This window comes from Nonomuraea sp. NPDC003709 (assembly GCF_040610775.1).
Classification (GTDB): Bacteria; Actinomycetota; Actinomycetes; order Streptosporangiales; family Streptosporangiaceae; genus Nonomuraea; species Nonomuraea angiospora_A.
This window is the reverse complement of the sequence record NZ_JBEXMW010000031.1, coordinates 54,664-110,402: the sequence shown is the minus strand read 5'-3', so window position 1 is coordinate 110,402 and position 55,739 is coordinate 54,664. Positions and strand designations below refer to the sequence as shown.

Below are 55,739 nucleotides of genomic sequence, written 5' to 3'. Positions count from 1 at the left end.
GGCGCGGTCGCCGATGAGCGCGGTGAACGGCTTCGCCCCCGGCACGGTCTGGAAGGAGAAGACCCGGTCGACCTTCACCGCGGCGGGGTCGTAGCGGCGATGGGTGATCATGAAGCGCGCCGTCCCCGAGGCCGCGAGCACCGCTACCCCGCCCGCCCAGGCCACGGAGTGGACCGCCAGGGGCAACGACGTGCCGAGCGGGACGTCGACGATCACCTCGTCGCCGAAACGCAGGCCCTGGCGCTGCAGACCCGCCGCGGCGCGGGTGACGCGCCTGGTGAAAGCGGAGTACGACAGCACCTCGCCGGTCCTGACTTCGCTGACCGCCGGTTGGTCCCCCTGGGTCGGCGCGGCGGCCATAACCAGCTCTGTCCAGGTCATGCCGATAATCTAAGGACGGCGACCCGGCTTGCCATGCGCACAATTGTGCAACCGGCTATGTACGTAGGGCTTAACGTCAGCTTGACATCGAGGATCGCGCTTGACATCGGGGATCCCTCGCGTCACGCCTGTCACCTGGGGGACTCCCGTATCCGCACCCGTCCCCCTCGCGTCGCGCCTGCTCCCAGGGGACCCCATATCCACAACCGCCCCTCTCCTCAGTCGCGCCTGTCATCAGAGGGGATCAACTAGACTTATAAGGCCGCGACTTCGCGCGGCCGCCCCCACGACACAGAGCGAGACGTCATCATGCCTTTGAACAGCCGCGACGACCTGCGGAACATCGCGATCATCGCGCACGTCGACCATGGCAAGACCACGCTTGTGGATGCCATGCTCTGGCAGTCCGGGGCCTTCCGCGCCAACCAGGACGTCGACGACCGCGTCATGGACTCCAACGACCTCGAGCGCGAGAAGGGCATCACCATTCTCGCGAAGAACACCGCGGTCAAGCACGGCGGCATGACCATCAACATCATCGACACTCCCGGCCACGCCGACTTCGGCGGCGAGGTCGAGCGCGGCCTGTCGATGGTCGACGGCGTGGTGCTGCTGGTCGACGCCTCCGAGGGGCCGCTGCCGCAGACCCGCTTCGTGCTGCGCAAGGCGCTGGCCGCGAAGATGCCGGTCATCCTGTGCATCAACAAGGTCGACCGCCCCGACGCCCGCATCAAGGACGTCGTGGACGAGGTCTACGAGCTGTTCATGGACCTCGACGCCACGGAGGAGCAGATCGACTTCCCGATCGTCTACGCCTCCGCCAAGGCCGGCCGCGCCTCCATGGAGCGCCCCGAAGACGGCGGCATGCCCGACTCGACGGACCTCGAGCCGCTGTTCGACATCATCAAGTCGACCATCCCCGCGCCGACGTACGACCCGAGCGCGCCGCTCCAGGCCCACGTCACCAACCTCGACGCCTCCTCCTACCTCGGCCGCATCGCGCTGTGCCGCATCCACCAGGGCGTCATGCGCAAGGGCCAGCAGGTGGCCTGGTGCCGCACCGACGGCACGATCCAGCGCGTCAAGATCACCGAGCTGCTCATGACCGAGGCCCTGGAGCGCAAGCCGGCCGAGGAGGCGGGCCCCGGCGACATCATCGCCATCGCCGGCATCCCCGACATCATGATCGGCGAGACCCTGGCCGACCCCGAGGACCCGCGCCCGCTGCCGCTGATCACGGTGGACGAGCCGGCCATCTCGATGACCATCGGCACCAACACCTCGCCCCTGGTCGGCAAGGTCAAGGGGTCCAAGGTCACCGCCCGCATGGTGAAGGACCGCCTCGAAAAGGAGCTGGTCGGCAACGTGTCGCTGCGCGTGCTGCCCACCGACCGGCCCGACGCCTGGGAGGTGCAGGGCCGCGGCGAGCTGGCGCTGGCCATCCTGGTCGAGCAGATGCGCCGCGAGGGCTACGAGCTGACCGTCGGCAAGCCGCAGGTCGTCACCAAGACCATCGACGGCAAGGTGCACGAGCCGGTCGAGCGCCTGACGGTCGACTGCCCCGAGGAATACCTCGGCGCGGTCACCCAGCTCCTGGCCGTGCGCAAGGGCCGCATGGAGCACATGACCAACCACGGCACCGGCTGGATCCGGATGGAGTTCGTGGTCCCGGCGCGCGGCCTGATCGGCTTCCGCACCGAGTTCCTCACCGAGACGCGCGGCACCGGCCTGGTGCACCACGTGTTCGACTCGTACGAGCCCTGGTTCGGCGAGCTGCGCACCCGCAACAACGGTTCCCTGGTGGCCGACAGGTCCGGCCCGGTGACCGCGTTCGCGATGCTCAACCTGCAGGAGCGCGGCACGCTGTTCGTCTCGCCGACGACCGAGGTCTACGAAGGCATGATCGTCGGCGAGAACTCCCGGTCTGACGACATGGACGTGAACATCACCAAGGAGAAGAAGCTCACCAACATGCGCTCCTCCACCAGCGAGGAGACGGAGAAGGTGATCCCGCCGCGCGTCCTCTCGCTGGAGCAGGCGCTGGAGTTCATCCGCGAGGACGAGTGCGTGGAGATCACTCCGGAGCACGTGCGCATTCGCAAGGTCGTGCTCGACGCCGCCATCCGCGGTCGCGCTGCGGCCCGCGCCAAGCGCGCCTGAGCTTTTTCTTCGCTTTTTTCGGTGTAAGCCCGGCCGGTAAGGCTCGCGGCTTCGCCATGGACGATGAATGAGCCCGCCGGTCAAGAAAAGGGGTCATGGTGAAAAGCTGTAATCACACCGTGACCCCGTGACATAGAACATTCCGCCATTCCGGAGAATCATCCAATTTGTGGGAACGCTCCGGATGGCAACTGCGTTCGGGCTGGCTCTGGTGTCGTTGGGGGCGATCGTTTGGTGCACCGTCGTAGCCAGACCGGTGGCGGGTCCCGTGCTGCCCAAGAGCACGGCGGTGCCCAACCCGTGGGTGGCGGCCGCCGCCCGCGCCGACCCTCTCGTGGGCTGGGCCCGCAAGGCCTCCACCGAGGTGACGCTCACCAGGGCGACTGAGCGCGACCTGGACCCGGTGCCCAAGGGGCGGATCGATCCCCGCCAGCGGCAGGTCAAGGTGACCGTCGTACACCGGCTCCAGATGGCGCCCAAGGACCCGCTCACCGAGGCGCTGCGCCAGGGCAGCGGGTTCCCGGGCACGCTTCAGCAGGTCACCGACGCAGCGTTCGGCGCGATCAAGGTAGGCGGGCCCGGGCTGGCGCCCACGACGCGCCTGGCGCCGATCCTGATCTCCGATGCCACCGGGACCACGGCCAGGTTCGCCGTGACGCTGCTGCGGCAGGTCAAGGCGGACGAACTGCTGAAGCTCGACTTCACCGCGCCCGGCGCGGTCCCGCTGATCGTCACCTCGCGCTCGATCGCCGTGCTGCCCGGTGAGTGGACGGTGCTGCGGCTGGCGGGGATCACGCCGGAGCGGGAGCAGGAGGAGCGGCTGGAGTTCACCATCGGGGCGTACCCGGTGAGCATGACGCTGGCGCCGGACTCGTTCGGGTTCGCCGACACGGTCGTGGAGGACGACTTCTCGTGGGCCACCGCGCTCGGCGTGCTCACCGCGATCGCTCTCGTCGCCTTCCTCCTGCGCTCGCTCGGGCGCGGGTGGTGGGCGCGGCTGGCCAACAGGGAGCTGTTCGCCGGGCTCGTCCTGGCGGCGCCCACGCTGCTGATCCCGCTGTTCGCCGAGGACTGGTCGGCGGTCGCGTACGTGATCCTCTTCGTCGCGGTGCCCGCGTTCGCGCTGCGGCACGCGGGACGGGTGCTGCCCACCAGCCCGCCGTGGAACACGCGCGACCTGCTGGTCGTGACCGGGCTGGGCGTGGTGGTCGGGCTCGGCATGCTGGCCTGGTCGTGGCTGCACGGGCAGCTGCCGGGGCAGACGCTGCTGGCCGGAGGGGCGGTGGCGGCCGTGGCCGCGGCGGGGTCCGCGGTGGCGTTCAGCGTGGACCTGGGGGTCAGGCCGGTGATCGTACGGCTGGCCGTGCTGTCGGCCGAGGCCGCGATCGGGCTGCTCGCGCTGGCGCTGTGGCTGCGGGCTCTGCTGACCGGGGTGTACCCGCCGGACAGCGTCCGGCTGGTGCTGGCGCTGAGCTGGGCGATGATCCCGGTCGCCGCCATCGCCGTGGCCACCAGGCAGTGGACGCGTGGCGCGGTGGCCGGCGCGATGATCGTGAGCCTGCTGGTCCAGGGCTGGCCGACCGAATGGCTGGACTCGGGGTCGTGGAGCCTGGCGGTGTCGCAACCCGAACCCAGGATCGGCAGCCTGGTCCTCACCCCGCTCGTCCGCGGGGTGCTCGGGCTGCTGCTGCTGGGGTTCCTGATGCTGGTGCTGCGGCTGCGGCGGCTCGGCGACGAACTCGCGGCGATCGACAACCCGGTCGCCGAGTCGACCATGATCGCCGTGCTGATGGTGCTGTACATCACACCCGGCGGCAGCACGACCCTGGCGGACATCGACGTGCCGCTGCCGCTGCTGGCGATCACCTCGATCGTCGCCTGGGCGAGCGCGCGCTGGCTGCTCTCCGGGCCGCGCCCCGTACTCGCCGAGCCCGCCTCGCAGGAGGAGCACCGCCGGCTCGTCAGGGCCGCCCTGCACAAGCGGCTGCTGCTGGTGGCCGAGCAGGAGTTGTACCGCGTCGGACGCGGCAGCATCGGCTCGGGTGAGATGTCGATGACGGACTTCGACGAGCGGCGGGACGCCCTGGAGGAAGCGCTGCGGCAGCACGGCCGGCACCCGGAGACCGCCTTCGCCACGGCCGCCGGCTGCACGCCCTGGCACAACGGCGTGCACGCCTTCGCCGTGAGCCTGCTGCTGAGCCTGCCTTTCGCGATCGTGTACGGGTGGCCGGACGGGGCCGACCTGACCAGCTTCATCTTCGACGCGCGCTACCTGATCACGCTGCCGGCCTTCGGCTTCCTGTTCGGCTACTTCTACCCGCGCCTGCGCGGCACCCAGCCGATGACCAAGGCCCTCCACCTGATCGCCGCGGCCCTGCTCACGGAGCTGTCCGGCTACCTGTCCACACTGGTGGAGCCGGACATCGCGGCCTTCGACAAGGTGCAGGTGGTGGGGATCGTGGTGGGTCAGGTGACCATGGTCTGCGTCGGGCTGGGGCTGTACTGGGAGTGGCGCCTCATGCACCTGGCCGGGGAACCGTGGGCCCGGGTCCGCAACCTCCGCAGCGTCCGCAGCCTGGCGGCCCCCGCCCTGGCCATCGTCGTAGCGGCCGGCACCACCGCCGCCACCTCCGCGGCCGGCCAAACCGTCGACCGCATCCTCAAGGGCGACCAAATCACCACCACCGCCCCCCGCTGACCACGTGGCTCCGGTTCCACACCCCGCCACCCCGGTGCCCGGCGAGCCGGGGTGTGCCACAGCGGCGCCCACCAACCGCCGACCGGCGCCCGGCGTGGTCGGCGGGCCGTGGGTGGAAGGGTCAGCGGCGGGGGAGTTCGCTGCCGCGGACGTGGGTGCAGAGCCAGTCGACCAGGGGCCCGTACGCGCGCCACGTACGTGACACGCGCTCGCGCACCTCCGTCGTGTGCACCCACGGCTCCGGCTCCCAGCGCACCCCCGCGTAGAGCGACTTGTGCCGCAGCAGCTCGATCCGCGGATGGTCCTCCGAGAAGCCCCGCGGCTTGGTCTTGAGGCGCTCCCCGCCCAGCTCGTAACCGGCGGACACCAGCTCCCCCGTCATCGACTCCAGGGGCTTGCCGGTCAGGTCCTCGTCCACCGCGGCCCGGTAGCGGGCCACCTGGTCGGGGGCCTGGGTGTAGAAGCCCCCGGCCGTGTAGATCCCGGCCGCGCTCAGCTCCACGTAGAGCCCGATCCCCGGCTGGAGGTCCACGAACGCGCCCTGATGGGTCTTGTACGGCGATTTGTCCTTGGAGAAGCGCACATCACGATAGGGCCGGAAGAGCTGCGCCGCCCCGAACTCGGCGGCCAGCTCGTCCGTGAGCGCGAGCATCGGCTCCCGCACCGCCTCCTCATAGAGGTGCTTGTGCCGCGTGAAGTAGGTCTTCGAGTTGTCCGCCTCGAGCCCCTCGTAGAACAGGAAAGCCTCATCAGGGAAGCCGCTGAAACCCATGCTCCCAAGGGTGCCACGCCGCACCGACACCTCGGGTCACCGCTCGGTGTACGTCCGGCCCGGCGACGGCGTCTTGCCGTAGAGCTCCGAAACCGTGACGAACGTGAAGCCCTTCCGGTCAAGGATGTCGAGAATGGCGGGCACGGCCTCCACCGTCGTCCGGTGGATGTCGTGCATGAGGACGATCGATCCGGACTTGGCCTCGCCGGCCCGCCGGGCCACGGCCGCGGGGACCCGGTGCAGCCAGTCGAGGGTGTCGACGCTCCAAAGGATCTCCGCCAGCCCCTCGTGGCGTGCCTCCGCGGCGACGGCGGCGTTGGTCGACCCGTACGGCGGCCGCATGAGGTGCATCCGCACCCCGGTCAGCCTGAACACGAGGTCGTTGGTGTGCTGGAGCTGCCGCCGCACGTCGTCGTGCGACAGCCCGGCGAGGGCGGGATGGCTCCAGGAATGGTTGCCGAGCTCGTGGCCGTCCTCGACGATGCGCCGGACGAGCCGGCCGCCCTTGTCGGCCGCCACCATCTGCCCGATGACGAAGAACGTGGCCTTGACGTCACGCTTGCGCAGCATGTCGAGCAGCCGCCCGGTGTACTCGCCGGGCCCGTCGTCGAAGGTCAGGGCCACACACTTGAGCCTCGCGCAGTCGAACTTGCGGCTGCGCGGCCAGCCGGACCCGTACTGCATCGACACCAGCCGCTTGGCGAGCACCGCCGGATCGACGACGGCCGCCTTGTACGGCACGATCGGCGCCTCGGTCTGATGGCGGCTCGCCACCGAGCAGGTGACGCAGACTGCCAGAGCGAGCAGGGCCAGCGGCAAAGCCCATACGCGCATGGTTCCCCCCGAAGCGCCGCGCGCGGGGGCCTATGGATAGTCCTGGACCGGTTTCCCCCGCAATTCCCTGGCCAGGTCGTCCCACCAGAGTGGGATATCGGCCTGCAGTTCCTTGTAGCGGCGCGCCACGCGCATGGCACATCCGACCGGATCCGTACCCAGATGCCGACGTTTCACCGGTCCTTCCTGCCAACGGTAAAAACCATCTCTATACCGAACGACCAGGCCTATCCATACCGAGATAGTCGCTCCGTCCCCTACCTCGTACGCGCTGGTGACGCCCAGAGCGCGAAGCTCCGACTGGAGCTTCTCCGTCGCCGCGAGGGCCTCACTCACACGCCACCCCCTGCCCACTTTCCGCCACACCAGGGATGTACCCAACAACGGGCATCAGCCGTCCAAAGCATGAGTAATCGTCAACGACCGCTGGGTGAAGCCGGTGGTCTGCTCCGAGGGTCCCGTCCGGCTGTGGGGAGGCCGGTCATCGGCCGTCGGAGGGCCAGAGCGACACGGTCACCGGGCGCGCGTCACAGGGCACCGCCATCGCACGCCTCCTGTCACGTCAGCCTCACCGACCGCAAATATTACTGGCTGTGACCAAGGTTTTCCATGCCGTCCCGGAAGGAGAAGCAGCGGTTATTGGTCCTGGGTGTCGCGCGGCTCCGCGACGACCATCACGAACCTGAGGTCCTCGGTGCCCCGGTTGGCGTAGCGATGGGGCCGGTCGGCCGTGAAGAGCACGGCGTCGTCCTTGCCGACCACGTGGCTCTTGCCGTACACGGTGAGTGTCAGCTCCCCGTCCAGGACGGTCAACATCTCGCGGGTGCCCGGCGGGTGGGCGTCGCCGTCGTGATGCTCGCCGGGCGGCATCCGCCAGTCCCACAGCTCCAGGATCATCGGCACGTCGGCGCCGACCAGCAGCCGCGCCCGCACGTCCCCCTGGTCGAACGTGACCACGTCGGCCTTGCTCACGATCCGCACCGTCGGCACGTCGGCGACCTCGACGAGCCGGGCCACGGTGACGCCCAGGGCGGAGGCGATCCGGGTGAGGGTGGAGACGCTCGGGTTCGTCCTGCCCTGCTCCACCTGGACCAGCATGCCCCTGCTCACCCCCGACCGGGCGGCGAGGGCGTCGAGCGTCAGCCCCCGGTGTGCCCGCTGGGCCCGGACGTTGCTGGCGATGGCCTGGTTGATCAGGTCTGGATCTTCCACGCAGTGCAGTCTAGTGAATCCGATTTGCAGTGGAATGTACTCTGTGTGTTGTACTGACAGTGCAACCTGTTGAACCAAAGGGGGGATACCGGTGACGGTGATCCTGGCGACCGCCTGCGCGGTGGTGTACGGCACGGCCGACTTCTTCGGCGGCCTGGCCACCCGCCGATCCCAAGTGCTGTCGGTCGTCGTGCTGTCGCAGATCGCGGGCCTGGTGCTGATCCTCGCCCTGCTGCCGGTGCTGCCCGGCACGGCCGGCGCCGCCGCCCTGTCGTGGGGCCTGGCGGCGGGCCTGGCGGGCGCGGCCGGGCTGGTGCTGTTCTACCGAGCGCTGGCCACGGGCGTCATGTCGGTGGTCGCCCCGACGACCGCGGTCACCTCGGCGGCGCTGCCCGTGGTGTTCGGGCTGGCGACGGGCGAGCGGCCGGCGTTCTGGGCGCTGGTGGGCATCGCGCTGGCGCTCTGCTCGGTGCTGCTGGTCAGCCAGGACAGGTCCACGGACCGGCAGGGCTCCCTGGCATCGGTGCTGACCGCGCTGGCGGCCGGGGCCGGGTTCGGCGGGTTCTTCATCCTGCTGGCCATGGCGCCGGACGATGCCGGGCTGTGGCCGCTGGTCGGCGCCAGAGTGTCGTCGATCACGACGGTGGCGCTGCTGGCCCTGGTCACGCGGCGCGCGCTCAGGCCCGGCCCGGGCTCCCTGCACATCATCGTGGCGGCGGGCGTGCTCGACATGGCGGCCAATGTCCTGTACCTGCTGGCCCAGCAGGACGGCCTGCTCAGCCTGGTCGCCGTGCTGGTGTCGCTGTATCCCGCGAGCACCCTGCTGCTGGCCAGACAGGTGCTGGGAGAGCGGCTGCGGGCCATCCAGGTGGCCGGTGTGGCCTGCGCGCTCGGGGCGGTGGCGCTGATAGCCGTTGCGCAGCACCTCTAGCGCTTGCTACGTTTCGCCCGTGCGCCCTGACCGGGCACCTTCGGACGGCGAGTCGCTACGGCACATCGCGGTGCCGCACGACTCGGACGAGACCTTCGTGAGGCTCGCCACCCCGCGCGTGCGTTCCGCCCTCGACGAGGGCAGGCACGTGCTGGTGATCACGTGCGCGGACAAGCTCGCCCTGCTGCACGACGCCCTCGGCCGCGACGCCGGGCGCATCGACAGCAGGGTCTCGACCGGCTGGTACGGCCACCCGTACCGCACCCTGGCCGCCTATCACGAGTACACCCGCGACCGCCGCACCCTCGTCATCGGCGAGCCCGACTGGGAGGGCAGGAGCGAGCGCGACATCAGGGAGCTGATCCGCTACGAGTCGGTGGTCAACGCCGCGCTCCGCCCGGCGGCGGCGATCATGATGTGCCTGTACGACGTGCGCCGCGCCCCCAGGACCGCGCTCGACTTCGGCCCGGTCAGCCACCCGTTTCTCCTGGGCGCGGACGGCGAGGCGGCCAGCACCCGCTTCGTCGAGCCCCACGAGCTGGTCCTGAACGGCGACCGCGCGCCCCTGCCCGCGCCGGCCGACGGCGCCGAGACCATCCCCTTCACGGCCCGGGAGCTGAAGCGGCTGCGCCAGAGCGTGGGCGACTACGCCAGAGCGGCCGGCATGGACCGCAACCTGATCACCTCGCTCGTGATCAGCGTGTCCGAGATCGCCGCGAACAGCATCGAGCACGGCGCCGGGCACGGCATGATCACGATGTGGGTGAGCGACGGGGAGCTGGTCTGCGAGGTCGCCGACCCGGGCGGCGCCCTGGACGATCCGTTACCCGGCTACATACCACCTGAGCCCGAATCCCCTCGGGGATACGGGCTCTGGATCAGCCGGCAGCTCTGCGATCTCGTACAGCTGCGCAATGAAGGCGGCGTGTTACGCGTCCGCCTTCATTTCATGATGGGGTCGTAGGGGTCTTCACGCGGCGCGCTGGGCGGGGAGCCGTACGGCGCCTTCCTCGCGGGCGTACTCCTCGAGCATGCCGCGCAGCTGGCGGCGGCCCCGGTGGAGGCGGGACATGACCGTGCCGATGGGCGTGCCCATGCGGTCGGCGATCTCCTTGTACGCGAACCCCTCCACGTCGGCCAGGTAGACGGCCACGCGGAAGTCCTCGGGCAGCGAACGCAGGGCGTTCATCACGACGTTGTCGGGCAGCCGGTCGAGCGCCTCGGTCTCGGCCGAGCGCAGGCCCGTCGAGCTGTGCGACTCGGCGGCGTGCAGCTGCCAGTCCTCGATGTCCTCGGCGGCCGACAACTTGGGCGAACGCTGCTTCTTGCGGTAGTCGTTGATGAAGTTGTTGGTGAGGATCCGGTGCAGCCACGCCTTGAGGTTGGTGCCCTCCCGGAACTGGTGGTACGAGGTGTACGCCTTGGCCACCGTCTCCTGCACCAGGTCCTCCGCGTCAGCGGCGTTGCGGGTGAGGCGCATGGCGGAGGCGAACAGCTGCGACGTCACGGGCACGACATCGCGCTCGAACCAGTCCTGACGCTGCTCATCGGTCATAGTGATCAATTCATTCCCCCTTGCGCTATCCCCCGTTTCGGCACAAGCCGCCTGCGGGCGGTTTCCATCATGGCAAGTCCCAGGTAAGGGACGCGTTAGAGGTTCCGCCTTGGTCAGAGGGGGTTTCCGTCCATCTGCTCGCGGCGTGTGTCGTCACGTCCACGGCCGGACAAGTCTCAGTATCATAACACTACCCACCCAATTTCGCAGTAATAGTGGCAAGAGTCACATGGGATAGCGTATGGGCATGAGTTTTGTGGACCGTCACGACCTTGCTTCGCGCCACTGGGTGACAGACGCCATACGCAAGGTCGAGGCCGATGCCAACCGTAGCTGCGACACACATCTGCACGTCTTTCCGCTTCCCTCGCACTGGGGTGTAAACCTCTACTTGAAAGACGAGTCGGTGCACCCAACAGGTTCACTCAAACATCGACTTGCTCGATCCTTGTTCCTGTACGGCCTGGCGAACGGCTGGATCGGGCCCGCCACGACGATCGTGGAGGCGTCGAGCGGATCCACGGCCGTCAGCGAGGCGTACTTCGCCCGCTTGCTGGGCCTGCCGTTCATCGCGGTCATGCCCGCGTCCACGTCGCCGGAGAAGTGTCACCTCATCGAGTTCTACGGCGGGAAGTGTCACCTCGTGACCGATCCGCACGCGATCTATGACGAATCTCACCGTCTGGCCGCCGAGACCGGCGGCCATTTCATGGACCAGTTCACCTACGCGGAGCGGGCGACCGACTGGCGCGGGAACAACAACATCGCCGAGTCCATCTATTCCCAGATGTCCATGGAGCCCCACCCGGAGCCCTCCTGGATCGTGGTGGGCGCCGGCACCGGCGGCACGTCGTCGACCATCGGCCGCTACATCCGCTACCGCCGCCACCCCACCCGCCTGGCCGTCGTCGACCCGGAGGGCTCGGCCTTCTATCCGAGCTGGGTCTCCGGCGACACCTCGGTCACCGCGCGGGGCTCCCGCGTCGAGGGCATCGGCCGCCCGCGCGTGGAGCCCTCGTTCCAGCCGTCCGTCATCGACCGCATGATCGCCGTCCCCGACGCCCGCTCGATCGCCGCCATGCACTGGACGCGCGAGGTCACGGGCCTGGACGTCGGCGGCTCCACGGGCACGAACATGGCGGCCTGCGTGGACCTCATCCAGGAGATGCGCTCGGCGGGCGAGCAGGGCAGCATCGTCACCCTGGTCTGCGACAGCGGCGACCGCTACCGGGGCACGTACGGCAACCCGGGGTGGCTCGCCGACCAGGGCCTGGACGTCGAACCCCACCTGGACGAGCTCCGCGCGTTCCTGCCGGACTGAGCGGGCTCAGGCCCTCGCCGGGTCCACCTCGAAGAGCTTGGCCACGTCGTCCAGGATCGCGTGCGCCCCCTGGATGCCCACCGCGGTCATCCAGGTCAGGTCGGCGACATCGTGCTTCTCGCCCTTGAGCTTGCCCCAGAGCGGGTTGTTCACGAACTTCTCTTTAGGCCCCTCTGCCGACGGATCCTGATATGTCGAGACAAAGATGTGGTCGGCGTCCAGGTCCGCGATCCGCTCCTGGCTGATGTCCACCGCGATGGCGTCCTGCTCGGTCGGCTGCCCCTCGGGCCGCGGGAACCCGACGTCCTTCAACACCAGCCCGGAATAGGACTTCTCAACGTAAAGCCTGACTGTCGGCTCGCCGGCGAACCGCACGACCGAGATCGTCGGCAGCTCGCCGTCCTTCGCCTTGACGGCCGCGCCGATCTTGGCCGCTCGTCCCTCATACTCCTTGATCCTGGTGTCGGCGAGCTGCTCCTTGCCCAGGGCCTGTCCCATGAGCCGGATGTTCTCCTTCCAGATGGCCCCGGTGGTCTCGCTGAAGACGGTCGGCGCGATCTTGGACAGCTTGTCGTACAGGGCCTCGTGCCGGACCTTCGCCGAGACGATCAGGTCGGGCTTCAGCGCCATGATCTTCTCCAGGCTCGGCTGTTCCAGCGAGCCGACCGGGGTGGCCTCCTTGCCGTACCGCTCGGCGACGGCCCCCAGGTAGGCGGGCAGCTTGTCGTCGAGCGACCGGTACGTCGTGTACCCCACCACCGGCGTCTCCAGCGTGAGCACCGCGTCGACGAAGCTCTGGTCGAGCGCCACCACCCGCTTCGGCTGGGCCGGGATCACGGTCTCGCCCATCGCGTGTTTGACGGTCCTGAACGGGGCACCGGAGACGGGAGCCGCCGCGCTCCCCCCGGAAGCGCCGGAGGAACCACAGGCCGCGAGCCCCGTCACAAGGAGAGCCCCGACCAGCATGCGCAACGGTCTCATTAGATCCCTTTCCCGAATCCCAAAGTAAGGTAACCCTAAATTAGGTTAGCCCTGCCTAAGCTGGCATACTTCACCGTGATCGGGCAAATGTTGAGGAGGACGTGGGTGAGTGCGACCGCTGTGGCCCCGCGCCTCCATGGCATCCGGCACAGGCGGCTCACCGTTCTCCTCGCGCTGCTGGCCGCCGTGCTGGTCGCGATCGTGCTGAGCATCACGGTCGGCTCCAAGTCCGTGCCGCTCGCCGACGCCTGGCACGCCCTCACGGCCCCCACCGGGACCGAGAACGACATCGTCATCCGCTCGCTGCGCCTCCCCAGGACCGCCTTGGGCGTTCTCGCCGGGATCGCGCTCGGCGTGGCGGGCGCGCTCATGCAGGGCCACACCCGCAACCCGCTCGCCGACCCGGGGCTGCTCGGCGTCACGCAGGGGGCGGCGTTCGCGATGGTGTCCTCGATCATCCTGCTCGGCGCCTCCAGCCTGCTCACCTACATCTGGTTCGGCCTCGCGGGCGCCCTGGTCGCCAGCGTCGGGGTGTTCGCGCTGGGCATGGTGGGCGGCAGGGGCGGCCCGACCCCGGTCACGCTGGCGCTGGCGGGCACCGCCGTGAGCGCCCTGCTGTACGCGCTGACCTCGGCCATCGTGCTGCTGGACGAGCAGGCGATGGACGTCTTCCGCTTCTGGCAGGCCGGCTCGATCGCGACCAGGGGCTCGGACGTGGTCTGGCAGGTGCTGCCGTTCATCCTCGTGGGCCTGGTGCTCGCGATGGTCAACGCGCCGGGCCTGAACGCGCTCTCCCTCGGCGAGGACGTGGCCAGGAGCCTCGGCCAGAACATCTCCACGACCCGCACCGTCGGCGTCGCCGCGGTCACCCTGCTGTCGGGCGCGGCCGTCGCGGCCTGCGGCTCGCTGGCGTTCGTGGGCCTGATCGTGCCCCACCTCGCCCGCCCGCTGTCGGGCACCGACCACCGGTGGCTGCTGCCGTTCTCGGGGCTGATCGGCGCGGCGCTGCTGCTGCTCGCCGATGTGATCGGCCGCGTGGTGGCCCCGCCGGGAGAGCTGGAGGTGGGCGTGGTGCTCGCGCTGCTCGGCGCGCCGTTCTTCGTCGCGCTCGTCAGGCGCAGGAAGCCAGTGCGACTGTGATGACCGCTCTTTCCCTCCGCGTCGGCGCCGTGTCCTGGCGGGTACGGCTGCGCGGCGTCGCCGTCTCCGTGCTCGGCCTGGTCCTGATCGTCCTGCTCATGGCCATGAACATGCGCATCGGCGAGATCCGGATGACGCTGCCGGAGGTGATCTCCGGCACGTTCGACGTCAACAGCGCCGCCCACTTCGTCATCATGGAGCTGCGCCTGCCGCGCGCCCTCACCGGCGCCCTCGTCGGCGCGGCGCTCGCGCTGTCCGGCGCGATCATCCAGTCCATCGCGCGCAACCCGCTCGCCAGCCCCGAGATCCTCGGCGTCACCACCGGCGCCTCGGTCACGGTCGTGGCCGGCGTCGTGGCCAGCGGCAGCGCGTACGGCGGCGCCAGCGGCCTGCTGGCCACCGCCGGCATCCCCGCGCTGGCCCTGCTCGGCGGCCTGATCGGCGCGGCCGTCGTGTACGGGCTGGCGTGGCGGCGCGGCCTGGACGGCTACCGGCTGGTCCTGGTCGGCATCGGCGTGGCCGCCGTGTTCACGAACATCAAGTTCTGGCTCCTGACCGTCGGCGACGTCAACGACACCGGCCGCGCCATGGTCTGGATCAGCGGCTCCCTCAACGGCCGCGGCTGGGAGCACGTGCTGCCCACCGCGCTGGCCCTGGCCGTGCTGGTGCCGCTGACCCTGCTCGGCACCCGCTCCCTCGACGCCCTGCGCTTCGGCGACGACACGGTGACCGCGCTCGGCGTCCGCACCAACCTGTCCCGCGCCCTGATGATCCTGGCGGCCGTGCTCTTGGCCGCCGTGGCCACCGCCTCCGCCGGCCCGATCGCGTTCGTGGCCCTGGCCTCGCCGCAGATCGCGCTCAGGCTCACCCGCTCCGCCCAGCCGCCGCTGCTGTGCTCGGCGGTCGTGGGCGCCGTGCTCACCACCGCCGCCGACCTGATCGCCAGGACCGCGTTCTCCCCGCTGGAGCTGCCGGTCGGCATCGTCACGGCCGTACTGGGCGCCCCTTACCTGATCCACCTGATCTGGAGGTCACGCAAATGAGGCTGCAGGCCGCCGGCGTCAAGCTCGGATACGGCGAACGCCTGGTCGTCGACGGGCTCGACCTCGGCATCGAGGCGGGCACGGTGACCACGATCATCGGTCCGAACGGCTGCGGCAAGTCGACGCTGCTGCGCGCGCTCGGCCGCCTGCTCAAGCCGCAGGGCGGCGAGGTGCTGCTGGACGGCAAGCGCATCGACAAGATCCCCACCCGCGAGGTGGCCAAGATCCTCGGCGTGCTCCCCCAGGCGCCCAGCGCCCCCGAAGGACTGACCGTGGCCGACCTGGTGGCCAGGGGCAGGCATCCGCACCAGACGTGGTACCGGCAGTGGTCCTCGGACGACGAGGGCGCCGTCGCGGCCGCCCTGGACATGACGGGCCTGGCCGACCTGGCGGAACGGCCGCTGGACGAGCTGTCGGGCGGGCAGCGGCAGCGGGCGTGGATCTCCATGGCCCTGGCCCAGGGCACGGACCTGCTGCTGCTCGACGAGCCGACCACGTTCCTTGACCTGGCGCACCAGGTGGAGGTGCTGGAGCTCGTACGGCACCTGCACCAGGAGGCGGGCCGCACGGTCGTCATGGTCCTGCACGACCTCAACCTGGCCGCCCGTTACGCCGACCGGCTGGTGGCCATGCGCGCCGGGCGGGTGGTCGCCGCGGGCACCCCGCATGAGGTGCTGACCGAGGACCTGCTGGGTGAGGTGTTCGAGCTGGACGCCAAGGTCATCGAGGATCCGGTGGCGGGGACGCCGCTCGTGGTTCCGATCCGGCCGCGCTCGCACCCCGCGGAGCCGCGAGCCTGACCCGCCACGGCGGCGATCACGCCTCGGCCAGCGCCCGCCTGACCTCCTCGTCGTCAGGGGCCAGCTCCGCGGCCCTGAGCAGGTCGTCCCTGGCCTTGTCCGCCAGCCCCGCGGCCCGGTAGAGCACGGACCTGTTGAACAGCAGCTCGGCCGTCTCCGCCAGCTTCAGCGCGTGGGTCAGGTCGGCCAGCGCCGCGTCGTGCTCGCCGCTCTCGAAGGCCAGCTCGGCCCGGCCCGCCCAGGCCGCCACCAGCTCGGGGTCGGCCTCCAGCGCCCCGTCGAACGCGGTCCGCGCCTCCGGGCGCCTGCCCTCGGCCAGCTCCACCTGCCCGAGCACGCACAGCAGGTGGGGGTCGCGGGGCGTCAGCCCCAGCCCGCGCACCACGTCCTCCCTGGCTCTGGCGTAGTCCCCCATCACCACATCGATACCGCTGCGGTTCACGTACGCGGGCGCGAACTCGGGGTCCAGCTCCAGCGTGTGGTCCAGGTCGGCGCGGGCCCCGTCGAGGTCTCCCGCAGCGAACCGGACCTCGGCCCGGTTGTAGTACGCCTCGGGGAAGGGCGGGCTGAGCCGCATGACCGCCTCGTAGTCGGCCAGCGCCTCCTCCGTCCGGCCGAGCCGGTGCAGCAGGTTGCCGCGTTCGAGGTAGTAGTCGGGGTAGCCGGGATCGGCCTCGACGGCCCGCGTGTAGCCGGCCAGCGCCTCCTCCGTCCGGCCCGCCATGGCCAGAAGCTGCGCCCTGTTGGCGTGCAGCACGAGCCGGTGGATCGGGTGCTCGCCGGCCAGGTCCGTCTCGGCCAGGTCGATGGCCCGCTGCACCAGCTCCATCGCCGCCTCGTGACGGCCCCTGCGCACCTCGACCAGGGCCTTGCCATTGAGGTCGAACCCGAGATGGAAGGCCCGCTCGCGGCGGTCCGACAGCAGCGACGTGATCGTGATCGCCTCGTTGATCCAGGCCAGGGCCTGCTCGGGATCGCGCCGGGCGGGGTCGTGGTGGCGTACGAGGATCATGGCGGTCGCGTACGCGACGGTGGCGCGGTGCTTGGGGTCGGTGCTCACGCGCCTGGCCCGGTCGTAGAGCTCGCGGGCCTCGTCCTCGCGCTCGATGGCCTCCAGGGCGCCGGCGACGCGCTGCAGGAGGTGCTGCCAGCCCTCCGGGTCGTCCTCGTACGCCATCCCGCGCAGCACGGCCAGGCCCGACTCGGCCATGGCGTGATGGAAGCCCTCGTCGCGGTAGCGGTCGAAGTCCGCGCGCAGCGGTCCGGTACTCGGGGCCGGCGGGCCCTCGTCGATGCGCAGCAGCCCCGGGTCGAGCCTGCGCCGCAGCACGGTTACCAGCTCGGTGTCGGTGTGGTCGGCCGCGCCCAGGTTCGTCACGGTGAGCGCGAGCGGGCCCGCGTCGCGCAGGTGGTCGCGGACGAACTCGGCCAGCCCGTTCGCGATCCTGAGGCTGCGCCGGGCGCCGGGCACGAGGATGCGCTGCCCCGTGGGCAGGCGGCCGGCCAGCGAGCTCCTGCGCTCGGGGACGGACTCGCGCAGCTGCGGCGCGGCGGTGCGGATCTCGATGTCGTACGCGGCGACCAGCTCCGGTCGGCGCTCCAGCGCCCGGGGGACGAGATGGCCGAGGAGCCCGGCCGCGAAAGTGTAGGGGCCGCCGATCCGGCGGTCGGCGTCAAGGGAGATCGTGTCCACGAACGGCCTTTCCGTGCTGGCCGGCGCCCCACGAGACGCCGGCCGGGCGGCTCAGGCGCTGTGCCTCGGCGCGGCCGCGGCGGTCGGCTTCACGGTTCCTGGCCGATGAACGACGATCTTCTTCATGGCGCCCCTTTGCGCGGAACGAGCGATCATTGATGACCGCTACATGTCAGCACAGGGAAAAGCCCTCGAACAATTGTTTATCTGGTAATGGCTATTCCCTCGTCAATTACCGCGCGCCCGAATCGTGTTCGCCTCACTCCCCCAGGATCGCGTCCACGAACACCTCGGGGTCGAACGGCGCCAGGTCGTCGGGCCCCTCGCCGAGCCCCGCGAGCTTGACCGGCACCCCCAGCTCCCGCTGCACGGAGATCACGATGCCGCCCTTGGCGGTGCCGTCGAGCTTGGTCAGCGCGATGCCGGTGATGTTGACCACCTCGGCGAACACCTGGGCCTGGCGCATGCCGTTCTGGCCCGTGGTGGCGTCGAGGACGAGCAGCACCTCGTCGACCGTGGCCTTCTTCTCGATGACCCGCTTGACCTTGCCCAGCTCGTCCATGAGGCCGGTCTTGGTGTGCAGGCGGCCCGCGGTGTCGACGATGACCACGTCGACCTTCTCCTCGATCCCCTTGGCGACGGCGTCGAACGCCACGGAGGCCGGGTCGCCGCCCTCGGGGCCGCGTACGACGTCGGCCCCCACCCGCTCGCCCCACGTCTGGAGCTGGTCGGCGGCGGCCGCGCGGAACGTGTCGGCCGCGCCGAGCACGACCTTCTTGCCGTCGCCGACGAGCGAGCGGGCGAGCTTGCCGGTGGTGGTGGTCTTGCCGGTGCCGTTGACGCCCACGATGAGGGCCACCGCGGGCCGCTCGCCGTGCTTCTGGACGTGCAGCGTGCGGTCGAGGTCGGGGTTGACCTGGGCCAGCAGCTCCTCGCGCAGCAGGCCGCGCAGCTCCTCGGGGGTGCGGCTGCCCAGCACCTTGACCTTGGTACGCAGGTCGTCGACGATCACCCGGGTCGGCGCGACGCCGACGTCGGCGGTGATCAGCTTCTCCTCGACCTCGTCCCACACGTCGTCGTCGAGGCGGTCGCGGGAGAGCAGCTCCAGCAGGCCGCGCCCGAGGGCGCTCTGCGAGCGTGCCAGCCGCGAGCGCAGCCGCACCATCCGGCCCGCGGACGGCGGCGGCACCTCGATCTCGGGCGTGACGACGGCCGGCTCGGCGGGCTTGACCGGTGGCGGCAGCGTGGTGGTCGCGCCTTCGCCCTCCTCGCCCGCCACTCCCGCGGGCTTCTCCTCCTGCTCGGGGAGCACGGGAGTCTCTGGCGGTTTGACCGGCGGGGCCGCCTTGCGACCCGGCTTGAAGTACAGCAGAAGACCGCCGGCCGCCAGCAGGGCGACGACGGCCACGATCACTATGACGCCGAGGTAACCATCCACAAGATGTCAGTTTTCCAGATCGACCGGCATGGTCATGCCCAAGGCACCACCGATCAGGCCCAACTCACGCCCTCAGACCGGCTGTCCGGCGCGCCGCCGGGCATGGGGGCCAGGGTCGTCAGGCCGGCTCGCGTTCGCGGAGCCGCTGGCTGACGACCTGCGTCACGCCGTCCCCGCGCATCGAGACGCCGTAGAGCGCGTCGGCGATCTCCATCGTGCGCTTGTTGTGGGTGATGACGATCAGCTGCGAGCTCTGCCGCAGCTCCTCGAACAGCGTCAGCAGCCGCTGCGTGTTCGTGTCGTCGAGCGCCGCCTCGACCTCGTCCATCACGTAGAACGGCGAGGGCCGCGCCTTGAAGATGGAGATCAGGAACGCCACGGCGGTCAGCGAGCGCTCCCCGCCCGACAGCAGCGACAGCCGCTTGACCTTCTTGCCCGGCGGCCTCGCCTCGACCTCGATGCCGGTGGTCAGCATGTCGGCCGGCTCGGTCAGCACCAGCCGTCCATCGCCGCCCGGGAACACCCTGGTGAAGATCTGCTCGAACTCCCGGGCCACGTCCTCGTACGCCGAGGCGAACATCTGCTCCACCCGGTCGTCGACCTCCTTGACCACGAGCAGCAGGTCGCGCCTGGTCTTCTTGAGGTCCTCCAGCTGCGAGGTGAGGAACGCGTGCCGCTCCTCCAGGGCCGCGAACTCCTCCAGGGCGAGGGGGTTGACCTTGCCGAGCTGGTTCATCTGCCGCTCGGCGGCCCTGGCCCGCTTCTCCTGCTCCTCGCGCACGTACGGCACGGGCGGGTCTCCGGGGACCGGGACCTCGGGCCCGTACTCGGAGATCAGGGCCTCGATCTCGACCCCGAACTCCTCCAGCGCCCGCTGCTCCATCTGCTCCAGCCGCAACCGCTGCTCGGTGCGGGCGACCTCGCTGCCGTGGACGCGGTTGACCAGCTTGTCCAGCTCCTGGCCGAGCTCGCGGACGCGCAGGCGCACCTGCTTGAGCTCGGCGTCGACGGCCACCCTGGCGAGGTCGGCCTCGTCGCGCTCCCTCGACGCCAGCCGGACGGAGGACTCGAGCTCCCTGAGCACCTGCTTGGCGCCCTTGCTGACGGCCTCGGCCACGGCGGCCTGCTGGCGGCGCCTGGCGCGCTGGGCCGCGGCCTGGGCGCGGTCCTGGCGCTCGCGCTGGGCGGCCCGGACGAGCCCGTCGGCGCGGCCCTCGATGCCCTTGACCCGCTCCTCGGCGGTGCGGACCTGGAGCCGGGTGTCCATCTCGCGCTGCCGGGCGACCTCGCAGGCGCCGGCCAGGTCGTCGCGGAGGTCGGTGGTGGGCTCGGACTCCAGCTCCTGGGCGTATTCGGCCTCGGCCAAGCGGACCTCCAGCTCGGCCACCTCCTCCAGCCCCTCGGCGCGGGCCTCCTCCGCCTTGGTGACGCTCACGGCCAGGCGCTCGGCCTCGTCGTGGGCGGCGTTGGCGGCGGCCTCGAGCTGGGCCAGGCGCTTGGCGGCGGCGGCGTTGCGCTGGTCGGCCTCCCGCTGGCGGCCCCTGACCTGGTCGAGGGTCCCCTGGACGGCGCTCACGCCGGCCTGGGCGGTGGTGACGGCGGTCTGGGCCTCGTTGGCCTTCGCCTGGGCGGCCTCCAGCGCCGCCTGGGCCGCCTGCTCCTGCTCGGCCGCCTGGTCGAGGGCGACGGCCGTCTCCTCGGCCCGGCCCTCGGCCTCCTCCAGGTCCCTGACGGCCTCGTCGAACGCGGCCCGTACCTGCAGCACGGAGGTGCCGCCCTCGGAGCCACCGCTGGCCAGGTGCGCGCTCACCAGGTCGCCCGCCTTGGTGACCGCCCTGAGCTCGGGGTGGCTCTCGACGACCGCGCGGGCGGCTTCGAGGTCGGCCACGAGCACGACGTCCGCGAGGACGTGGTCGAGGGCGGGCCGCAGGTGGTCGGGGACCGTGACGAGGTCGGCGGCCCACTGGCCGCCCTCGGGAGCCGCCGTACGGGTGCGCCGGGCCCTGTCGTCGTCCGCCCCCACCAGGAGGGTCGCCTGACCCGAGCCCTGGGTGCGCAGCAGGTCAAGGGCCTCGACGGCCGTGTCGAGGGACTTGACCGCGATGGCCTCGGCGACCGGGCCCAACACGGCCGCCACCGCCGGCTCCGCGCCGGGCGTGACCTGCATCGAGGCGGCCAGCGGCCCCAGCACCCCGGCCAGGTCGGCGTCCAGCAGCGCCGCGCCGCCGTCGCCCTTGGCGAGGCCCAGCTCCAGGGCGTCGCGGCGGGCGATCAACGCGGCCACGGACCGCTGGGCCTCCTGATCGGCGGCGCGCGCGGTGGTCATCCCGGACCTGGCGGCCTGCAGGGCGGCGCGCGGCGCGTCGAGGCCCGCCTTGGCCTCCTCGGCCGCCGCGCGCGCCTCGTCGGCGACCGCCCTGGCCTCCTCCACCAGCGCCTGCGCCGTGGCCAGCTCCTCGGCGAGCGCGGGATCGACCGCGGGCTCCTCCAGCCGCTGCGCCTCCAGGTCCTCCCTGGCCCGCCGCTCGCGCCCGGCCGCGTCGGCCACGGACTGCTGGAGCCGCCCGATCTCCTCCTCGGCGGCCCGCGTCCGGCTCCGTACGGAATCGACCTGGCCGCGCAGCTTGGCCAGCCCTTCGCGGCGGTCGGCGGCGGCCCGGGCGGCCAGGGCGAGGCGGTGCTCCTCCGCGCTCAGCTCGGCCTCGGCCTCGGCCCGCCGCTGGACGGCCTCCTCCAGCAGCTCCTGAGCCTGCTCCAGCTCGGCACCGAGGATCAGCTCCCGCTCGCGCACCTCGGCGGCCTCGCGCTCAAGGTCTTCGGGATCGCGGCCGCGGCGCTCGATGGCGGCGGCGTCGAGCGCGTGCCGGTGGCGCTCGGCGGCGAGCTGCGCCAGGCCGGTGATGCGCTCGCGCAGCGACGAGAGCCGGAAGTACGTCTCCTGCGCGGCGCTCAGCCGCGGCTGGGTCTCGGCCTCGGCCGTCTCCAGGGCCGCCTCGCGCTGCTGGCCCTCGGCCAGCTCGGCCTCGACCTGGTTGCGCCTGGCCATGATCGCGGCCTCGTCGGCGGCCTCGCGCTGCAGCGTCGTACGCAGGATGCACACGTCGTCGGCCAGCAGCCGCAGCCGGGCGTCCCGCAGGTCGGCCTGGATGACGGCGGCCTTGCGGGCGATCTCCGCCTGCCGGCCCAGCGGCTTGAGCTGGCGGCGCAGCTCGGTCGTGAGGTCTTGCACGCGGGTCAGGTTGGCCTGCATGGAGTCGAGCTTGCGCAGCGCCTTTTCCTTGCGCTTGCGGTGCTTCAGCACGCCCGCGGCCTCTTCGATGAACGCCCGCCGGTCCTCGGGCCCCGCGTGCAGGACGGCGTCGAGCTGGCCCTGGCCGACGATCACGTGCATCTCGCGGCCGATGCCGGAGTCGGACAGCAGCTCCTGGATGTCGAGCAGACGGCAGGTGTCGCCGTTGATCGCGTATTCGCTCTGCCCCGACCTGAACATCAGCCGGCTGATCGTGACCTCGGTGTAGTCGATCGGCAGCGCGCCGTCGGTGTTGTCGATGGTCAGCGTCACCTCGGCGCGCCCGAGCGGCGGCCTGGAGGAGGTGCCGGCGAAGATGACGTCCTCCATCTTGCCGCCGCGCAGCGACTTGGCGCTGTGCTCGCCCATGACCCAGGCGAGGGCGTCGACGACGTTGGACTTTCCCGAGCCGTTGGGGCCGACGACGCAGGTGATGCCCGGCTCGAGACGCAGGGCGGTCGCTGAGGCGAAAGACTTGAAGCCGCGCAGGGTGAGGGTCTTCAAATACAAGCGCGACCCCCTTCTCCCTGATGCGGACTTCGGAAAGCCTACTGGTCCGCACTGCCCCACGCGGGCCGGTACAGTCCACGACTGCCCGGCCCGCGTAAAGGAAGCTTTCCGAATATGCGCAAATAACAAGGGACGCCTCTCCGAGACGTCCCTGGGGTCTTGCGCTCCGATCACTCTCAGGTGAGTGCCGGCTCGCGCTCTTGCATGCGGCTTAGTGCCTCATCGCGGGTTTGCGCCGCAAGAGCGTCATTGGTGGCCTGAAGTCGGATGAGTTCTGCCTCCAGATCCCGGATACGCTGCTGCAGGCGGCGCATCTCCGAGACCATCCGAGGGTCAGGACCGCCGACGTGGCCGAGTAGAGCCTTCGCCATGGTAAAGGGTCCTCCACGCTGAGTGACCAGACTGGTTCGCGCACTTCTTATTCCGCGGGAGGGGTGCGCGTGGTACCTAACAAGAGTCGCACCGGCAGTGTGGGCGGTCAAGTCGAACGAACCGCTGAGCCCTACTGATGGGCACTCCCGACATACAACTATACCCTATTTGGGCGGTTTAACGGAAGTCGCTACCGCTCCACAAATCCACCCAAACTACCTCGGGGTTCACTCCAACGTTCCACTACTCCATCGACCCTGCCCGGCGTGTCGCAACCTCTGAGCAGCGCCAGCAGCTTGACGCACGCCTCGCGCGGGCCCTCCACGACCACCTCCACCCGTCCGTCCTCGGTGTTGCGCGCCCATCCCACGAGCCCCAGCTCCAGTGCGCGCGCCCGGGTCCACCAGCGGAACCCCACCCCTTGGACCCTGCCCCGTACCCAGGCGGTCAGCCGTGAATTGTCATTGTTTTCCTGCATTTCATCTCCCGTCAGGCCACAAGGGACTCCATCCGGTGTGCGTGCCCGACCGCCGCCTCGTCGAACGCCAGCACGGCCGCGGTCTCGGCCGCCTTGACCCAGGCCAGGCCCATGATCGACGGGCTCAGCCCGGTGACGGGGACGAAGCTCACGTCGGGCCGCCGGTGGTGGGCCGCCGTCGGCGTGCAGAACAGCATGCCACCCCGGTCGAGCGCCACCTGGGTCAGGCCCTCCTGGCTGGTCGCCACGGTGCCGGCCCGGGGAATCGGACGTCCGGAAGGGGTTACGGACGGTGCGATCCGCTCGCGATAGGCGCGGGGGGCGGGGCCGTCCAGGCCGATCAGGGGGACGTTCACCAGCTCTTCCGCGGCGATGGCGGGGCGGGCGGCCAGCGCGTGGCGGGTGGAGACGCCCAGTTGGTAGGAGACCTCGTTCAGCCCTTCGCCGGTCGCCAGGTCCGGCTCGTTCACCGGGAGTAGCGTGAACGTGAGATCCACCTGCCCGGCCCGCAGCTTGCCGAAGGGGTCCGAGAGCGGGATCTCGACCAGCTCCACCTCGCACTCCGGATACCGGCGCTCGAAGGCCCGCACGCTGCCGGTGACGACCTCCGTGGGCGTGGCCAGGAAACCGACCCTGAGCCGGCCGGTCACCTCGCGGGCGGCCGCCTTGGCCCGGTGCACCGCGTTCGCCAGGCCGTCGTAGGAGGGGCGCAGGTCGGCCAGGAAGCGCTCGCCCAGCGGCGTGAGGCGCACCCTGCGGCTGGTGCGCTCGAAGAGCCTGCCGCCGATCCTGGTCTCCAGCGAGCGCATGAGCTGGCTCACCCTGCCGGGCGACAGGTAGAGGCGCTCGGCCGTACGCGCGAAGTGCAACTCCTCGCTGAGCACCACGAAGCACTCCAGCTCCCTGAACTCCATCCCCATCACCCCGGATCGCTTAGCCTGCCTAAACCAAGCCTTCGGACTTCGTCATTGTTCCCGTCCGCCGCCGGACCCGAGGCTGAGGGGCATGACCACTACTGATGTCTCCCCCGCCGTCCGGGCGCGCTGGCTCGCCGTGTCGTCGGTGGCGGTGGGCACCTTCACCGTCGTGACCAGCGAGATGCTGCCCGTCGGCCTGCTGACCTCGATCGCCGCCACCCTTGAGGTGTCCGACGGGACGGCCGGGCTGATGATGTCGGCCCCGGGGCTGGTCGCCGCCGTGTCCGCGCCGGTGCTGGCGCTCACCGCCCGCCGGCTGGACCGGCGGGTGATCTTGATCGGGCTGATGGCGCTGCTGGCGGTGGCCAACCTGGTGGGCGCGTTCGCGCCGAGCTATCCCGTCATCCTGGCCGCCCGGGTGCTGACGGGGGTGAGCATCGGCGGGTTCTGGGCGTTCGCGGCCGGCCTCGGGACGCGGCTGGTGCCGGAACGGTCCGTCGGGCGGGCCACGTCGATCATCCTGGCCGGGGTGTCCGTGGCGTCGGTGCTGGGGGTGCCCGCGGCGACGTTCGTGTCCTCGTTCGCGGGGTGGCGCAGCGCGTTCGTCGCGATGGGGGTGGTGGCGCTGGCCCTGACCGCCGTCCTGTACGCGACCCTGCCGCCCCTTCCTGGCGAGGCCCCTGCCCGAAGTGCCGGATCCCGGCGCGGATGGCTCTCGGGGCCGCTCAAGGCCGTCCTCGTCCTGACCGTGCTCGTCGTGTCCGGCCACTTCGCGGCCTACACCTACGTCCGGCCGTTCCTGGAGCAGGTCTCGCACGCCGGCCCCGCCCTCGTCAGCACGCTCCTGCTCCTGTACGGCGCCGCGGGCGTGGCGGGCAACTTCGCCGCGGGGGCATGGGCGGCCAGGAACCCCAAGCCGGTCCTGATCGCTCTGGCCGCCCTCATCGCGCTCGCCACGGCGGCCCTGGCCTCGATCGGCCTGCCGCTGGTCGTGCTGCTGGTGTGGGGCTTCGGCTACGGAGGCGTCGGGGTGACCTTGCAGCTGTGGATCATGCGCGCGGGCGGCGGGGAGCTCGGCACGGCGCTCTTCGTCGGCGCCTTCAACATCTCCATCGCGCTCGGCGCGTTCGCCGGCGGCCGGGTCGTGGACGGGGTCTCGATCTCCGCGGTGATGTGGCTGGGCTCCGGGCTCGCCGTTCTCACCGCGGCCGTCGCTGGCATCTGGGGCAGGAGTAGGACGAGCGGTTCATGAACGGCTCGCGCCTGATCGCGGTGCCGCAGCGGGAGCAGGGCAGGTCGCGCCGGCCGTAGACCTCCAGCGAGCGCTCGAAGTAGCCGCTCTCGCCGTTGACGTTGACGTACAGGCTGTCGAACGAGGTGCCGCCCTGCTGCAGCGCGGAGGACATGACGGCGCGGACCCCGGCCAGCAGCTCGGCGATCTTGGGACGCGTGAGCGTCTGCGTCTGCCGGGCCCCATGCAGGCGGGCGATCCACAGGGCCTCGTCTGCGTAGATGTTGCCGACGCCGCTGATCAGCGACTGGTCGAGCAGCGCGCGCTTGATTTCCGTGTGCCTGGCCCTGAGCCTGCCGGCGAACTCCGCGTCGTCGAACACCGGCTCGAACGGGTCGGGGGCGATGTGGGCGATCGGCTCGGGGACGCCATCGGCCAGGCCGGTCAGCATGATGTGACCGAACGTCCGCTGGTCGACGAAGCGCAGGTCGGGACCACCGTCCTCGAAGCGGAGGCGTACCCGCAGGTGCTTCTCCGGCGGCGAGTCGGGCTCGACGACCAGCAGTTGGCCGCTCATCCCCAGGTGGGCCAGGAGGGCCTCCTCGGCGCCCGACAGCGGGAGCCACAGGTATTTGCCGCGCCGCTCGGCGGACAGCACCGCGCGGCCCTTGAGGCGCGCGGCGAACTCGTCGGCTCCTGGCGCGTGCCGCCTGATGGCGCGGGGGTGCAGCACCTCCGCCGAGGCGATCTCGCGCCCGGTGACCCACTGCGCGAGGCCGCGCCTGACGACCTCGACCTCCGGTAGCTCAGGCACCTCAGACCCTTTCGTGTGGCTCGCCCGGGCGGGCGTTCAGCCCGCGGGCTGGCTCTCGCGCTGCTCGCGCCGGGCCCTGATCCGGGTCCAGGCCGCCTCGGCCGCCTGCTGCTCGGCCTCCTTCTTGCTGCGCCCGGTGCCCGAACCGTACGACTCGCCGCCGACCCGCACCATCGCCGTGAACGACTTGGCGTGGTCGGGACCGCTCTCCTCGACGTGGTACTCAGGCACGCCGAGCGCCTCGGAGGCCGTCAGCTCCTGCAGGGAGGTCTTCCAGTCGAGCCCGGCGCCGAGCGAGGCCGAACGGACGATCAGCGGGTCGAACAGCAGGTGCACCACCCGGAACGCCTCGTCGAGCCCCTTGTCGACGTAGACCGCGCCGATCAGCGCCTCGAGGGTGTCGGCCAGGATGGACGACTTGTCGCGCCCGCCGGTGCCCTCCTCGCCCCTGCCGAGCCGCAGGAACCGGCCCAGGCCCAGGTTGCGGGCCACGTCGGCCAGCGCGCGCATGTTGACCACCGCGGCGCGCAGCTTCGCCAGCTGGCCCTCGGGGAGGTCGGGGTGGTTGCGGTAGAGGGTGTCGGTGACCACCAGGCCCAGCACCGAGTCGCCCAGGAACTCCAGGCGCTCGTTGGTGGGCAGGCCGCCGTTCTCGTACGCGTAGGAGCGGTGGGTCAGCGCCCGCTCCAGGATGTCGGAGTCGAGGCCGACCGCCAGGACCCGCTCCAGCTCGTCTCGGGCGACCTCTACGGCCACCGGCTTAGGACCTGTGCCCACGTGCTTTCCTCCTCGGACATCTTCGCATGGTGTGGCGACTGCGGAAGATGCCCGAAAACGTGGTGGGCGTCGGGGTAACGCGTAGCCCCGGCGTCCACCACGGCCGCGGGCGAACCGCCGCCGCACGCATCTGAGACGGTAACGCCGACCGAGGCACCATCGCACCCGGTCGGCATCACGTCAACTGCTGACGGATCAGGCGGAAGGCTCGATGACCTGACGCCGGTTGTAGGTGCCGCAGGTGGGGCACGCGATGTGCGGCTGCTTGGGCGAACGGCACTGCGGGCAGCTCACCAGGGCGACAGCAGTCGTCTTCCACTGGGAGCGACGGTGGCGGGTGTTACTCCGCGACATCTTTCGCTTCGGGACGGCCACGTCACTTCTCCTGATCGTTATCTTTGTCGGTAATCAGACCTTGCAACGACGCCCAGCGGGCATCGATCTTCTCGTGCCGGTGATCCTCGCCGGCCTCGGCCAGCTTGGTCCCACACTCCGTGCAGAGCCCTTCGCAGCCCTCGCGGCAGACGGGGCTCAACGGCAGTGCGAGCACCACCGCGTCGCGGAACGTCGGCTCGAGGTCGAGCAGCTCGCCGTCGAGCAGCGAATCCTCGTCCGAGGCGTCCTCGTCGGAGTAGAAGAACAGCTCCTGCAGGTCAACCTCGATGTCCGAGGTGACGGGGTCGAGACAGCGAGCGCACTCCCCGGCGAGCGGGGCCTGCGCCGTGCCCGACACGAGCACGCCTTCCATCACTGCTTCGAGCCGGAGGTCCAGCTCGACTTCGGCGTCTTTGGGGACACCGATCATGTCGACGCCGAGATTCGCCGGTGCCGGGAGGGTCAGAGTCATCTGCCGCATCGTGCCCGGCCGCTTTCCCAGGTCATGGGTTGAGATCACCCACGGGGAGCGGGGGTCGAGGTGCTGAGTCATCCTGCTCTCGCTAGGCATGGCGAGACGATCGCCGTCGTACAAGGCCGAAATGAAAGGATAGCAGGTCGCGCTCAGCCCCTGAGCCGCTCGATGAGCAGCTTGTGCACGAGATCGGGCACAAGGCCCGAGACGTCCCCACCATACCTGGCGATCTCCTTCACCCTGCTGGAGGACAGGAACGAGTATTCGGGGTTTGTCGGCATGAACAGCGTCTCGACCCCCGACAGGCGGTAGTTGAGCTGCGCCATCTGCAACTCGTAGTCGAAGTCGCTGACCACCCTGATGCCTTTGACGATGGCGGGGATGTCGTTCTGCCTGCAGAAGTCGACCAGCAGTCCGTGGAATTTCCGCACCTTGACGTTCGGATATTCCTTGGTCACGGTCTGCAGGATCTCAATTCGTTCGTCCACCGTGAACAGGCTGCTTTTCTCGACGTTGATGAGGACTGCCACGGTCACCTCGTCATAGAGCCGGGCGGACCGGCCGATGATGTCGAGGTGGCCATTGGTGATGGGGTCGAACGACCCCGGGCAGACTACGCGGCGCAAGACGCCTCCCAGGTCTACGGGTTCCCGGCGGCGCGACCGTACCAAACGGATGCTTCGCCATAACGACGGACCCTCTCCTCAACGTAGCCTTCCGGCCACATCAGTGCCTTTCCCCTGCTTTCCCTCTCGAATGCCACCAACGCCTCATCCAGCAGCCAGCCGTTGTCGCGCAGCGACTCCAGCGTCCGCCGGACCTCCTCGTCGGACACGGCGTAGGGCGGGTCGGCGAAGACGATGTCGTACGGCTCGGCGGGCGGGCTGCCGAGCACGCGCTCGACCTTGTCCGCGATCACCCTGGCGCCGTCGAGGCCCAGCGACTGGACGTTCGCCTTGATCGTCCTGACGGCCTTGGGGTCGGACTCCACCAGCACGGCCTCCTTGGCGCCCCTGGACAGCGCCTCCAGGCCGATCGCGCCGGACCCGGCGTACAGGTCGAGCAGGCGGGCGCCGGTGAGGCCGTACAGGGAGTCGAGCGTCAAGAAGATCCCTTCTCTGGCCCTGTCGCTGGTCGGTCTCGTCCCCCGCCCCGGCGGCACCGCCAACCGCCTGCCACCTGCGCTGCCTGCGATGATCCGCGTCATGTGACCCATTGTTCCGCATGTTCGCGCAGGTCAAGAGTGGACAAGTGTCTGCCTCGAGTGCGCAAGGGTGATTCACATCGGCGCGACGGGCCCGCATGATGAGTTCTGCGGCCTTCAAGGTGACCCACATGAAGGCCGACCGGCGTGATCGTGAGCCCTTCCGCACGCCGGTTCCCTCGGCACCTGACCCGAGGGTGGGCCCAGCCGGGGACGGCATTCGGGGGGAGGCCGTCCCCGCGGCTGGGCTTTTCCACTGCCGGCAGGCTGCCCACCGCGCCACCGAAGCACCCCACGCCGCCTCACCGCACCGGCACCCAGGACCGCGCGGGCGAAGCGCCGCACGCCCCTCCCGCCACCAACCCCGACCCCCAATCCGCCGCATGCATTGCGCCGAGCACCACCGCACGCCATCCCGCCGCACCGGCGCCCAAATCCTCAGCGCGCCACCGCACGGCCGCAACCACCGCACCGGCGCGCCCCAGGACTGCGCGGGCGGAGTGCCGCACAGGCGCCCGAAACCCCCAGCGCGCCGCCGGACGACCGTAAGCGCCGCACGTCCCGGACGGCCGTGAGCCCCGGACGCTGCCCCCGGCCCGGGGGTCGCTCAGGCCATGGCGGTCAGGTCTTCTCCAAGTACTCCGCGCGTTCGTCCGCCAGCAGCCGGGCGATCTCCGCCCGCAACCCCTCGTACGACGTCAGGTCCGGATCCTCCTCCAGGAGGGCGGCGGCCTCGTCGCGGGCCGTGGCGATCACGTCCTCGTCCCGCAGGAGCTGCAGCAGCTTCAGCGACGACCGCTTGCCCGACTGCGCCGCCCCCAGGACGTCGCCCTCCCGCCGTTGCTCCAGGTCCACGCGCGACAGCTCGAAGCCGTCCAGGGTGGTGGCGACCGCGTCGAGGCGGGCGCGGGCGGGCGTGCCCTCGGAGAAGTCGGAGACCAGGAGGCACAGCCCAGGGAGGCCGCCGCGGCCGACGCGGCCGCGGAGCTGGTGGAGCTGGGAGACGCCGAAGCGGTCGGCGTCCATGATGATCATGACGGAGGAGTTGGGGACGTCGACCCCGACCTCGATGACGGTGGTGGCCACCAGGACGTCGAGCTCGCCCCGCGTGAAGGAGCGCATGATCGCGTCCTTCTCCTCCGGCGGGAGCTTGCCGTGGAGCGTGCCGACCCGCAGGTCGTGGAAGGGGCCGCTCTTCAGGAGCTCGGCCACGTCGAGGACCGCCAGCGGCGGGCGGCGGTCGTCGTCGCCGGCGGCGGCCGCCAGGTCGCCCTCGTCGCCCTCCAGGTCGCCGATGCGCGGGCACACGATGTACGCCTGCCGCCCCAGCGTCACCTCCTCCCGCACCCGCTGCCAGGTGCGTTCGAGGTAGTGGGGCTTCTCGGCGGCCGGGACGACGTGCGTGGTGATGGGGGCGCGGCCCGACGGGAGCTGGGACAGCGTCGAGATCTCCAGGTCGCCGAAGACGGTCATGGCGACCGTGCGCGGGATCGGCGTGGCCGTCATGACCAGCACGTGCGGACGGCCGCCGGCCGCCTTCTCGCGCAGGGCGTCGCGCTGCTCCACCCCGAACCGGTGCTGCTCGTCCACCACGACCAGCCCCAGGTCGGCGAACTGCACGTGCTCCTGCAGCAGCGCGTGCGTGCCCACGACGATCCCCGCCGTGCCCGAGGCGGCGTCCAGCAGGGCCGCGCGGCGGGCGGCGGCGCCCATGGAGCCGGTCAGCAGCGTGACCGACGTGCCCCCGAACATGCCCCCCTGCGCCAGATCCCCGAGCATGCCGGTGATCGAGCGGTGGTGCTGCTGGGCCAGCACCTCCGTGGGGGCCAGCAGCGCCGCCTGGCCGCCCGCGTCGACCACCTGGAGCATCGCCCGCAGCGCCACCACCGTCTTGCCCGCGCCGACCTCACCCTGCAGCAGGCGGTGCATCGGGTGCTCGAGCGCGAGGTCGGCGGCGATCTCCTCGCCGACCTGCGCCTGCCCCTCCGTCAGCGAGAACGGCAGCCGCCCGTCGAAGTCGGTCAGCAGGCCGTCGCCGCGCCTGGGCCTGGGCTTGGCGGGCAGCGCGGTGGCGGCCCGGCGCCGCCGCAGCAGCACGGCCTGCAGCACGAACGCCTCGTCGAACTTCAGCCGCTTGCGCGCCCGCCCCATTTCGGCGAAGTCCTTCGGCCGGTGGATGCCCTCCAGCGCCTCGCCGAGATCCTGCAGCCCATGGCGGGCCCGCAGCTCGGCGGGCAGCGGGTCGTCGAGCGGGCCCAGCGTGTCGAGCACGACGCCGACCGCGCGCCTGATCGCCCACGGCGTGACGTCCTTGCCCGCGGGATAGATCGGCACCGGCGCCGCCGCGAACTCCTCCGCGTTCGCCTCGCCCTCCTCGAACAGCTCGAACTCCGGGTGCGTGAGCTGCCAGCGCGGCTTCGACCGCGCCCCGAACAGCCCCACCTTGCCCGCGAACATGCCCCGCTGCCCGGGCTTGAGCCGCGACTCGGCCACGTGGGAGCCCTTGCCGAAGAACGACAGGTAGAGCCTGTTGCCGTTGCCGTCGACGACCTCGACCTCCAGCCAGGTGCCGCCGCGATTGCGCATGGGCTTGCGCATGAGCCTGGTCACCTCGCCGACCACGGTGACGTGCTCGTCGACCTCCAGCGCGTCGAGCGTGGTCAGCTCGCCGCGCTCGGCGTAACGCCGGGGATAGTGGCGCAGCAGGTCGCCGACCGTCTCCAGGTCGAGCACGCTGTGCAGCAACTTGGCGGTCTTCGGGTCGAGCGCCTTCGTCAGAGGCTCGTCGAAACGGCTCACGGGATTAAGTTCTACCGCGTCGGCCCGACAGGAATCCCGTTCATCGGTGTCACTCCACGCCGATCAGGAGCGGATAGCCGCCCTGCTCGCCGTCGTACACGACCAGATCCACGTCGGGCCGCGTACCGCGCAGCTGCTCCTCCAGCCGCGCGGCGAGCCCCGGCGGCGCCTGCGCGCCCGTGACCAAGGTCACCAGCTCGCCACCGCCGGCCACCATCCGGTCCACGACCACGGTGGCCACGCGGTCGAGCGAGCCGCCGATCACCGCGACGTCCCCGTCGATCATGCCGAGCACGTCCCCGGGGCGGCACAGGCCCGCGCTCGTCATCGCCTCCCGGTCCGCCACCGTCACGTGTCCGTACCGCGTGTGCCCGGCCGCGTCCGTCATCGCCACCACGTCGTCGTCGAAGCGGCGTAGCGGATCGTGTACGGCCAGCGCCGCCAGCCCCTGCACGGTCGCCTTCGTCGGCAGCACGCTGACCACGGCCCCGTCCTCGCGGGCGATCTCCGCGGCCGCGGCGGCGACCGACCTGACGCCCTCGTCGTTCGGCAGGACCGCGACCTCGCCGCCCGCCTGCCTGATCGCGGCCAGCATGGCGGGCAGGGTGGGCCGGGCGCCGGGCTCGCGGCGTACCACGACCGCGCCGCACTCCTCGAACAGCGCCGCGATCCCGTCCCCCGCGGCCACCGCCACCACGCCCCGGCCCGCGCTGCCGCGGTGGGTGCGTTCGGCCAGGTACGTGATCCTGATCCGGTGCGGCCGCCCGGCCCGCAGCCCGGCCTCCACGGCGGGACCGGCCTCGGCCACGTGGACGTGCACGTTCCACAGCCCGCCGCCGCCGACCACGACCAGCGAGTCGCCCATGGCGTCGAGCTCCTCGCGCAGCGCGGCCACCGCGGCGTCGTCGGCGTCCAGCAGGTACATCACCTCGTACCCCGCCCCCACCTCGGCCATCGGCGCGACCCGCGAGGTCGGCGCGGGCACGTCGTAGTGATCGCTGTAGGAGTCGGTGATCACGGAGGCCAGGGTCTCCAGCACGATCGCCGCGCCCGCGCCGCCCGCGTCCACGACGCCGCTGCGGGCCAGCACGTCCAGCTGGGAAGGCGTACGGCGCAGCGCGGCGCGGGCCTCACCCGCCGCCTGCCGCGCCACCGCCCGCAGATCGCCCCCGTCCACGTCCTGTACGGCTCGCGCGGCCGACTCCAGCACGCTCAGCACCGTGCCCTCCACCGGCCTGGCCACCGCCTCCCTGGCCAGCATGGCGGCCCTGAGCAGCCCGGCCCGCAGGTCGGAGCCGTCCTTCAGCACCTCGGCGAGGCCGCGTAACGCCTGGCTGACGATCACGCCGGAGTTTCCGCGGGCCCCGACGAGCGCGCCGTACGAGAGCGTCTGCCACACCACGGCCGCGTCCACGTCGTCGGGCAGCGACTCGACGGCCTCGGCCGCGGACAGCATGGTCAGGTGCAGGTTGGTGCCGGTGTCGCCGTCGGCCACGGGGAACACGTTCAGCGCGTCGATCTCGGTCCTGGCCCGGCCGAGCGCGTCGGCGGCCAGGCGGGCCCAGCGGCGCACCGCCGGCGGGTCGAGGATCTTCATCTGCACCCTCCCGGCTCCCGGCGTGGCCCGGATGCGCTACGGTTGTCGATGGAGAATATCGCCGCCGGACCACCGGTCCAGCGTTCCGGTTCGCGCCCATCGGTGTGGATCGGATATTCTCGTCTGGCTGGCCGGTTGTCCCGGCATGCCCTCCGCCCGGAAAGCATCAGCGGACAGGGCTACATCGACTGTTTTAAGGAGCGAACCGTGGCTTCCGTCTGCGATGTCTGCCGCAAGGGCCCGACCTTCGGCAACAACGTGTCCCACTCCCACCGCCGTACCCGTCGTCGTTGGAACCCCAACATCCAGACGGTCCGCGCGGTCGTCGGCGGCACGCCGAAGAAGCTCAACGTGTGCACCTCGTGCATCAAGGCGGGCAAGGTCACCCGCTAGGTCCCACACTTTCGCGTAAGCCCGTAGCTCCCGAGGGAGCCGCGGGCTTACGTGTTTTCCGGCCCCCGAGGGCCCCTGAGGCCCGAGCGTCAGCGCCAGCGCCAGGCGTGGTCCACCGGGCCGATGCCGCTTCCCAGAGGGAAACCGCGCGCGATCGCGCCCGTCACGTACTCCTTCGCCTTCCCCACCGCCTCCGGCACGTCGTCGCCCAGCGCGAGCCGGGAGGCGATCGCCGAGGCCAGTGTGCAGCCCGTGCCGTGGGTGTGGCGGTTGTCGAGGCGCTCGGCGGCGAAGCGGTATTCGGCCGTGCCGTCCGTGAGCAGGTCCACGGGCGCGCCCGGCAGATGGCCGCCCTTGATCAGCGCCCACCTGGGCCCGAGCTCCAGAACGGCCTCGGCCGCCGCCCGCAGCCCGCCCTCGTCCTCCACCTTGACGGAGGTGAGCTGCTCCACCTCCCACAGGTTCGGCGTCACCACGGTGGCCACGGGCAGCAGCCGCGTCCGCAGCGTGTCGACGGCCTCGGGCGCGAGCAGCGAGTCGCCGTGCTTCGACACCCCCACGGGGTCCACGATCACGGGCGCGGCGTACGAGCCGAGCGCGTCGGCCACGACCTCGACCAGCGCGGGGGAGGCCAGCATGCCGGTCTTCACCGCCTGGGCGCCGATGTCGCCCAGGACCGAGTCGAGCTGCGCGCGTACGGCCTCGGGTGGCAGCTCCCAGTAGCCCTGGACGCCCAGGGAGTTCTGGGCCGTCACCGCGGCGATGACGCTCATGCCGTGGACGCCCATGGCCAGCATGGTCTTCAGGTCAGCCTGGATGCCCGCGCCGCCCCCGGAGTCGGAGCCGGCGACGGTCAGCACGCGTGGAGGGGTCGAAACCGTCATGTCCCCCATCCAACCACTCAGCTGATGGCGCAGTCCCCGCTGACCAGCCCGCAGTTGGCGGCCTTCTGGCCCTCGCCCGTGGCGGTGAACGAGACGTTCACCGAGTCACCGGCCGACAGCGACGCCGACAGGTCGAGGATCAGCAGATCGCCGTCCTGCGTCCATTGGGCGCCGGTCACGGCCATGACCTTGCCCTCGACCGGGACGGAGACCGTCGGGTTCTCCAGCGTCTCCCGAGAGGTGTTCGAGAGCGTCATGTCGGCCTGGTAGCTGAGCACCCGCTGCTTGATGGTCTGCTTGATGTTCATCGCGCCGCCCTGGCCGGACCCGAACGTGTTCGTGGAGGTCGGGAGCGGGGTGCTGCCGCCGCTGCTGGTCCCCCCGCCGGTGTCGCCGTCGTCCAGCGTCGAAGGCTCCTCGGTCGGCGTCTCGGTGGCGAGCTCCTCGACGGGCGGCGTCGGCTCCTTCGTCGGCTTCGCGGACGTCTTCACTTTGGTCTTGGTGGGCGTCGGCGTCGCGGAGGCGGTGCGGCGCGGGGGCGTACGGGCGCTGTACGAGGCCGTCGGCGACGGGGTCTTGGACGTCGTCGGCTCGTCCGCCGACTCCTCCTCGGACGGCTCCTCCTCCGGCGTGGTCTCCTCTTCGGTCGGCTGGGAGGCCGCGGGACCCGGCTGGTTGTTCGTCGCCTGGACGGCGGCGCAGGTCGCGCCCGCGCACTTGTCGGGCGTACCCGACGAGCTCATGAACTTGACGCCCGCCACGGTGCCGCCGAGCACGACGGCGACCGCCGCGACCGACAGCAGCGCGACCCGGCCCTTGCCGCCACCCGACGACGGGGGCGCGGTGAGCACGTCGCCGCCGCCGCGTCCGCCCTTACGGCGCCCGCGGCGGCCCTTGGGCTCGTCCGGCTCGTCGAGGCCGGGGTCGGCCGCCCAGTCGGAGGCGAGGAAGCCGGTCTCGGCGTTCGCCCAGGCGGGCGCCTGCACGGCCGTGGGCTCCCCGGCCACCTTGACGTCCCCGGGCTCGGGCGGGCCGGCCGACATGGGCACCGCGCCGGTACGGTCACCGGGCCCGTCGAACGGCCCGTCGAACGGCCCGTCGAAGGGCCCGGGCCGGTCGCCGGGAGGTGGTCCGCCGAAGGCGCCACCCGGCACGTCGGGGCCGTCGAAGAAGGCCGTACGCTCCATGGGCCCGTCAAAGGGGCCAGACGCCTCAAAGGGGCCTCGACCGCCGGCCGGGCCCGGACCCGGACCCGGCCCTCCAGGGCCGGGCGGAATGTCCGGACCGCCGAAGAAGGCCGTCCGCTCGGCGGGCCCCTCCATGGGAGCCGCGGCGTCGAAAGGGCCCCGCCCGGCGGGTGCGGCCGGATTGCCGGGGCCGTCGAAGAAGGCCGTGCGCTCCATGGGCCCGTCGAAGGGACCGGGAGCGTCAAAAGGGCGGTCGCCCGGCTGGCTCCACTCCGGCGGCCGGGCGAAGGCGCCCGTCGTCTCGAACGGCCCGGCCTCCCCAGGACCCGGCTGCGGGAAGCCATGCACGGGGTCGTTGGCCGGGGGGAAGCCGCCGTCGGAGTTGTTGGGCAGCGCGAAGGCACCGGTGGTCTCGAACGGCTCGGACTGCGGCCCGCGCGGAAGCGGTCCGTCAGTGCGCCGCGGCATGGGAGCCCACTGGCCCGTCACCTCGGGTTCGTCCGGCAGCGAAGGCCAGCCGGGCGGCTCGGCCTGCTCGTCAGGACCCCAGAATGCGCTGTTGTTCCCCCGTTCATCCCCGTCGTCGGATCCACCTGTGCCGTGGCGGCCCATGGCTGCCCTTTCTCGCGGTTACAGTGGCCGCCAATCTTCATAACACCTTTGCGACACCGTTGTCACAGCAATCCCCGGAGTCCCACCACAAATCCGGAAAATGTCACTCAAATCGGGACAAGTCATCACCGAAAGTGATCCCACCCACGGTGGCCTATCTCACGCCCATGAACCAGCACACCTTCGCCCTCGATCACCCGGCCCACGACCTGCCACGACGGCGGCAAACTCACCTCTGCGGGGAAGACCGCCGCGAGCGCGTGATCCTCACCACCCGTGAGCACCCACTCCAGCGGATCGACCCCAAGTTCCTTGGCCGCGACCGAAACCGGCTCCCCCACGGCGAAGGCCCGCGGATCCAGCTCGATGCGCACGCCGCTGGCCTCGGCGACGTGGCCGAGGTCCTGCAGCAGCCCGTCGCTGATGTCCAGCATCGCGCTCGCGCCCAGCTCGGCCGCCCCCGGCCCCATCGCGTACGGCGGACTGGGCCGCCGATGCGCGACCACGACCTCCTCCAGGACGGGGTTCTCCGGCACGCCCGCCTCCAGCAGCGCCCACCCGGCGGCGGCATAGCCCAGCCGCCCGGTGACCGCCACGACATGCCCGGGCCGGGCGCCGGAGCGCGTCACGGGAGCCCGCCCGCCCAGGTCGCCCAGCGCGGTCACCCCGATGACCACCAGGTCGCACCGCGTGATGTCGCCCCCGGCGACGCTCGCCCCGACCACCGCGCACTCGTCGCGGAACCCGTCCGTCAGCCCGTCGAGCCACGTCAGCGGCAGGTCGGCGGGCATGCCCAGCCCGACCACGAGGGACGTCGGCACGGCGCCCATGGCGGCCACGTCGGCGAGGTTCTGGGCGGCGGCCTTACGACCCACGTCGTAACCGCTGGACCAATCCCGCCGAAAATGTCTACCCTCGATCAGCAAATCCGTTGAGACCACGACCCGGCCGTCAGGCGCGCTGACCACGGCGGCGTCGTCACCCGGACCGAGCATTACCGCCGCACCCTGGGGCAGACGACCGGTAATCCGATTTATCACTCCGAATTCGCCGAGATCTCCGACTGTGATGACGCACCTCCTGACGCACACAGGGTACGGTGGCCCTTCGGCGTGATCCAATCGCCCGGGAGGACGTGATGGTGCAGGCCTACATCCTTATCCAGACCGAGGTCGGCAAGGCCGCTGCCGTGGCTCGCGAGATTTCCGGGATTCCCGGGGTCACTCAAGCGGAAGACGTGACGGGGCCCTACGACGTGATCGTGCGCGCGGAGGCCAACAACGTCGACGAGCTGGGCAAGCTCGTGGTGGCACAGATTCAGGCGGTGGAAGGGATCACGCGTACTCTTACGTGTCCGATCGTCCACATTTAAAGGTAGTCGTCGCATGCGTGCCGCCGCCGCCCTGCTCGTTCTCCTCGCGCTCGCCGGTTGCGGCGGCACCGTACAGGTCGACCCGCCCAAACCGACGGGCGAGGCGGTGACGGCCTGCGGCAAGCTGGCGACGCTGCTGCCCCAGACGCTCGACGGCGACCGGCGTGGCACGTCCACTCCCGAGTCGCCGTACGTGGCCGTCTGGGGCGACGGGGTCATCGCGCTGCGCTGCGGCGTGCCCAGGCCGGCCAGGATGGCACCCACCGACCAGCTCCAGGAGATCGGCGGGGTGGGCTGGTTCGCCGACCCCGACAGGCCCACGTTGTTCACCGCGGTCACGGACGCGGCCTACGTGGAGGTCACGGTCGGCGGCGAGCACGTGGCCGCCGAGGTGCTGGCGGACCTGTCGAAGCCGATCGCCCAGGTCTCGCCCTCGTCCCAGTGACCGCGCGATCTCAACGCAGGCCCGCCGAGCGCGACAGCGCGAGCTGGATGAGCCGGTCGACCAGCGCCGGGTAGTCCAGCCCCGAGGCGGCCCAGAGCTGCGGCGCCACCGACAGCGACGTGAACCCGGGCATGGTGTTGATCTCGTTGAAGATCAGGTGGCCCTCGGCCGTGTAGAAGAAGTCGACCCGCGCGAGCCCCTCGCAGTCGAGCGCCTCGAACGCGCGCACCGCCATGGCCCGCAGCTGCTCGGCCGCCTCCTCGGGGAGGTCGGCGGGCACGGTGAGCGACATCTGGTCCGGGTAGTACTTCGCCTCGAAGTCGAAGAACTCCTGGCCGCCCTCGACCTTCACCTCGCCGGGCCGCGACGCGACCGCGGGCTCGTCGCCGAGCGACTCCAGCACCGCGCACTCGATCTCGCGGCCGACGATGGCGGCCTCGATGAGCACCTTGGGGTCGTGCTGCCTGGCGACCTCCACGGCCGCCTCCAGCTCGCCCAGGTCGTGGGCCTTGGAGATGCCCTGCGAGGACCCGGCCCTGGCGGGCTTGACGAACACCGGCCAGCCGAGCCCTTCCGCCTCCTTCAGCACGCGGTCGCGGTCGAGCCGCCAGTCGCGGTCGCGTACGACGACGTGGCGGCCGATCGGCAGCCCGGCGGCGGCCATGACGGTCTTCATGTGGGCCTTGTCCATGCCCACCGCGCTGGCCAGCACGCCCGAGCCGACATAGCGCACCCCGGCCATCTCGAGCAGCCCCTGGATGGTGCCGTCCTCGGCGAACGGGCCGTGCATCACGGGGAACACCACGTCCACCGAGCCGAGCTCCACGGGGATGCTGCCGGGGTCGTACGCCACCAGCGAACTCCCACCGGACGGCAGCGCCAGCGCCGCGCCCGAGGTGTCGACGACCGGCAGCTCGCCCGACTCGATGGCGAACCGCTGGTCCGAAGCCGCCAGCACCCACCTGCCGTCCTGGGCGATCCCGATGGGGATCACCTCGTACTTGCTCCTGTCGATCGCATCCAGCACACTGCCCGCGCCCATCAGGGACACGGCGTGCTCCGAATTGCGGCCTCCGAAAACAACGGCGACGCGTGGCTTGCTCATGGTGTCCGAATCTACCGGGGTGTCCGGGTCACAGCGAGCCGAGCACGCCGTAATCAGGACTTTCTCCCATCCTTACACGCCGTACCGCTCCGGTTTGGGCGATCGGGACATGAGCAACATGCCCGCCTCCGCCGGGGACATGCCGTCGTGGACGACCCCGACGACGACCTCGGTGATCGGCATCTCGACGTCGTGCTTCCTGGCCAGCTCCAGCACGGACTCGCAGGACTTCACGCCCTCGGCGGTCTGCTTGGTGGCGGCCACGACCTCGGCGAGGGTCATGCCCCTGCCCAGGTTCTCGCCGAAGGTGCGGTTGCGCGACAGCGGCGACGTGCAGGTCGCCACGAGGTCCCCCATGCCCGCGAGCCCCGCGAACGTGTGCTGGTCGGCCCCCAGGGCCGCGCCCAGGCGGGAGATCTCGGCCAGCCCCCTGGTGATGAGCATGGCGCCGACGTTGTCGCCCATGCCCATGCCCGCGGAGACGCCCACGGCCAGGGCGATCACGTTCTTCACCGCACCGCCCAGCTCGACGCCGACCACGTCGTGGTTGGTGTACGGGCGGAACCACGGCGGCAGGTGGCAGATCGCCTGCAGCCGGGCGGCGACCGACTCGTCGGTGCAGGCGACGACGGTGGCGGCGGGCTGGCGTTCGGCGATCTCCTTGGCCAGGTTGGGGCCTGAGACGACCGCGACCCGCTCCTCGGGCACCTCGGCGACCTCGCGGATCACCTCGCTCATCCGCTTGGTCGTGCCCAGCTCGATGCCCTTCATCAGGCTCACCAGGACGGCGTTCGGCGGGATGTGCTCGCGCCAGGCGGCCAGGTTGGGCCGCAGCTGCTGCGACGGCACCGCCAGTACCACGAACTCGGCCCCTTCGAGCGCCCGGGCCGGGTCGGTCGTGGCGCGCAGCTTCTCCGGGAGGGGGAGGCCCGGCAGGTAGTCGGGGTTGACGTGGTCGCGGTCGATCGCCTCGACCAGCTCCCGTCTGCGGCCCCAGAGCGTGACCTCGTTGCCTGCCTCGGCCAGGATCGTCGCGAACGTGGTCCCCCACGAGCCCGTCCCGAAAACGGCCACCTTTGTCATGCCATCACTCCTTGGCCGGATCGTAGGGGGTCTCGGGGGCCTTCTCGCCACGCAGCTCGGCGAGCTGCTGGGTGATCGCGGCCGTGATGTCGGCCGTCGCCGCGCGCAACACCTCCGCCTGCAGGGGCAGGCCCTGGTACTTCGACAGGTCCACCGGTGGGCCCACCGTCACGCGGAACGTCTTGCGCGGGAACAGCCTGGGCTTCTTCTCCCCGTACGGCAGCAACTCATGCGCGCCCCAGTGGGCCACCGGGATGACCGGCGCGCCGCTCTCCAGCGCCAGCCGGGCCGCGCCCGTCTTGCCCACCATGGGCCACAGGTCGGGATCGCGGGTGCAGGTGCCCTCGGGGTAGAACAGGATCGCTCCGCCGTTCTCGAGCCGCTGGGCCGAGATGTGCAGGGACTTCGCCGCCTCGGCGCTGCCCCGGTCGACGGGGATGGCCAGGAGCCCCGTCACCGCCCTGCCCAGGAACGGCACCTTGAACAGAGCGGACTTGGCCAGGATTACCGGCCAGCGCCCGTTGTTGTAGAGGAAGTGCGACAGCAGGACAGGATCAGCCCAGGAGAGGTGATTGGTCGCGATGATCACACCACCGGTGCGCGGGATGCGCTCCCCACGACGCCAGTCCCTCTTGACCAGGAGCCAGGACAGCGGTTTCACGATGACGACTGCCAGGGTTTCCCAGAAACGCGATGGTCGCGCGGGGCGGCTCATGGTCTCCTCCAACACGTACGGGATGCGCCCCAAGTCTCCCGGTTGGCCGCGCGGGATGTCGAGGCGGGATGCTTAAGACTATGAGCATCCGCTGGTCCCTGGTCATCCCGGTGAAGACGCTGGTCGCGGCGAAGACCAGGCTGGCGGCGGCCACCGGCCCGCACCGGACCAGGCTGGCCGTGGCCGTGGCGAGTGACACGGTGGCGGCGGCGCTCTCGTGCGCGCGGGTCGCCCGGGTGATCGTGGTGACGGCCGATCCCGCCGCGGCCGGGCCCCTGGGCGCGCTGGGGGCCGAGGTGGTGCCCGACCCGGACCGCGGCCTGAACACCGCCCTGCGCACCGGAGCCGCCCATGCCGTACGCGTCGCGCCGGGCGACGCGGTTGGGGCGCTCCAGGCGGACCTGCCCGCCCTGCGGTCGTCGGAGCTGGGGACGGCGCTGGAGGCCGCCGCCGAGTTCGACCAGTCCTTCGTGCCGGACGCGCTCGACGTCGGGACGACCTTCTACGGGGTGCGGCCGGGGATGCCGTTCACGCCGAGGTTCGGCGGGGAGTCGCGGGCCAAGCACCTGGCGGGCGGGGCCAAGGAGCTGTGCCTGACGGGGATCGACTCGGTGCGGCGGGACGTGGACACGCCCGACGACCTGCGCGCGGCGATCGCGCTGGGCCTCGGCCGCCACACGGCCGCGGTGGTCGCCGAGCTGTGGCCCGGCTCATGAGACGGCTGGGTTCCGGTCTCCCTGCTGCGGGCTCATGAAGTAGTCGCGGCGGTCTTCATGATGGCGGGCGAGGTCGCCACCGCCAGGTGCGCCAGGCTCATCAGGGCCACGGCCGCGGCGAAGGCCGCGTAGCCGCCGAGCCACTCCCCCAACGCGCCGCCGACCAGCCCGCCCAGCGGGTACGCCCCCCACATCAGGAAGCGCATGCTGGCGTTGACCCGGCCCATCAGGTGGTCGGGCGTGATGCGCTGGCGGTAGCTGAGCTGGGCCACGCCGAAGATCGAGCTGACCGCGCCGAACAGCGACGAGGCCACCGGGAAGATCAGCAGCTGCCAACCGGGGCCGGTCGCCAGCGCGGGCAGGTAGAGCACGGCCGCCAGGACGGCGGAGCCGTACAGGGTGGGGCCGCTGCCGAAGCGCGCGGTGAGGCGGGCCACCAGCGCGGCGCCCACGAGGGAGCCGACGGCGGCGGCCGACAGCAGCAGCCCGTACTGGGCGGAGCCGACCCCCAGCTCCTTGACCAGGTAGAGCGGCAGTCCGACGGCCGCGATGCCGTTGGCCGCCATGACGAGCGCGCCCACGATCGCGACCCTGCGCAGCACCCGCTCTCCCGCGACGAACCTGATGCCCTCCGCCACCTCCTGGCGCAGCCTCCGCTCGCCGCGTCGCGGGCTCTCCTCGGCGCGCACGCCCCACAGCAGGAACGCGGAGAGGAGGTAGCTGACGGCGTCGGCGAGCAGCGCGATCGGCGCGGTGAACACGGCCACCGCCCAGCCGCCGACGCCCGGTCCGGCGAGCAGCGAGGTGTTCCTGGTGACCTCCAGGACGCCGTTGCCGCGTTCGAGGCGCTCCTTGGTCACGATGGCGGGCAGGAAGCTCATGTGGGCGACGTCGAAGAAGACCGTGCCCACGCCCAGCACCACGGCGACCGCGTACAGCTGCGGCAGCGTCAGCACGTCGAGCCAGGCCGCCACCGGGACCGACAGCAGCGCCACGCCACGCGCGAGGTCGGACCAGATGAGGATCGGGCGGCGCCGCGACCGGTCCACCCACACGCCCGCGGGCAGCCCGATCAGCAGGAAGGCGAGCATCTGGGCCGCCGACAGCAGGCCGAGCTGGAAGGCTCCGGCGTCCAGGACGAGGAGCGCCGCCAGGGGCAGGGCCACGACCGTGACCTGCGTGCCCATCTGTGTGATGGCGTTCGCCCACGCGAACCGCCAGAAATCGCCCGTACGTCCCATGTCTCTCGATCTTTGCCGCCTGGCCGGGCAAGGGGCAAACGAATTACGCTGATCAGCGTGCAGGGAACGGTACGCAGCTTCGACGAGGCCACGCGCTCGGGGACGGTGTTCCTCGACGACGGGGCCGTGCTGGAGTTCGGCACGTCCGCCTTCGACGCGGGGCCGCTGCGGCTGCTGCGCACGGGACAGCGGGTCAACATCGGGATGTCCGGCGAGGAGATCGCCTACATCACGCTCTCGACCTTCCCGGTCCCGGACGCCTTCCGCGGCCGCCCGCCGGCGGGCGATTCCGAGTAACAGGCCCTTTTGCCGGGTCGCGGCCCGGCCGTTTGCGGGCCGAAATGCGAAACGCCCGGGCCGAGGGCCCGGGCGGAAGCGCGTGCTGGGTTTACTTCTTCTTTCCGGCTTTCTTGCCGCCCTGGTTGACCAGTTCCTTGAAGTCGGATCCCGGGCGGAACTTCGGCCCCCAGCTCTCGGGGACGTTGATTTCCGCGCCGGTCGACGGGTTCCTGGCCGTGCGGGCGGGCTTGTTCACCATCTCGAATGCGCCGAAGCCCGTGATCGAGACCTTGTCGCCGCTCGCCACGGCCTTCTGGATGGTGTCGATGACCGCGTTCACGGCCTCGGTGGCCGTCTTCCTGTCGCCAACCCGATCAGCGATGGCCTCGACGAGTTCTCGCTTGTTCATGAAAGTCCTGCTCCCCCAGTTACGGCTCGGGGTTCCAGCTCATGAGTTCGCCCTAGAAACCCCTTACGGGCTTGAAAGTAGGCGGGATCGCCGGTGAACTCAATCACCTAGCGCGTTTTCCTCACTACGTGGCGTGTCGAGAGAGGCCAGAAAGGCGTCGAGGCGGGCGGCGGCCCTTTCCGGGTCACGCTTCGCCAGATCGCAAATCGCGAGGTAGCGGCGGGCCAGCCGGTCCTTCTCGGCGGGGGGAAGCATGCGGACGCGGCGGTGCGCCTCGCGCAACCGCCGCGCCAGTTCGTCGTCTTCTAGACGGTCGTCGGCAGCCATGGCTGCCGACCATTCTCGTACGCCGCCACATCGTCGGCGTGACGCAGGGTCAGCCCGATGTCGTCGAGGCCCTCCATGAGCCGCCAGCGGGTGTAGTCGTCGATCTCGAACGACACGGCCTCATCGGCCCAGCGGACCTGGCGTTCGACCAGGTCGACGGCGATCTCGAGCTTCGGGTCCGCCTCGACGGCCGACTGCAGCGCCTCGACCTTGTCGCCCGGCAGGATGACCGGCAGCAGGCCCATCTTCGTGGAGTTGTTGCGGAAGATGTCGCCGAAGCGGGCGGCGATCACGGCGCGGAACCCGTATTGCTGCAGCGCCCAGACCGCGTGCTCGCGCGAGGAGCCGGTGCCGAAGTCGGGGCCGGAGACGAGGATCGAGCCGCCCTCGTAGGACGGGTCGTTCAGCACGAACGTCGGGTCCTCGCGCCAGGCCGCGAACAGGCCCTTCTCGAACCCGGTGCGGCTGACCTGCTTGAGCCAGACGGCCGGGATGATCTGGTCGGTGTCGACGTTGCTGCGGCGCAGCGGCACCGCCGTACCGGTGTGGGTGGTGAATGCTTCCATCGGTCCAGGTCTCCTTACAGGTCGGCGGGCGCGGTCAGACGGCCGGTGACGGCGGTCGCGGCGGCGACCTGCGGCGACACCAGGTGGGTGCGGCCACCCTTGCCCTGGCGGCCCTCGAAGTTGCGGTTGGAGGTGGAGGCGCTGCGCTCGCCGGGCTGGAGCGTGTCGGGGTTCATGCCCAGGCACATCGAGCAGCCGGCCTCGCGCCACTCGGCGCCGGCGGCCTTGAACACCTCGTGCAGGCCCTCCTGCTCGGCCTGCAGCTTGACCAGCATCGAGCCGGGCACGATCAGCGTGCGGGTCTTCACCTGGCGGCCGCGCAGGATCTCGGCGGCCGAGCGCAGGTCCTCGATGCGGCCGTTGGTGCACGAGCCGACGAACACGGTGTCGACCTCGATCTCACGCAGCGGCGTGCCGGCGGTCAGGCCCATGTACTCCAGCGCCCGCTCGGCGGCCGAGCGCTCGACCGGGTCGGAGAAGCTCTCCGGGGACGGGACGGACTCGCCCAGCGGCAGGCCCTGGCCCGGGTTGGTGCCCCACGTGACGTACGGGGTCAGCGTCGTGGCGTCGATCTCCACGACCTTGTCGAACACGGCGTCGTCATCGGTGCGCAGCGTCTTCCAGTACCCGACGGCCTGGTCCCACGCCTCGCCCTCGGGCGCGTGCGGGCGGCCCTTCAGGTACTCGAACGTGGTCTCGTCCGGCGCGATCATGCCGGCGCGGGCGCCCGCCTCGATCGACATGTTGCAGACCGTCATGCGGCCCTCCATGGAGAGCTTGCGGACGGCCTCGCCGCGGTACTCCACGATGTAACCCTGGCCGCCGCCGGTGCCGATCTTGGCGATGATGGCCAGGATCAGGTCCTTGGCGGTCACGCCGGCGGGCAGCTCGCCGGAGACCTCGATCGCCATCGTCTTCGGCCGGTACGCGGGCAGCGTCTGCGTGGCCAGCACGTGCTCGACCTCGGAGGTGCCGATGCCGAACGCGATGCCGCCGAACGCGCCGTGCGTCGAGGTGTGGGAGTCACCGCACACGATCGTCATGCCCGGCTGCGTCAGCCCGAACTGCGGGCCGATGATGTGCACCACGCCCTGACCGGCGTCGCCCATCGGATGGAGCCTGATGCCGAACTCGGCGGCGTTCTTGCGCAGCGTCTCGACCTGCGTCTTGGACACCGGGTCGGAGATCGGGCCGAGCACGGTCGGCACGTTGTGGTCCTCGGTGGCGATCGTGAGATCGGGCCGCCGCACCTTCCGGCCGGCGAGACGGAGCCCGTCGAACGCCTGCGGGCTGGTCACCTCGTGAATGAGGTGCAGGTCGATATAGAGCAGGTCCGGTTCGCCCTCGGCACGACGGACTACGTGCTGCTCCCAGACCTTCTCGGCCAGTGTGCGGCCCATGATCTCCTCCTGTTTGTTCGCGGTGCGCCATCGCACCGCTTGCTCAGGCCCGGTCCCGCCGGTCGCCGCTCCGGGGGACCAGCGCTCCCTCCGTGCCTTCTGCGATGCTTCGCATCGCGGCCGGTCGCTCAGGTCCGGTCCCTTTCGTTCCTCAGTCCAGAGACCGGCGCTCCCTCGCGGCGGGAGTTTGCCTCCGACTTGCCTTCTCATATGTCGAGACGGCAGTATCGGTGTATGGACAACTCTAGCGGAGTCGGAGTACTCGACAAGGCAGTTCTTGTACTCAATGCCCTCGAAGCGGGACCCGCTTCACTGGCGCAGCTCGTCCAGGCCACCGGTCTGGCCCGCCCCACGGCCCATCGTCTGGCCGTCGCACTTGAGCACCACCGCATTGTGAGTCGTGACACACAGGGCAGGTTCGTCCTGGGTCCCCGGCTTTCCGAGTTGTCCACCGCGGCCGGCGAGGACCGGCTGCTGGCGGTGGCCGCCCCCGTACTGATGCAGCTCAGGGACCTCACCGGGGAGAGCGCGCAACTCTACCGCCGGCAGGGCGACGAGCGCGTCTGCGTCGCGGCCGCCGAACGCGCGAGCGGCCTGCGGGACACCGTGCCGGTGGGCTCCGCGCTGCCCATGTCGGCGGGCTCGGCCGCGCAGATACTGCTGGCGTGGGAGGAGCCGGACCGGCTGCACCGCGGCCTGCGCGGCGCCAAGTTCAGTGCCGCCACCCTCGCCTCCGTACGGCGCCGTGGCTGGGCCCACAGCGTCGGCGAGCGCGAGCAGGGGGTGGCCAGCGTGTCGGCGCCCATAAGGGGCAGCGGCGGCAAGGTGATCGCGGCCGTGTCGGTCTCCGGCCCCATCGAACGGCTCACGAGGGCACCGGGCCGGCTCCACGCGGTGCCCGTTATGGCGGCGGCCGAACGTATAACAGAGGCAATGCGTCGCACGTCATGATCGGCGAAAGCAGGTATTTGGGGAGCCGAGTGCCTCGTGGGCGCACTAGCCTGAGTGCGTGACAGATCGCATCGAGGTAGCCGCCACTGAGCTGCGACCCCTGCTCGAAGAGTTCATCATGTGGGCGCGTGCGAACGCGCCCGGAAGCGACCCCGAGCTCGTGGGGCCCGCCGCACTGTGGCACCGTCTCGCCTTCTCGCAGGACCTCGGCACGTGGAAGCGTGCTGACCTGCGCAACCTGCTGCTCGACCGCATGCCCAAGGTCGTGGAGGATCCCGACGCCGCCGCCGACGGGATGCTCCCGGCCGTGGACGCGTACCTGACGTTCCTCTCCCAGACCGGCAGGCTGGCCGAGGGCTCGGACTCCCTCGCCGATCTGCAGGCTGAGCTCGACGACGTCGAGGACGAGTTCGTCGACCTCATGGAAGAGCTGCTCGACGACGCCGAGGGCGACGACGACGGGGAGGACGAGGTCGGCGACCTGGGCGATTTCGAGCCATTCGCGGACGACCTCGCCGAACTCGACACGATCAGGCTGCGGCCCGACTCGGAGCTCGCCGCGGCGGCCCGGCAGGCGCCACTGGTGGCCAAGGCCCGCGACCTCGCCCTCTGGGTGGGTTCCGGCCGCCGGGTGGGCGAGGACACCCTGCTCACCGACGCCGAGGTGGAGGAGGCGCTGGCGGCCGTCGGGCTGCCCAGGCCCGACACCGACGGCCCGATCGCCGAGGTCGTCCCGCAGCTCTGGAACATCTGGAACCTGGCCGTGGACCTGGAGTTCCTCCAGCCCGGCGAGGGCAACACGGTCGCGGTGCAGGACGACACCTCTGAGTGGCCGTTCGACGACGACGAGGACGTGCTCGACGCCTGGATGCTCGGGCTCCACTCCGTCGACTACGGCGACCCTGAGCTGAGCGACGAAGACCTTACGATGGCGCTGGCGGGTCTGACCCGGGGCCTGCTGGTCAGGCTGCTGCTGGCGGGCGGCTCGCGCGAGCTCGACGACCTGGCGCAGGACCTGGCCGAGTCCGCCGCCGACCTCGACGAGCTGGGCTCGGACGCGTGGGAGGCGGTAGGCGAACCGCTGGCCCCCGCGATCGACTGGCTCGTCGGGTACGGCATGGTCGAGGTCGACGGCAGCACCGTCCGCCTCACGCCGCTCGGCACCGAGGGGGTCGTCCACCTGGTGGACGACGCCGACATCGAAGTGGACGCGCGGCCCGCGATCGAGTCCATGAGCGCCCACGAGCTGCTGGCGCTCAGCGCCGAGCTGCCCGAGGACGAGGCCGACGCGGAGTTCGCGGCCTGGATGCGGCTCAGGGAGCCGGGCAAGGCGGCCGAGGAGCTGCTGGAGGCGGCGGCCGAGGACGAGAGCGACGCGCTGATCAGGGTGCAGGCGGCCAGCGTGGTCGGCACCCTGGGCGAGGCCGCCATCCCGGCCTGGCAGGCGGCGCTCAAACAGCCCTCGCTCCGGCCCTACGCGGCCACGCACCTGAGCCAGCTGGAGATCGAGGGGGCGCCCGAGCCCACCCAGGACGACACCCACTGGCTGATCCTGGACATGTGGACGATCTCGGCCGGGCTGGGGCGTTCCGAGTTCGTGAGCAGCCTGCAGGACATCGGGCCGGAGATGGTCAACAACCTGCTCGAGGTGATCTGGCGGATTCCGCACGCGCACGTGGAGGAGCTGCTGGACCTGATCTCCCAGGTCCACCCGGACAAGCAGGTCGCCAAGGCGGCCCGCCGCGCCCTCTTCAAGGCCCGCTCCGCGTAACCACCGCTCCATGGAGGCCCTCGCCACTCGGCGGGGGCCTTTCCACTTCCGGCCCCCGGAACCCTCCGCTTCTCAGGCGAGCCACCCACCACACGCGACCGGCTCTCTCGGCCCTGCACCCGCACGCGGCCGGACACCTCGGGCCCGCCACGCGTAACCGGGTCCCTGGGCCCTGCACGCCCACAGCGATCACCACCGCACGGAGCCGGACCCCTCGAACCGGCAACCACCGTGCGCGGCCTGGCCTCTTGAGCTTCGCACGCTCGCGAGGAGCAGCCCACTCATCGCGCGTCGCCGGGCCGTCTCGGGTCAGCGACCCACCGCACGTGCCCCGGCCTCCTGGCGCTTTTTTACGCTCACGACGAGCAGCCGCAAGGCCGACGCCTTGGGAGAGCAAGCACCGCACGCGGCCAGGCTTCGTGGGCCTCGGACTCCACAACGAGCGCCCACCGAACGGGGCCGGACGCCTCAGGTCGGCGAGGCGCCGCATGTGGGTGGGTTTTGTCCAGGGAGACGTGGCAGGCGGGAGCGGAAAACAGAAACGCTCCGGGCTGTGAGCGCCGGAGCGAGTGTGATAGACGTAGTCCCGACCGGATTCGAACCGGCGCTACCGCCTTGAGAGGGCGGCGTCCTGGGCCACTAGACGACGGGACCTTCGCGGGCTTGTGACAGTGGTAGTCCCGACCGGATTCGAACCGGCGCTACCGCCTTGAGAGGGCGGCGTCCTGGGCCACTAGACGACGGGACCCTGTCCACAAGCTGCTGGTGCCGGGATCTCCCCGGCAACGCAGGTAACTCTACCGCACCCCGGAGACCACACCAAACTGCTTAACGGCCCATCAGGTCGGGCCTGTGGCGGCGTACCCAAGCCCCCATCGCCCCGCCTTCCCACAGCGGGTCGAACTCTCCGAGCGGGATCGCCACCTCCGGCCGGCCGGTGACCGGGTCCACGGGGACGCGGGCCAGCCGCTCGCGCATCCAGCCCGGCGCGCGCGGTGGCACCGTACGCTCGCCCCACCCGACGAGCCCCACCGAGCGCAGCGGCTCCACCCGTACCCGCACGCCGCCCGGACGGCCGATGCGCCTGGGGCTGGCCAGTTGGGTGTCCACGACGTCGATCCTGGTGATGTCGGGCCAGCGGAGGCGGACGCGGAAGCCGTACGAGTCGGTCAGCTCCACGCCGTCGGCGGAGAAGCGGACGACGGTGCCGGTGGTCAGGCGGCGGTGCTTGGCCACGAGCACGGCCAGGAGGGCAGCGGTGGCCAGCGCCCCGATGACGGCGCCCAGCGGGGTGCTGCCGGTGAAGATGGCGCCGAGGAGCAGGCAGACGACGAAGAAGAGGGCGAGCGGAGCGACGAACGGGGCGACGAGGCGCGGGAGGTTGCCCGCGCGAATACGAAACTCATCCATAAGTCGGGCGGACTCTACCCAAACCACTGCGGTGACTCCACCCTCACGCCCCTCGCCCGCTGCCAGTCGGTGGGTCAAAACCTGGCCGGGGAGGCGCCCGTCTCCATCATCACTGTCAGTCGGTGAGGAGGCCGCGGCGGTAGGCCTCGGCCACGGCGGAGGCGCGGTCGCGGACGTCGAGCTTGGCGTAGATGTGCAGGAGGTGGGTCTTGACGCTGGCCTCGCTGATGAACAGGCTCGCTGCCGCCACCTTGTTCGTTGCTCCCCCGGCCACCAGGCGCAGCACCTCCAGCTCCCGTTTGCTGAGCCTGCCCCTGGTGGGCTTGCGGAGGGCCGCCGCGAGCCGGCCGGCTACGGCGGGGGCGAGGACGGTCTCGCCCCGGTGGGTGGCTCGGACGGCGCGCACCAGCTCCTCCGGCGGGGCGTCCTTCAGCAGGTAGCCGGTGGCGCCCGCTTCGAGGGCGGGCAGGACGTCGGTGTCGAACGTGGTCAGGACCAGCACCCGCGGGCCCGTGCCGCTGAGGCGGCGGATGGCGGTGACGCCGTCCATCCCCGGCATGCGCAGGTCCATGAGGACGATGTCGGGCTCGAGCTCGGCGGCCAGGCGTACGGCCTCCGCGCCGTCGGCCGCCTCGCCGACGATCTCAAGGTCGGGCTCGCCGCCGAGTGCCGCGCGCAGGCCGTCGCGCACGATGGGGTGATCGTCCGCTATCAGCAGCCTCAGCCGCATCTCTCCCCTTCCGGCCGGCACCCGTCTCTCGTCAGGGTCTCACCCATCACCCTTCCTTGGGTCGAGGGTCGACTGACCACACGTCCGACGAACAGGACGCGCCGGCCTCAGAGGTAGCGCCGCGCCTTTGGGAAAGGGGGTGGAGGAGGCGCTGGACGGGACGGGCGGGCGTGGGAGACGGCGAGCAGGGCGGGCGGGCGTTGGGGAGGGTGAGCAGGGTGCGGCGGTCTCTCCCGGGTGGTGGCCGTGGCCGGCTCGCGGATCATGGAAGGTCGTCCTCGGCGGGGATCGCGGGGATGGCGGCGGCTACGGCGGTGCCCTGGCCGGGGGTGGACTCGATGTCGAGGGTGCCGCCGACGGCGCGGACGCGTTGGCGCATTCCGTCGACGCCGAAGCCGTCAGCGGGCTCCTGCGAGGCGAAACCAGCGCCGTCGTCTCGAATGTCGAGGAGGACGCTTTCGTCCGTGTACGACAGGGTCAGGCCCGTCCTGGAGGCCCTGGCGTGCTTGGCGACGTTGGCCAGGGCCTCCTGGGCCACGCGGAACAGCGTGTCCTCGATGGGGGCGGCCAGGGCGACCGGCGTGCCGGTGATCTCGAGGGTCAGGTCGACGCCGGCCGACCGCGACCACGACTCGGCCAGGTCGGTGATCGCGTCCGGGAGCTTCGAGGTCTCCAGCGGCTCCGGGCGCAGGGCGCGTACGGACCGGCGGGCCTCGGAGAGACTGCGGCGGGCCAGCTCCGCGGCCTGGTCGAGGTGGCGGCGGCGGGTCTCGGCCCGGGAGGTGCGGTCGGCGGCGTTGAGCTGGCCGATCAGGGCGACGAGGTCCTGGGCGAGCGTGTCGTGGATCTCGCCCGCCACGCGGTGCCGCTCGTCGAGCACGCCCGCCCGCCTGGCCTGGTCGAGGAGCCGGGCGTTGAGGGAGGCGTTCTCGGCCATGGCGGCGCGCAGGCGCTCGACCAGGCGGCGGCGCTTGTCGTGCTCGCCGGAGACGTACCAGCCGGCCACGACCAGCGGCAGCGCCACGCCCGCGATCACGGTGAGCAGGGTGCCCCGGGCGCCCGGCCCCGCCTGGGCCGTCACGATGACGATGGCGGTGAGCGTCACGCCCGCCATGGTCAGCCTGGCCGGGAGCAGGGCGCTGGCCAGCGGGTAGCCGATCGAGGCGAACACGATGAAGGCGGGGCTCGCGGCCGTCAGCACGGCGGCGAGCGCGATCAGCACGAGGAAGTGGCCCACGACGAGCGCCCGGCGCGTGTCCCTGCGGGGGTGGAGCCAGCCGATCGGCGCCACCCACACCGCCGCGGCCAGCGCGACCGCCGGCCACCACGGCGCGAACGCCGCCGGGCCGGGGCCGAAGCCGGCGGTCGGCCCGCCGGACCACGACCCGGCGACCGCCGGCCACGTCGCCGCAGGGCCGCCGCCCGTCGCCGTCCACGCCGCCGGGAGGCCGCCCGTCGCCGCCCACCCCGGGCCTGCCGTTTCGGCGAGCCAGGCCGGCAAGGGGCCGGCCAGCCAGCGGAGGAGGGGCCAGGGCACGTCCGCGAGGGCGGCCGCGGTCGAGGAGATCCCGAGCAGTCCGTAGGCGAGGCACAGAAAGGCCCCGCGTTCGCGCCCGTCGAGCCAGCTCATGGGGTCAAGCCTGGCATGGCGTCAACCGATCGGTGGATGCCGGACGTCCACCGCACGACGAGCCGGGCAGGCGATGCGCACCCGCGCTGAGCTGGGCGAACATCGAGTCATGAGCTTTCCGACCCGTAGGGACATGTTTCAGTACGCCGCCGTCGCGGGCGCGGGCGCCGTGGGCGCCCAGGCCGCCAAGCCGCGGCGGGAGGTGACCACGTACGTCTTCGTGACCGGCGCGAACGGCTCGGCCAGCGGCGACTCCGAGCTGACGCTGCGCGGCCACCGCACCGTGGGCGTGGCACTGCCGGGGCACGGCCCCGAGGAGCAGTTTCACCTCGCCTACCAGACCCCGCAGGACCTGGAGAAGCTGGCCACGCTGCCGTCGCCGGTGGCGGGGGTCACGCTGGACGACTATGTCGAGGCCACGGTGGACGCCGTGCGCCGGGTCTCCGGCTACGGCCCGGTGATCCTGGTGGGCGGCAGCCTGGGCGGCGCGACCATCACCAAGGCGGCCGACGCGGTGCCCGACCTGATCGACCTGCTCGTCTACGACACCGCGTTCTGCTGCACGAAGCTGAGCTCGCCCAACGACTATCTGGGGACGCCGGAGGGCAAGGAGAGCCTGGCGGGCAGCGTGGCGGCGGGCATCATCGCCGACCCGAGGGTGATCGGCGCGATCCGCATGAACTGGCGGACCGGCGACAGGAAATTTCTGGACGCGGTCAAGGCGGCGTTCATGGCGGAGGCGAGCGAGGGCGAGCTCCTGGCCATGCTGAACACGTTGCTGCCGGATGAGAGTCTCCTGGTGGGGAGCGCCGACGCTCGGGGGCGCAAGGAGGCGTGGGGACGGGTGCCGCGCGTCTACATCAGGCACACGCGGGACAGGGTGATCCCGCTCGCACTGCAGGACCGGATGATCAAGGAAGCGGATGCGGCCACGCCAGGCAACAAGTTCAAGGTTTACTCGGTGGAGGCTTCGCATGCGCCGACGGCGAGGACGTACCGGCTGATTACCGAAATCCTGCACAAACTGGCGAAATGATAAAGCTGGGGTACCAGGACTCGAACCTAGACTAACTGAACCAGAATCAGTCGTGCTGCCAATTACACCATACCCCACCGCTTGCGACCCCTGGAGGGCGCTTTCGGCGACGTCCGAAAGAATAGCCCAGCTCTGGGGGTAAGACCAAAACGAATAGCCAACGAACCCTCCAGCGCCCACAGCAGCGGCCCTCACGTGCCAAGCTGAAGGGGACAAAACACCACGTGGAGGAGCCCCACCGTTGGCCGGTAACCCGTTCTTCACCCCTAGCGACCTGCCGTACGAACTGCCGCCCTTCGCCGACGTCCGCGAGGAGCACTACCTGCCCGCGTTCGATCGCGGCATGGCGGAGCAGCTGGCGGAGGTCGACGCGATCGCAGGCAGCACCGAGGCGCCGACGTTCGACAACACGATCGCCGCGCTCGAGCGGTCGGGACGGATTCTCGACCGCACGGCCACGGTCTTCTTCAGCATCGCCGCCTCCAACACCACCGACGGCATCATGGAGATCGAGAAGGAGATCTCTCCCCAGCTGACCAGGCACGGCGACGCGATCCGGCTCAACCGGGCGCTGTGGGCGCGCATCAAGCAGGTGTCCACGGAGGATCCCGAGGAGGCCTGGCTGCTGGAGAAGTACCGGGAGGACTTCATCAGGGCGGGCGCCGACCTGTCGGAGCCGGACCAGGACCGGCTCCGGCAGCTCAACGAGGAGCTGTCGAAGCTCTCGACGGAGTTCGCGCAGACGCTGCTGAAGGCCTCGACGGAGTCGGCGCTGGTGGTGTCGGACCCCAAGGAGCTCGACGGCCTCGACCAGGCCAAGATCGAGTCGCTGCTCAAGGACGGCAAGTACGTCCTGCCGCTGCTCAACTTCACCGTCCAGCCGGGCCTGGCCCAGCTCACCGACCGCGACGTGCGCCGCAGGCTGTACGAGCTGAGTGTCGGGCGGGCGCCGGGCAATTTCGAGCTGGCGGCCAGGATGGCGGCGCTGCGGGCCGAGCGGGCGGAGCTGCTGGGGTTCTCCAGCCACGCGGCGTACGTGGTGGCCGACCAGACGGCCAAGACCGTCGAGGCGGTCGAGGAGATGCTCGGCCAGCTCGTCGCCCCCGCCGTGCGCAACGCGCGCAAGGAGGCCGAGGCGCTGTCGGAGCAGGCCGGGTTCGACATCGAGCCGTGGGACTGGTCGTACTACTCCGAGAAGGTGCGCCAGGCCCGCTACGACTTCGACGCCGCCGAGATGCGGCCGTACTTCGAGCTCGACCGCGTCTACCGTGACGGCATCTTCTTCGCGGCCGGGAAGCTGTACGGCCTGACCTTCACCGAACGGCCCGACCTGGGCGGTTACCACCCCGACGTGACGGTGTACGAGGTGTTCGACGAGGACGGGAGCCGGCTGGGGCTGTTCGTGCTCGACCCGTACGCGAGGGAGACCAAGCGCGGCGGCGCGTGGATGAACAACCTGGTCGACCAGTCGTTCCTGTTCGGGCAGCTGCCGGTGGTCATCAACAACCTCAACGTCACCAAGCCGGCCTCGGGGCCGACGCTGCTGACGTACGACGAGGTCAACACGGCATTCCACGAGTTCGGGCACGCGCTGCACGGGCTGTTCTCCCAGGTGCGCTTCCCGCGCGTGTCGGGCACCCACGTGCCGCGCGACTTCGTCGAGTACCCGTCACAGGTCAA

At 71.0% G+C, this 55,739-nt stretch carries 52 protein-coding genes and 3 tRNA genes (2 of these 55 only partly in view); 18 read left to right on the top strand and 37 right to left on the bottom strand.

Annotated elements, in window-relative coordinates; translation table 11 throughout:
• Positions 1-381, bottom strand: the 5' portion of a protein-coding gene (locus ABZX61_RS56180) for an AMP-binding protein (protein ID WP_350729770.1). 363 nt of this gene lie to the left of the window's left edge; only the first 381 of its 744 coding nucleotides appear in the window; its start codon is at positions 379-381; the stop codon falls past the left edge of the window.
• 309 nt (positions 382-690) lie between these two features.
• Between ABZX61_RS56180 and typA the strand changes: the two genes are divergently transcribed.
• Together typA and ABZX61_RS56170 are read left to right on the top strand one after the other, a co-directional pair.
• Positions 691-2,541, top strand: coding sequence for a translational GTPase TypA (gene typA, locus ABZX61_RS56175; RefSeq protein WP_355208964.1), 1,851 nt, complete (start codon positions 691-693; stop codon positions 2,539-2,541).
• A 184-nt stretch (positions 2,542-2,725) separates the two neighbouring features.
• Positions 2,726-5,239, top strand: a complete 2,514-nt coding sequence (locus tag ABZX61_RS56170; protein ID WP_355208961.1) for a hypothetical protein — start codon at positions 2,726-2,728, stop codon at positions 5,237-5,239.
• Between the two features lie 121 nt (positions 5,240-5,360).
• On the opposite strand, the gene ABZX61_RS56165 is transcribed toward ABZX61_RS56170, so the two are convergent.
• The 3 genes from ABZX61_RS56165 to ABZX61_RS56155 form a co-directional block, all read right to left on the bottom strand.
• Entirely contained in the window at positions 5,361-6,011 is a 651-nt protein-coding gene (locus tag ABZX61_RS56165; protein WP_350729765.1) for a DUF2461 domain-containing protein, read from the bottom strand.
• 36 nt (positions 6,012-6,047) lie between these two features.
• Positions 6,048-6,845, bottom strand: coding sequence for a polysaccharide deacetylase family protein (locus ABZX61_RS56160; RefSeq protein ID WP_355208958.1), 798 nt, complete (start codon positions 6,843-6,845; stop codon positions 6,048-6,050).
• Positions 6,846-7,481: 636 nt separating this feature from the next.
• The gene (locus tag ABZX61_RS56155; protein ID WP_355208955.1) at positions 7,482-8,057 is read right to left on the bottom strand and encodes an XRE family transcriptional regulator; all 576 of its coding nucleotides are present in this window, start codon (positions 8,055-8,057) and stop codon (positions 7,482-7,484) included.
• 91 nt (positions 8,058-8,148) lie between these two features.
• Here ABZX61_RS56155 and ABZX61_RS56150 point away from each other — a divergent pair, with 91 nt between their 5' ends.
• Positions 8,149-8,988, top strand: a complete 840-nt coding sequence (locus ABZX61_RS56150; RefSeq protein WP_350729759.1) for a DMT family transporter — start codon at positions 8,149-8,151, stop codon at positions 8,986-8,988.
• A 19-nt stretch (positions 8,989-9,007) separates the two neighbouring features.
• A complete protein-coding gene (locus ABZX61_RS56145; protein WP_355208953.1) occupies positions 9,008-9,952 on the top strand; it encodes a sensor histidine kinase in 945 nt (314 codons plus the stop codon).
• 6 nt (positions 9,953-9,958) lie between these two features.
• Here the strand turns inward: ABZX61_RS56145 and ABZX61_RS56140 are convergent, their stop codons facing one another.
• Entirely contained in the window at positions 9,959-10,543 is a 585-nt protein-coding gene (locus ABZX61_RS56140) for a sigma-70 family RNA polymerase sigma factor (protein WP_350729756.1), read from the bottom strand.
• 247 nt (positions 10,544-10,790) lie between these two features.
• Between ABZX61_RS56140 and ABZX61_RS56135 the strand changes: the two genes are divergently transcribed.
• Positions 10,791-11,864, top strand: coding sequence for a PLP-dependent cysteine synthase family protein (locus ABZX61_RS56135; protein ID WP_355208950.1), 1,074 nt, complete (start codon positions 10,791-10,793; stop codon positions 11,862-11,864).
• Between the two features lie 6 nt (positions 11,865-11,870).
• On the opposite strand, the gene ABZX61_RS56130 is transcribed toward ABZX61_RS56135, so the two are convergent.
• Complete coding sequence (locus ABZX61_RS56130) at positions 11,871-12,713, bottom strand: iron-siderophore ABC transporter substrate-binding protein (protein ID WP_355208947.1); 843 nt, start codon at positions 12,711-12,713, stop codon at positions 11,871-11,873.
• A 237-nt stretch (positions 12,714-12,950) separates the two neighbouring features.
• Between ABZX61_RS56130 and ABZX61_RS56125 the strand changes: the two genes are divergently transcribed.
• From ABZX61_RS56125 to ABZX61_RS56115, 3 genes are read left to right on the top strand one after another with little or no spacing between them, the layout of a single operon-like run.
• Entirely contained in the window at positions 12,951-13,985 is a 1,035-nt protein-coding gene (locus ABZX61_RS56125) for an iron ABC transporter permease (protein WP_355208944.1), read from the top strand.
• Positions 13,985-15,028 carry an iron chelate uptake ABC transporter family permease subunit gene (locus ABZX61_RS56120; RefSeq protein ID WP_355208942.1) on the top strand — a complete coding sequence of 348 codons (1,044 nt, stop codon included), beginning with the start codon at positions 13,985-13,987 and terminating at the stop codon, positions 15,026-15,028. Before ABZX61_RS56125 ends, ABZX61_RS56120 begins: the two co-directional genes overlap by 1 nt.
• Positions 15,025-15,828: an ABC transporter ATP-binding protein gene (locus ABZX61_RS56115; protein WP_355208939.1), complete on the top strand. Its 804-nt coding sequence runs from the start codon at positions 15,025-15,027 to the stop codon at positions 15,826-15,828. Before ABZX61_RS56120 ends, ABZX61_RS56115 begins: the two co-directional genes overlap by 4 nt.
• A gap of 16 nt (positions 15,829-15,844) precedes the next feature.
• Here the strand turns inward: ABZX61_RS56115 and ABZX61_RS56110 are convergent, their stop codons facing one another.
• The 6 genes from ABZX61_RS56110 to ABZX61_RS56085 all read right to left on the bottom strand — a co-directional run bounded on the left by ABZX61_RS56110 (position 15,845) and on the right by ABZX61_RS56085 (position 24,522).
• The gene (locus tag ABZX61_RS56110; RefSeq protein ID WP_355208936.1) at positions 15,845-17,521 is read right to left on the bottom strand and encodes a tetratricopeptide repeat protein; all 1,677 of its coding nucleotides are present in this window, start codon (positions 17,519-17,521) and stop codon (positions 15,845-15,847) included.
• A 259-nt stretch (positions 17,522-17,780) separates the two neighbouring features.
• The gene (gene ftsY / locus ABZX61_RS56105; RefSeq protein ID WP_355208933.1) at positions 17,781-18,959 is read right to left on the bottom strand and encodes a signal recognition particle-docking protein FtsY; all 1,179 of its coding nucleotides are present in this window, start codon (positions 18,957-18,959) and stop codon (positions 17,781-17,783) included.
• A gap of 118 nt (positions 18,960-19,077) precedes the next feature.
• Positions 19,078-22,758, bottom strand: a complete 3,681-nt coding sequence (smc, locus tag ABZX61_RS56100; RefSeq protein ID WP_355208930.1) for a chromosome segregation protein SMC — start codon at positions 22,756-22,758, stop codon at positions 19,078-19,080.
• A gap of 176 nt (positions 22,759-22,934) precedes the next feature.
• Complete coding sequence (locus ABZX61_RS56095) at positions 22,935-23,129, bottom strand: hypothetical protein (RefSeq protein ID WP_090938435.1); 195 nt, start codon at positions 23,127-23,129, stop codon at positions 22,935-22,937.
• Between the two features lie 191 nt (positions 23,130-23,320).
• Positions 23,321-23,608, bottom strand: a complete 288-nt coding sequence (locus ABZX61_RS56090; protein WP_350729740.1) for an acylphosphatase — start codon at positions 23,606-23,608, stop codon at positions 23,321-23,323.
• A gap of 11 nt (positions 23,609-23,619) precedes the next feature.
• Entirely contained in the window at positions 23,620-24,522 is a 903-nt protein-coding gene (locus ABZX61_RS56085) for a LysR family transcriptional regulator (protein WP_355208926.1), read from the bottom strand.
• Between the two features lie 91 nt (positions 24,523-24,613).
• Between ABZX61_RS56085 and ABZX61_RS56080 the strand changes: the two genes are divergently transcribed.
• A complete protein-coding gene (locus ABZX61_RS56080; protein ID WP_355208924.1) occupies positions 24,614-25,777 on the top strand; it encodes an MFS transporter in 1,164 nt (387 codons plus the stop codon).
• Here ABZX61_RS56080 and mutM read toward each other — a convergent pair.
• The 8 genes from mutM to ABZX61_RS56040 all read right to left on the bottom strand — a co-directional run bounded on the left by mutM (position 25,725) and on the right by ABZX61_RS56040 (position 33,797).
• Complete coding sequence (gene mutM / locus ABZX61_RS56075; protein WP_355208921.1) at positions 25,725-26,570, bottom strand: bifunctional DNA-formamidopyrimidine glycosylase/DNA-(apurinic or apyrimidinic site) lyase; 846 nt, start codon at positions 26,568-26,570, stop codon at positions 25,725-25,727. The two genes, ABZX61_RS56080 and mutM, sit on opposite strands and share 53 nt — an antisense overlap.
• Before the next feature lie 36 nt (positions 26,571-26,606).
• Positions 26,607-27,326 (bottom strand): ribonuclease III, encoded by a 720-nt coding sequence (rnc, locus tag ABZX61_RS56070; protein WP_350729813.1) that lies wholly within the window; start codon positions 27,324-27,326, stop codon positions 26,607-26,609.
• Positions 27,327-27,542: 216 nt separating this feature from the next.
• Positions 27,543-27,722, bottom strand: coding sequence for a 50S ribosomal protein L32 (rpmF, locus tag ABZX61_RS56065; protein ID WP_139632166.1), 180 nt, complete (start codon positions 27,720-27,722; stop codon positions 27,543-27,545).
• A 1-nt stretch (position 27,723) separates the two neighbouring features.
• The gene (locus ABZX61_RS56060) at positions 27,724-28,275 is read right to left on the bottom strand and encodes a YceD family protein (RefSeq protein WP_355208917.1); all 552 of its coding nucleotides are present in this window, start codon (positions 28,273-28,275) and stop codon (positions 27,724-27,726) included.
• A gap of 71 nt (positions 28,276-28,346) precedes the next feature.
• On the bottom strand, positions 28,347-28,823 hold the full coding sequence (gene coaD, locus ABZX61_RS56055; protein ID WP_185068071.1) for a pantetheine-phosphate adenylyltransferase: 477 nt from the start codon (positions 28,821-28,823) through the stop codon (positions 28,347-28,349).
• A 14-nt stretch (positions 28,824-28,837) separates the two neighbouring features.
• Positions 28,838-29,404, bottom strand: a complete 567-nt coding sequence (gene rsmD, locus ABZX61_RS56050; protein ID WP_355208914.1) for a 16S rRNA (guanine(966)-N(2))-methyltransferase RsmD — start codon at positions 29,402-29,404, stop codon at positions 28,838-28,840.
• Between the two features lie 618 nt (positions 29,405-30,022).
• Complete coding sequence (recG, locus tag ABZX61_RS56045) at positions 30,023-32,200, bottom strand: ATP-dependent DNA helicase RecG (protein WP_355208911.1); 2,178 nt, start codon at positions 32,198-32,200, stop codon at positions 30,023-30,025.
• Between the two features lie 49 nt (positions 32,201-32,249).
• A complete protein-coding gene (locus ABZX61_RS56040; protein WP_355208908.1) occupies positions 32,250-33,797 on the bottom strand; it encodes a DAK2 domain-containing protein in 1,548 nt (515 codons plus the stop codon).
• A gap of 207 nt (positions 33,798-34,004) precedes the next feature.
• Between ABZX61_RS56040 and rpmB the strand changes: the two genes are divergently transcribed.
• Positions 34,005-34,190 (top strand): 50S ribosomal protein L28, encoded by a 186-nt coding sequence (gene rpmB, locus ABZX61_RS56035; RefSeq protein ID WP_043618345.1) that lies wholly within the window; start codon positions 34,005-34,007, stop codon positions 34,188-34,190.
• An 89-nt stretch (positions 34,191-34,279) separates the two neighbouring features.
• Here the strand turns inward: rpmB and thiD are convergent, their stop codons facing one another.
• The 3 genes from thiD to ABZX61_RS56020 form a co-directional block, all read right to left on the bottom strand.
• Positions 34,280-35,083: a bifunctional hydroxymethylpyrimidine kinase/phosphomethylpyrimidine kinase gene (gene thiD, locus ABZX61_RS56030; protein WP_355208904.1), complete on the bottom strand. Its 804-nt coding sequence runs from the start codon at positions 35,081-35,083 to the stop codon at positions 34,280-34,282.
• Positions 35,084-35,091: 8 nt separating this feature from the next.
• Positions 35,092-36,729 (bottom strand): hypothetical protein, encoded by a 1,638-nt coding sequence (locus ABZX61_RS56025; RefSeq protein ID WP_355208901.1) that lies wholly within the window; start codon positions 36,727-36,729, stop codon positions 35,092-35,094.
• 269 nt (positions 36,730-36,998) lie between these two features.
• The gene (locus ABZX61_RS56020) at positions 36,999-37,964 is read right to left on the bottom strand and encodes a thiamine-phosphate kinase (protein ID WP_355208898.1); all 966 of its coding nucleotides are present in this window, start codon (positions 37,962-37,964) and stop codon (positions 36,999-37,001) included.
• A gap of 47 nt (positions 37,965-38,011) precedes the next feature.
• Between ABZX61_RS56020 and ABZX61_RS56015 the strand changes: the two genes are divergently transcribed.
• Together ABZX61_RS56015 and ABZX61_RS56010 are read left to right on the top strand one after the other, a co-directional pair.
• Entirely contained in the window at positions 38,012-38,245 is a 234-nt protein-coding gene (locus ABZX61_RS56015) for an Lrp/AsnC ligand binding domain-containing protein (protein ID WP_106249262.1), read from the top strand.
• 13 nt (positions 38,246-38,258) lie between these two features.
• Complete coding sequence (locus ABZX61_RS56010; protein WP_355208895.1) at positions 38,259-38,690, top strand: DUF3515 family protein; 432 nt, start codon at positions 38,259-38,261, stop codon at positions 38,688-38,690.
• Positions 38,691-38,700: 10 nt separating this feature from the next.
• On the opposite strand, the gene ABZX61_RS56005 is transcribed toward ABZX61_RS56010, so the two are convergent.
• The 3 genes from ABZX61_RS56005 to ABZX61_RS55995 all read right to left on the bottom strand — a co-directional run bounded on the left by ABZX61_RS56005 (position 38,701) and on the right by ABZX61_RS55995 (position 41,593).
• Positions 38,701-39,795 carry a D-alanine--D-alanine ligase family protein gene (locus ABZX61_RS56005; RefSeq protein ID WP_355208892.1) on the bottom strand — a complete coding sequence of 365 codons (1,095 nt, stop codon included), beginning with the start codon at positions 39,793-39,795 and terminating at the stop codon, positions 38,701-38,703.
• Between the two features lie 72 nt (positions 39,796-39,867).
• Entirely contained in the window at positions 39,868-40,878 is a 1,011-nt protein-coding gene (locus ABZX61_RS56000) for an NAD(P)H-dependent glycerol-3-phosphate dehydrogenase (RefSeq protein ID WP_350729715.1), read from the bottom strand.
• Between the two features lie 4 nt (positions 40,879-40,882).
• Positions 40,883-41,593, bottom strand: coding sequence for a lysophospholipid acyltransferase family protein (locus tag ABZX61_RS55995; protein ID WP_355208889.1), 711 nt, complete (start codon positions 41,591-41,593; stop codon positions 40,883-40,885).
• Positions 41,594-41,673: 80 nt separating this feature from the next.
• Here ABZX61_RS55995 and cofC point away from each other — a divergent pair, with 80 nt between their 5' ends.
• On the top strand, positions 41,674-42,309 hold the full coding sequence (gene cofC, locus ABZX61_RS55990; RefSeq protein ID WP_350729713.1) for a 2-phospho-L-lactate guanylyltransferase: 636 nt from the start codon (positions 41,674-41,676) through the stop codon (positions 42,307-42,309).
• A 32-nt stretch (positions 42,310-42,341) separates the two neighbouring features.
• Here the strand turns inward: cofC and ABZX61_RS55985 are convergent, their stop codons facing one another.
• Positions 42,342-43,550 carry an MFS transporter gene (locus ABZX61_RS55985; RefSeq protein ID WP_355208886.1) on the bottom strand — a complete coding sequence of 403 codons (1,209 nt, stop codon included), beginning with the start codon at positions 43,548-43,550 and terminating at the stop codon, positions 42,342-42,344.
• Positions 43,551-43,607: 57 nt separating this feature from the next.
• Between ABZX61_RS55985 and ABZX61_RS55980 the strand changes: the two genes are divergently transcribed.
• Positions 43,608-43,847, top strand: coding sequence for a hypothetical protein (locus tag ABZX61_RS55980; RefSeq protein ID WP_355208884.1), 240 nt, complete (start codon positions 43,608-43,610; stop codon positions 43,845-43,847).
• Positions 43,848-43,938: 91 nt separating this feature from the next.
• Here ABZX61_RS55980 and ABZX61_RS55975 read toward each other — a convergent pair whose 3' ends face one another.
• The 4 genes from ABZX61_RS55975 to leuC form a co-directional block, all read right to left on the bottom strand.
• Complete coding sequence (locus ABZX61_RS55975) at positions 43,939-44,238, bottom strand: HU family DNA-binding protein (protein ID WP_350729708.1); 300 nt, start codon at positions 44,236-44,238, stop codon at positions 43,939-43,941.
• 99 nt (positions 44,239-44,337) lie between these two features.
• Positions 44,338-44,565 carry a hypothetical protein gene (locus ABZX61_RS55970; RefSeq protein ID WP_355208881.1) on the bottom strand — a complete coding sequence of 76 codons (228 nt, stop codon included), beginning with the start codon at positions 44,563-44,565 and terminating at the stop codon, positions 44,338-44,340.
• On the bottom strand, positions 44,544-45,131 hold the full coding sequence (gene leuD / locus ABZX61_RS55965; RefSeq protein WP_355208878.1) for a 3-isopropylmalate dehydratase small subunit: 588 nt from the start codon (positions 45,129-45,131) through the stop codon (positions 44,544-44,546). Before leuD ends, ABZX61_RS55970 begins: the two co-directional genes overlap by 22 nt.
• A 14-nt stretch (positions 45,132-45,145) precedes the next feature.
• On the bottom strand, positions 45,146-46,531 hold the full coding sequence (gene leuC / locus ABZX61_RS55960; protein WP_355208875.1) for a 3-isopropylmalate dehydratase large subunit: 1,386 nt from the start codon (positions 46,529-46,531) through the stop codon (positions 45,146-45,148).
• 234 nt (positions 46,532-46,765) lie between these two features.
• Here leuC and ABZX61_RS55955 point away from each other — a divergent pair, with 234 nt between their 5' ends.
• Positions 46,766-47,482, top strand: coding sequence for an IclR family transcriptional regulator (locus ABZX61_RS55955; protein ID WP_350729701.1), 717 nt, complete (start codon positions 46,766-46,768; stop codon positions 47,480-47,482).
• Positions 47,483-47,540: 58 nt separating this feature from the next.
• On the top strand, positions 47,541-49,253 hold the full coding sequence (locus tag ABZX61_RS55950) for a hypothetical protein (protein ID WP_355208872.1): 1,713 nt from the start codon (positions 47,541-47,543) through the stop codon (positions 49,251-49,253).
• 581 nt (positions 49,254-49,834) lie between these two features.
• Here the strand turns inward: ABZX61_RS55950 and ABZX61_RS55945 are convergent.
• The 5 genes from ABZX61_RS55945 to ABZX61_RS55925 form a co-directional block, all read right to left on the bottom strand.
• Positions 49,835-49,907, bottom strand: a tRNA-Glu gene (locus ABZX61_RS55945).
• Positions 49,908-49,925: 18 nt separating this feature from the next.
• Positions 49,926-50,001: transfer RNA gene (locus ABZX61_RS55940), tRNA-Glu, on the bottom strand.
• Between the two features lie 80 nt (positions 50,002-50,081).
• Positions 50,082-50,663, bottom strand: a complete 582-nt coding sequence (locus tag ABZX61_RS55935; protein WP_355208869.1) for a hypothetical protein — start codon at positions 50,661-50,663, stop codon at positions 50,082-50,084.
• 115 nt (positions 50,664-50,778) lie between these two features.
• Positions 50,779-51,393, bottom strand: a complete 615-nt coding sequence (locus ABZX61_RS55930; protein WP_192787601.1) for a response regulator transcription factor — start codon at positions 51,391-51,393, stop codon at positions 50,779-50,781.
• Positions 51,394-51,655: 262 nt separating this feature from the next.
• A complete protein-coding gene (locus ABZX61_RS55925) occupies positions 51,656-53,023 on the bottom strand; it encodes a sensor histidine kinase (RefSeq protein ID WP_355208866.1) in 1,368 nt (455 codons plus the stop codon).
• Between the two features lie 109 nt (positions 53,024-53,132).
• On the opposite strand from ABZX61_RS55925, the gene ABZX61_RS55920 reads away from it, so the two are divergent.
• Positions 53,133-54,059, top strand: a complete 927-nt coding sequence (locus tag ABZX61_RS55920) for an alpha/beta fold hydrolase (RefSeq protein ID WP_350729693.1) — start codon at positions 53,133-53,135, stop codon at positions 54,057-54,059.
• A gap of 5 nt (positions 54,060-54,064) precedes the next feature.
• Here the strand turns inward: ABZX61_RS55920 and ABZX61_RS55915 are convergent.
• Positions 54,065-54,136: transfer RNA gene (locus tag ABZX61_RS55915), tRNA-Gln, on the bottom strand.
• Between the two features lie 164 nt (positions 54,137-54,300).
• Between ABZX61_RS55915 and ABZX61_RS55910 the strand changes: the two genes are divergently transcribed.
• Positions 54,301-55,739: the 5' portion of a M3 family metallopeptidase gene (locus ABZX61_RS55910; protein WP_355208863.1), read on the top strand. It continues 529 nt past the right edge of the window; 1,439 of the gene's 1,968 nt are visible here — the first part of the coding sequence; it begins with the start codon at positions 54,301-54,303; its stop codon lies beyond the right edge, outside the window.

Coding starts and splice junctions, on each gene's coding strand:
- typA (WP_355208964.1), top strand. CDS start 691: ATGCCTTTGAACAGCCGCGACGACCTGCGGAACATCGCGATCATCGCG.
- ABZX61_RS56170 (WP_355208961.1), top strand. CDS start 2,726: ATGGCAACTGCGTTCGGGCTGGCTCTGGTGTCGTTGGGGGCGATCGTT.
- ABZX61_RS56165 (WP_350729765.1), bottom strand. CDS start 6,011: ATGGGTTTCAGCGGCTTCCCTGATGAGGCTTTCCTGTTCTACGAGGGG.
- ABZX61_RS56160 (WP_355208958.1), bottom strand. CDS start 6,845: ATGCGCGTATGGGCTTTGCCGCTGGCCCTGCTCGCTCTGGCAGTCTGC.
- ABZX61_RS56140 (WP_350729756.1), bottom strand. CDS start 10,543: ATGACCGATGAGCAGCGTCAGGACTGGTTCGAGCGCGATGTCGTGCCC.
- ABZX61_RS56135 (WP_355208950.1), top strand. CDS start 10,791: ATGAGTTTTGTGGACCGTCACGACCTTGCTTCGCGCCACTGGGTGACA.
- ABZX61_RS56130 (WP_355208947.1), bottom strand. CDS start 12,713: ATGGGCGAGACCGTGATCCCGGCCCAGCCGAAGCGGGTGGTGGCGCTC.
- ABZX61_RS56120 (WP_355208942.1), top strand. CDS start 13,985: ATGACCGCTCTTTCCCTCCGCGTCGGCGCCGTGTCCTGGCGGGTACGG.
- ABZX61_RS56115 (WP_355208939.1), top strand. CDS start 15,025: ATGAGGCTGCAGGCCGCCGGCGTCAAGCTCGGATACGGCGAACGCCTG.
- ABZX61_RS56095 (WP_090938435.1), bottom strand. CDS start 23,129: ATGGCGAAGGCTCTACTCGGCCACGTCGGCGGTCCTGACCCTCGGATG.
- ABZX61_RS56090 (WP_350729740.1), bottom strand. CDS start 23,608: ATGCAGGAAAACAATGACAATTCACGGCTGACCGCCTGGGTACGGGGC.
- ABZX61_RS56085 (WP_355208926.1), bottom strand. CDS start 24,522: ATGGAGTTCAGGGAGCTGGAGTGCTTCGTGGTGCTCAGCGAGGAGTTG.
- ABZX61_RS56080 (WP_355208924.1), top strand. CDS start 24,614: ATGACCACTACTGATGTCTCCCCCGCCGTCCGGGCGCGCTGGCTCGCC.
- ABZX61_RS56060 (WP_355208917.1), bottom strand. CDS start 28,275: ATGACTCAGCACCTCGACCCCCGCTCCCCGTGGGTGATCTCAACCCAT.
- rsmD (WP_355208914.1), bottom strand. CDS start 29,404: ATGACGCGGATCATCGCAGGCAGCGCAGGTGGCAGGCGGTTGGCGGTG.
- ABZX61_RS56040 (WP_355208908.1), bottom strand. CDS start 33,797: ATGAAGATCCTCGACCCGCCGGCGGTGCGCCGCTGGGCCCGCCTGGCC.
- thiD (WP_355208904.1), bottom strand. CDS start 35,083: ATGGGGGACATGACGGTTTCGACCCCTCCACGCGTGCTGACCGTCGCC.
- ABZX61_RS56025 (WP_355208901.1), bottom strand. CDS start 36,729: ATGCCGCGGCGCACTGACGGACCGCTTCCGCGCGGGCCGCAGTCCGAG.
- ABZX61_RS56015 (WP_106249262.1), top strand. CDS start 38,012: ATGGTGCAGGCCTACATCCTTATCCAGACCGAGGTCGGCAAGGCCGCT.
- ABZX61_RS56010 (WP_355208895.1), top strand. CDS start 38,259: ATGCGTGCCGCCGCCGCCCTGCTCGTTCTCCTCGCGCTCGCCGGTTGC.
- ABZX61_RS56005 (WP_355208892.1), bottom strand. CDS start 39,795: ATGAGCAAGCCACGCGTCGCCGTTGTTTTCGGAGGCCGCAATTCGGAG.
- ABZX61_RS56000 (WP_350729715.1), bottom strand. CDS start 40,878: ATGACAAAGGTGGCCGTTTTCGGGACGGGCTCGTGGGGGACCACGTTC.
- ABZX61_RS55995 (WP_355208889.1), bottom strand. CDS start 41,593: ATGAGCCGCCCCGCGCGACCATCGCGTTTCTGGGAAACCCTGGCAGTC.
- cofC (WP_350729713.1), top strand. CDS start 41,674: ATGAGCATCCGCTGGTCCCTGGTCATCCCGGTGAAGACGCTGGTCGCG.
- ABZX61_RS55985 (WP_355208886.1), bottom strand. CDS start 43,550: ATGGGACGTACGGGCGATTTCTGGCGGTTCGCGTGGGCGAACGCCATC.
- ABZX61_RS55975 (WP_350729708.1), bottom strand. CDS start 44,238: ATGAACAAGCGAGAACTCGTCGAGGCCATCGCTGATCGGGTTGGCGAC.
- ABZX61_RS55970 (WP_355208881.1), bottom strand. CDS start 44,565: ATGGCTGCCGACGACCGTCTAGAAGACGACGAACTGGCGCGGCGGTTG.
- leuD (WP_355208878.1), bottom strand. CDS start 45,131: ATGGAAGCATTCACCACCCACACCGGTACGGCGGTGCCGCTGCGCCGC.
- leuC (WP_355208875.1), bottom strand. CDS start 46,531: ATGGGCCGCACACTGGCCGAGAAGGTCTGGGAGCAGCACGTAGTCCGT.
- ABZX61_RS55955 (WP_350729701.1), top strand. CDS start 46,766: ATGGACAACTCTAGCGGAGTCGGAGTACTCGACAAGGCAGTTCTTGTA.
- ABZX61_RS55935 (WP_355208869.1), bottom strand. CDS start 50,663: ATGGATGAGTTTCGTATTCGCGCGGGCAACCTCCCGCGCCTCGTCGCC.
- ABZX61_RS55930 (WP_192787601.1), bottom strand. CDS start 51,393: ATGCGGCTGAGGCTGCTGATAGCGGACGATCACCCCATCGTGCGCGAC.
- ABZX61_RS55925 (WP_355208866.1), bottom strand. CDS start 53,023: ATGAGCTGGCTCGACGGGCGCGAACGCGGGGCCTTTCTGTGCCTCGCC.
- ABZX61_RS55920 (WP_350729693.1), top strand. CDS start 53,133: ATGAGCTTTCCGACCCGTAGGGACATGTTTCAGTACGCCGCCGTCGCG.